Below are 57,671 nucleotides of genomic sequence, written 5' to 3'. Positions count from 1 at the left end.
TGGACACCACGACGTACTCGGAGTCGGTGATCTCCACGCCGAGCCTGGGCGGCTCGGCCTCCACCGGCCCCATGCAGAAGGGCACCACGTACATCGTGCGACCACGCATGCAGCCCCGGTAGAGCTCGGTCATGGTGGCCTTCATCTGGTCGGGGTCCATCCAGTTGTTGGTGACCCCGGCGTCCTTCTTCTCGCGGGAGCAGATGAAAGTCCGCTCCTCGACCCGGGCGACGTCGGTGGGATCTGAGGCCGTCCAGAACGACTCGGGCTTCTTCGACTCGTCCAGACGCTTGAAGGTACCGGCCTCGACCAGTCGGTTGGTCAGGCGTTCCCATTCCTGCTGCGATCCGTCGCACCATACGACTTGCTCGGGCGTGGTGAGCTCCGCTACCTCACGTACCCAGGACAGCAGGCGTTCGTGATTCACGGGTGCCTGGTCGAGACCGGGGATGGTCAAAGCGGTCATCGCGTCGTGTCTCCTGACTGGGCGCCACAGCCCGGATTCTCTCCTCTCGCCGACGCTTGGGCCGGCGGAGCTTTCAAAAATGCTTCGCTCCGCCCGGAAATCCGGACGGAGCTGCATTTGGGGATGTACCGAGGCTAACCGGAGGTGCCGGGGTTGGCGGAGATCAGTCCTGTCACTTCCCTCACAAGAACGATAAGGGAATCGATTCAGATGACGGGGTGTCGCGGAAATCCGACTGTTCCGAGGGGAGCTGGATCGATGTTTTCCGTCGTCGAGCCTCACGGACTCGCTCGTTCGGATGATTATTCACGAGCGAGTCCGCGGAAATCGGATGTGTTCCGGGGCACATTTTGATCCGAATTGCCGCCATTCGTGTTAATGGCCTCGGGTTTCGTTTCGGGAATCCGTGGCGCATTCAGCGCGGGGGGTCAGGTCCAGAACGAGTCGTCGGCCGGGTCGGTGCCCGAGGCCTCGCCGCGGCCGGTGTCCTCCCGTTCCTCGCCGTTCCACAGCCAGTCCTCGGTGTCGCTGACCTCGAAGGAGCGCTGCTGCCCCGCCTGCTGCCCCTGGCCGTCGACCCGGCCCTGCTCGACCACGGTCCACTCCCCGTCGCCGGTGTGCTTGGCGACGGTCACCTCGCCGGAGTCGCTGATCTCGACCATCTGGTCGGCGGAGCCGTCCCCGTCGGCGTCGGTGACCATCATCTGGCCGTGCTCGGTGTCGACGATCGCGGTGTCCGCCCTGCCGTCGTTGTTGGTGTCCTCGGTGGGAGGTCCGACCTCGCGGTCCCCCTGCGGGGTGTCCACGACCATCGATCGGCCCTCGCTCCCGCCGTTCCGCTCGCGGACCGGCGAGTCGTCGGGGCTCTCACGGGTCCACTCGCCCGTCGCCTCGTCGTAGCGTGCCTGCTCGACCACGTTGCCCCGCTCGTCGATGGCGCGCATCACGTCGGCCTCGCCGTCGGCGTCCGAGTCGGTGTAGGCGAGGAAGCCGTCGTCGGTCAGCACGGCCACGGTCTCGTCCACGCCGTCGTCGTTCAGGTCGTAGTTGGCCTCGGCGGTGTACTCGGTATCGGCGATGTCGATCCGGATGTCGCCGTCTCCCGAACCGGTGTCCTCCACGTACATCAGGGCGCTCCCGTGCGGTTGGTTCTCGTCGGTGGGGCCTCGACGGTTGGGACGCGGCCGGGGCCGTCTCGGTTCCGGGGTGCCCGTCCCCGTTTCAGGGGCGAACGTGGTGCGGCTCGTTCCGCTGCCGGGGTGGTGCTTTCGAGATGTGTCGTGCGACACGCTCGATCACCTGTCGTCAACTGGCTGAGTGTAGGCTAACCTTACCGCAGAAGCGTAGGCTAACCTCACCGAAGCACCGTATCTCGTGATTGGGAGGAACGGTATGGCCACTGCTACCGGGACGGTAAGTGCCGCGGCGCCCGCGAGCACACGATCCGAAGCGACCGCCAGGCCCGAGTCCCGGGTCTACACCGTCGAGGTGGCCGGTAGGCAGCGGCTGAGCCCCAATTTCGTGCGGCTCACCTTCTCGGGTGAGGGACTGCGCTCCTTCGGGGCCGGTGGCGTCGACCAGCGCATCAAGCTGATGCTGCCCCGTCCGGGCCGGACGGTGGCGGACGTGCCGGACGGCCACGACTGGTACCCGACCTGGCAGGCCATGCCGGAGGAGATCCGGCCGACCATGCGGACCTACACCGTTCGGTCGTTCCGCCCCGAGCGCGCGGAGATGGACATCGACTTCGTGCTGCACGGTTCCGGCGAGGAAGCCAGCGGACCGGCCTCCGCCTGGGCGAGCGGCGCCCGCATCGGAGACCGGGTGGCGATCCTCGGTCCCGACCGTCCCGGTTCCGGCAGGATGTGGGGCTGCGAGTGGTGCCCGCCCGCGACCGCGCGGCGGTTGCTGCTGGCGGGGGACGAGACCGCCATCCCGGCGGTGGCGGCCATCCTGGAGTCACTGCCCGCCGATTCGCGGGGGATAGCCTGCCTGGAGGTGCCCAGCGAAGCCGATATCCAGGCATGGGAGCACGTTCCGAGGGGGGTCGAGATCCGGTGGCTGCCGCGCGACATCGCCGGCAGCGAGCACGGTGAGCTGCTGGAGCAGGCGCTCGAAACCGCGCTGGGGGAGCTGTGCGCCGGGCCGAAGGTGGACGGTTGCCCCGCCGCGAGCGAGGCGATCGCCGCGCTGGAGGACGTGGACGTCGACAACTACCTGCTCTGGGAGATCCCGGGTAGTCAGCACCAGGATCCGGCCTACGACGAGAGCCTCGACATCGCGAACGGTGAGCTCTACGGCTGGCTCGCCGGTGAGGCCGGTGTCATCAAGCGGCTGCGCCGGATGACCGTGCAGGGCTACGGCGTACCGCGCGGTTCCGTGGCGTTCATGGGCTACTGGCGCCAGGGCCGCTGCTGACCCGCCGCTGAAGCGCCGCTGCTCTGCGGTTGCCGCGCCGTTGCCCACCGCTCCGCGATTTCTTGGGAAATTTACGCCCGGCCGGACACCCCATACCCCGGCCGAGTGCCCCACGCTCGGCCTCGCGCCCGGTCTTCCGCGCTGCGGCGCGGCGATTTCGCGAGAAATTGACGCCCGGCCGGTCAGTCCACACTCGACCCCGCACCCCGGATTCCCCGACCCCCGGTTACCGCTCCGGCGTTGCTCGAACCCTGTGGTACCGCGGCGACCGGGGCGCTCCGCCCAGTCGGGGTTCCCTCACCGCTCTTGTTTCCGGTCGGGCCCTTCCGGCAGGGCACGGCCACGATTGTGGTTACGTAGAGAGCTCAGCGGCGCGAGCCTCGATATGCCGATGTGGCATGTTCGTTGACGAACGGAACCCTTCAGCTGCTCAAGTGACTCGCCTGGTTTACGGGGCGCCGAAAATGTCGTGGGTGCCGACTCGACGCAGGATCACTGTGGTCATGCCTGGTGCTTGTTCGAGCTCGTACTGCCAGGTCATTCGCCCGTCTCCGTCCCAAGTCATTTCAAATACGCGGTTGGTGCCATGAACACGCTTCACTCGTAGCGACGGCGGGAAGCTCGGTGGCGACTGAGCAAGGGCAGGGAGAAACTTCGTATCGAGCACGTGTTGAAAGGTGCGGCGCTGTTCACGAGTGAGTTTCTTGAAGTCCTTCTCGAATCGAGACGTCCGCTTGACTTCGGCCAAGGGGGTCACACATCCTCGTCGTCGTTGTCGATGTCGACGAACATCTCGGCGGCGCTGGTGAATCCCCTGGAGACCTCCCCGTTGGCGATCTGTTGATCCGCTTCGGCTTCCCCGGCCTGCCATTCCGAAGTCCAGAACCATCGTTGATCCGTGGGGATGCTGGTCCAGCCGCGCACTGTGATCGTTCCGCTCTCGTCGATCGTAAATTCGAGATCATCACCCTCGGCCACTCCCAGAACCTTGGCTACGCTCTCCGGTAACGTCACCTGGCGGCGTCCTCGTACCGAGGCGCGTACGCGTTCGACAGGTTCCGCGTGATCGGCGTTCGAGGGCTCCGCGTCCGACGTGACTGGACTCTGCTCGGCAGTTGCGCTCGTAATCCCCGGTAGTGAGGTATCCGGCTCTTCGTCCTCGGCCCGGTTTGAGCGAGCTGTCGACTCGGGCTCGCTTTTTCCACGTCCCGTTGACTTCTTGCTACTCATCAGCACCGCCCTCCTCTGGCTGTCAGATTATCTCACTCTGAGTAGTTTCACGAGCAGATTAAGTTGCTCGGGAAATTGACGCCGGGTCCGACAGCCCACGGTCGACCGGGTACCACGAGTGCCCTGCCCACCCGGTTACTGACCCGGCGTCGCTCGAACCCTGCCGTGTCGCTGCGACCGGGTCGACCCGACCGGTAGATAAGCTTGGCACCGTTCACGGTCGTTGGTTTCGGTGGCCTGTCCAATGAGGTGTGACGGAGTGGTGTTCACAGCGCCTACGTCGCGCTAGAATCCCAGCGCAGTGAGTGTAGGCCCCGCGCACGCGGGGACTTGGATAGCAAAAGCGCCTCCGGAGTGCTGTCCCGGAGGCGCTGTGTTGTGTGCTGGGGCTCAGTCGAACCGGTTGGTTTTCACCGCGTTGAGGAATGTGACCCATTGCTGGCCGGTGATGGTGAAGTACCCGGTCGAGCGGTCCTTGGTGTCGCGGACGGCGGCACCGTCGCGGACGCGGCCTATTTCGACGCAGTTGGTGTCTTGCCCGCTGTAGCTGGATTTGCACCAGTTGGTCGGTGTGTGCAGTCCTGTCACAGTGCTGTCTCCACTTCGTTGGCGACCTCGGCGATGACTTTCGCGGAGTCCTCGGGACTCATCGCCGTATCCTTGCGAAGGGTATCCGCAGCCGAACGGTATTCATCCAGGTCTTCCTCGTTGTACAAGAACGCCGAAGACCTGTGATGCTCCAGCAGGACGATCGGTGGGCTTTCGTCGAACTCGTAAAGCACGAACGGTCCGGCGGTCCCCGGATGCCACCGCACCTCGTGAGGCACCACCTGAATGGTGATGCTGTCTCGCCGCTCGATCGCTTGCACCAGGTAACGGAGTTGACTCGCCAGCACACTGGGTCCTCCGACGCGAAGCCGGAGGGCCGGTTCGCCGATCACCGCGTGCAACCGGGTGGGCGGCTCGCGGTCGAAGATGTCGCGTCGCCCGGAACGAAACACGACTCTCGGTTCGACCTGGTCACGGGGAATGCTCCCAGCACCGAGAATGGCTCGTGCGTAATCGGATGTCTGAAGCAGCCCGGGAACAAGTAACGGCGACCAATCGACGATCTCCGAAGCGGCGCGTTCGCATTCGAGCATCCCGGCCATCTGCTGAGACATGCCGGGAATGCCGGAGGTGAGCCAATCACTCTCTCCCGCGTTGCGGGCGAGCTCGACGATGCGTTCACGTTCAGCGGCATCCACACCGAGCCCCGTCAACACGGTCGCCACGTCTTCGGTTTTTGGCAGGCGATGGCCGTGCTCCCATTGCGATACGAGCGTGTGCGAGATTCTGACGCTCCTTGCCAGGTCACGTAGGCCGATATTCCGGGAAACTCGTGCTTCTCGAAGTGCCGCTGCCAATGCTCGTCCACGTGGCGTCCCGCTGGTTGCAGCCATGAACCAACCCTACAAAGAAGCCGAGCACAAAACGTCACCTGATTGAGTCATTGTGTGTTGGTTTCGCTACCGCAAGACTGGTTGCGCAACCAAATAGGAGTTGAGAACCGCAGGAGGTCAGTGATGCCAACCAGTTATGAGGTCCGTCATCCGGGTGTTCGGGTGTGGTGTGGCAACGAGTCGGGGTGGTCGTCGTCGTTGCTGGTGTGGATCTCGCGGTGGACGCCGGAGGTGATTCGGATTGAGACGCCGACGGTGTTCAACCGGACGGTGTGGACAGTAGACCAAGCTGCTCAGCTGCGGAATGTGCTGCACGCGGCGGTGCGGACTGGGGGTGATGTTCGATGACCAGTTATGCGGGCAGGTTGGGCATGTGGCTGGCCCACGAGCAGTGGAAGCTCGAACAGGCCTCCTACGGCATCCCGGCCCGGCAGGCCACCCCCAAACAGTGCGCCGAACTCGCCGGGGTACTGCAACGGCTCTCCGACGAGCTCCGCGACTACGCCGCCGGACTCGCTTTCGGCGGCGGCCATCCGCCGGAATCGGGGTCGATCGACCCGGACGAGTTCCGTAAGCGGGGTGATGCGGAGTGAGCACCCACCCGGCGATGCTGCTGACCACCGCCGTCCTGCTGGCCACAACCGCGATCGTGCTGGGCGGTTGGGGAAACCGGGCCGGCTACCGGCCCCGCCACGCCGGCGGCAGCGGCCCGGCCGCCAGGCGCCTGGCGGCACTGCGGCTGGAGTCGTATTTCAGGGACGAACGCCCTACCACGGAGTTGATCGGCTGGCCGCTGTGCGACCCGGACGAGCATCCGCACCTGTTTCGGCTCGACCCACCGGCCCCGGTGCTCCCGAATCCGATTCCGGCGCAACCAGCAGCACCAAGCCCCGCTGTCACAACCAGCCCTACGGCACCTGAGCCCGTGACCGATCCGGGCGGGACAGAGCATCCCGAGCTGGCACTCATGCGCCGCGTCCTCGACGGGCTCCACCGTCTCTAACCACCACCGCTACAGACCAGCGCGTCCCCCACGATCACTTTTCATCCAGACCGGCCCGGAACCGTGCACTCGGCACACCCCCGACAACCGCCGAGACACACTCCGGGCCTCCGGTGGCGGGGCGACAATTTCTCGCGAAATCGCCGCGCACGCCCCCATGCAGCGACGATTTCCCGCGAAATGTACGCACCGCCACCACCGAAAACCCCGCCCGGCCGGGCCTCCCTCCCCGCTCCCACCCGGCCGGGCGGGGACCCCACGAGAGCATGAAGCTTGTGACGCAGCTGCTTCGTTCCTTCGGCGATCTTCTCGTGGTGGCACTGATCGGAATACCGGTAGCGGTGTTGCTCTGGTGGGGGTGGGCCAAACTTCGGGGTGATCGGTGGCAAGCCGCCGGGGACGTGGCCGTTGTCCTCTCGTGCTTACCAGTGGCTTATCTGGTGTTCAGCCCGACCTACGGCGCGCCGAGTCAGGTGAGTTTGTTGCCCGGAGCGGAACTGGCATCCCCTTTCGACGGTGTGCGGCGAGGGGAGACCGCCGCGGTGGTGCAGCTGGTGGCGAACACGGTGCTACTGCTGCCGCTCGGAGTGGTCCTGCCGCTGCGGTTCCGGTGGGCACGCTCGGTCGCGCGGATCGGCTTGGTGGCCCTGATGGCTTCACTCGCCGTGGAGTTCGCCCAGTACTTCCTGGCGGTGGGGAGAGTGAGCAGCACCGATGACGTCATCCTCAACACGGCGGGCGCGCTGCTCGGGGCGTGGGCCGCGCGAGGTTGGCGGAAGTGGAGGTCCACATCGGAGTCCCCGAGGAGCCGCTACTCCGACGAACGCAGTCCCACGTGATTCGTCGGGCGAGATCTCCGTAACGGTCAGTGGCCGCGCTGCGGCCGAGCCGTACCGGCCAGCGGCGACGATGTGATCATGAGCATCGGTCAGCACGTACAGTGCCCGGCTGATGCCGTGACCTGGCGTGTCAGCCATGCCACGCTTGTCACTGTCAATTTCCTGAGGGCTCGAATGGTCGAGGCAACGGAGTTCGACGAAACTCCGATTTCCGAGCGGCGGCGCGAGGAGGTGCGTCTCGTCGCCGACCAGCTCGGATTTGAGCGCACTTCGGTGATCCGATTCCACGTTCGTTCCGTGGAGTACGCCGTGCCCGAGCGGCGAAAGAACGGTACGCCACACGGATCCAGCAGGACGATGCGGATACTTCGTGGCACGATGTGGATCTCGGTGGTGATTCTGTCGCTTCCGATCACCGCGGTCCTCGGTGGGCTGGACGAGATCTTCAACGATGCCGGTCCTTCCGGCCGTGGGCCGGTAGGGAAGCTCACTATTCACGGCAAGAGGTCCTGCGCCGCCCTCTCCTTCGCTGACGCCGCCAAGGAGTCCGAGCGGGAGATGTGGTTGGCGTGGTCGCGCTCCTTGATTGCGCTGCTGGGAACGAGCGGTGAGCAACCTCCCGAACTGCTCTGGGTCTCCGAATCACAGCGCCCCGAGCCGGAGTTCGCCAAGGAGAAACTGCGCTGGCCGGACAAGTCCCGCGTGGAGTTCGTGCTCGCCCAAGCGGAACTCGACCGGCTCAGGCAGCAGCTGGGAGCCCTCTGAACCGCGCCGATCTCTCGCGAAATGTACGAACGGCACCGACGGCACCACCGCCGAACCCCGTGTCAATTTCTCGCGAAATCGCCGCGCGGCGGTACCGGTGCGGCTTCGCTCGGGCACCGCGTGCGGTCACTGGCTGCCGAGTGCGATCACTGGGAACCCCCGAGATTCGCCGGGGAGCCCCGGGAGCCTCGCGGGGTGCTACTCGAAGAGTCCGGCGATGGAGCCCGGCAGCTGCTCCACGGTGTCGGCGGTCTCGTCAGAGGGGGCCCACCGGCGCAGCGTGGTCAGCACCGCCCTGACCTGTTCCTCGGTGGTCTCCAGATCGGTGGTGGCGATCTCGCCGCTGATGCGGTCCAGGAACTCGAGCTTGTTCAGCGAACGCGCCCGCCCACTGCGCTGCGAGAGTTCGTTCCGTAGCTCCTCCGGCAGTCCCTCGGCCAGCTCGTCGACCTGACCGGCACTGACGGCCTCGGCCAGTGTGGTCAGGGTGGCGCGAGCGACGCGGGACGCCTCGTCCGCCGAGGACATGCCCGCGCTCTGCCGTACCTGCTCGGCGAAGTCGCGCATGGGTTCGCTCTGCCAGATCTCTGCCATCGAACTCCTTCATCGCATCGTTCTGCCTCGCCCCCTCGAAGCCGGAGGGGTCTTTTCGGTGCGGCTCTCATCGCAGTGCCCACGCCGCCGTGGTCGATAAACGTGATCTGGGTCACTCTGTGGCACCGTGTGGGTTTGCCGCGCTGTGTGCGGGGCATGCACAGGCCAGTGGCTGTGATCGACGTGTGAGCACTTCTCACGAGTGTTCGACGTCGGTCCGGCAGGACGGTCCTCGGCGTTGCGAGAGGGGAACGATGATGGACTTGACGCGGCTGCGGTCGGTCTACGAGAGCGAGGGACCGTTCGCCACGGTGTACCTGGAGGGACGCTCGCCGAGCGAGGAGTCGAGCGAGCAGCTGCGACTGCGGTGGCGTGACCTCAGGGAACGGCTGGCAGGCGCCGGAGCCGGTGACGCGGTGCTGGACGCGCTCGAAGCGAGCGTGCTGAATGTCGAGTACGGCGAGGAGCAGGCCAACGGGCGTGTGCTGGTGGCGACCGAGAACGCCGGGGTGCTGCTCGCCGAGCCGTGGGACGCCGCCCTGGGGGCCGGTGACGCGCAGTACTGGACGCGGCTGCCGGAACTGGGCGCGTACGTGCGCGAGGAGTGCCGCTCGGTGCGGATGCTGGTGGTCATCGCCGACGAGCAGGGGGCGGTGGTGCGGCAGGAGGTCCTGGCCCAGCAGCACCACCCCCGGGAGCTGGGTAGCGAGACCGTCGAGGGCGGCGCCGAGACCGACACGCACAAACCCCGTGGCCAGGCCCTGTCGCACAAACGGCTGCAGCGCCGTGCCGAGCAGGCCGTCGAGCACAACGTCGAGGAGATCGTCTCGCGACTGCGCACCATCGAGGCCGAGTTCCGGCCGCGGTTGCTGGTGCTGGCAGGCGAGACGCAGGCCCGCAGCATGGTGCGCGAGAAGCTGACCGAGCGGCTGGCCGAGCTGCGCGTGGACGCCGATCGTGGCGGTAACCAGGACGAGGCCGCGGAGCAGGCACTGGCAGAACAGCTGCGCGAGATCGCCGAGAAGGAGAGCGCCCGCAACGCGCGGGAACGCGCCGAGCAGCTCAACTCGGGACTGGCGCACGGGCAGGCAGTGCACGGTGACCACCCGGTGGCCCGCGCCGCCGAGATGGGCGCGGTGGACACCCTGCTGCTGGAGTACGGCACCGGAACCGAGCGCGAGGCGTTCCTGCTCAAGGCGTGTGCCGAGACCGGCGCCCGCGCCGATCTGGTGGAGTCCGGCACCGGCCTGGCCGAGGGCGTCGGAGCGCTGCTGCGTTTCCCGATCGACAACTGACCGGTGGACCTGCCCTCCGGCCGGTCGCGGTACTCCTTCGGATGATCACGGGTGACCCCGGCTTCGGAACAGGCCGGGTTCGCCGCGTGTCCGCCACGACTCGATCCCGCTCGACGCTGCGCACAGGCTCGACGAGTCGTTACCGAGCAGGACCGGATCTCAATCCCGACATGAACGCGGCATGTGCTTTTCCGCGTCCAGCAGCTCCAGGTTCAACAGTTCGCCGTCGTTCGAGAAATCGAGAAGCGCGACCGTTTCATCGTTTTTGCCGCGCACCTCCAGCGTCTCGGCAGGGTTGCCCGAAAGTTTCCCGCCGAACTTGAAAACCGCGGCGTTGGCACGTTTGTCCCAGGACCACTCGACGTGAAGTGATCCTGTTGCTTGGGGATCTTGTTCGTTCATTCCAGGTGTTTTTCCGGTCGGGATTTTTCGTTGATTATCGGAAACCGTACCGGTGGGGTGCGCATCGGGAGTTTCGCGAGATCGCGGGGCACATCGCGTGCCACCACGCCACGCGCCCCGCGACCTTGAGTTGCTAACCACGCGGGCGGCTAACCGACCACCGACGCGAGCTCCGCCATGGCTCCTCAGCCCCGATCGGGAGCGTGGGGCGCGATGGGGTTGTCCAGCGTTCCCGCGATCTTCAGCGCGCTCGCCGGGTCCTGCAAGTTCACCATCTGCTGGTTGTTGCCCAGCTGCAGCCGGTTGAGGCAGGACAGCTCGTACCGCTCGGCGAACAGGTCGTACTCGCGGAACCGGTCCCGCAGTTCCGGGGCGGCAGCCTCGTAGTCGGTCACGCACTCGGCCACCGTCCGCCAGAAGTCCCGCTCGTCCAGCAGTCCGTGCTCGTGCGTGATCGAGCACAGGAAGCGGAAGAAGCAGTCGAAGATGTCGGTGAACAGCGAGAGCGCCCGCAGGTTCTGCGGCACCTCGGAGCGGATCCGCTCGATCTCGGCCGGGAGTTCGGTCTCCGGCTCGATCACGGCGACCTCTTCGCCGATGTCCTTGAGCAGCGCCCGCTTCGGCACCCCGTCCTCCAGTACCAGGATGATGTTCTCGCCGTGCGGCATGAACACCACGCCGTAGGCGTAGAAGCAGTGCAGCAGCGGACGCAGATAGGCGTCCAGGTAGCGCCGCAGCCAGTCGGCCGGTGCCAGCCCCGAACGGTTGATCAGCGTGCCGACCAGGGGCTCGCCGGACTCGTCCACGTGCAGCAGCGCGGCCATGGTGGCCAGGCGCTGCCCGTCCCGCAGCTTCGGAACCGGGCTCTCGCGCCAGAGCGCGGCCAGCATCTTGCGGTACGGCGAGTCCTTCGCGGCGGCCGTGTAGTACTCGTTGTGGTAGCCCACCGCGGCGAGCTCGCGCAGGATGTCGAAGCCGGAGTCGCGCAGCAGCTCGTCACCGGCGACCAGCTCACCCACCCAGTCGTTGATGGCCGGGGTGGCGCGCATGTACTCGGGTGAGAGCCCCCGGAGGAAGCCCATGTTCAGCACCGAGATCGCCGTCTTGACGTAGTGCCGCTCCTGCGAGTCGGCGTTGAAGAACGTGCGGATGGACTGCTGCGGCAGGTAATCGTCGTCCCCGTCACCGAGGTGGATCAGGTTGCGGGTGGCGAACTCCGCCGCGAACGTCACCGGCAGCTTGTTGTCCCACTGCCAGGGGTGCACCGGCACGAACAGGTAGTCCTTCGGGTCCAGGCCGAACTCGCGGATCCGCTTCTCGAACCGCTCGCGGGTCGATTCGTCCAGTTCGGACCGCACGAGTTCTTCGTAGTCCAGCCCCGCCGAAGCGCTGAAGCCGACCCGGTCCCGGTGCGCGGCCAGCCACACCAGCCTGAGCGGCACTCCCGCCTCCGGCGCGTACTTCGCGGACTCGGCGAGGTCGAAGCCGATCCGGCCGCTGTTGGCCAGGAAGCACGGATGTCCCTCGGTCATGCCGGACTCGATCGCCTGGAACCCGGCGTCCAGCAGCTCTCCCGAGCTCGCCCGGGGCTTGGCCAGTTTGAACGCGTCGCTTTCCAGCGTGCTGCTGATCTCCTCCAGGTACACCGGCAGCAGCCCGTCGTGCAGCCCCAGCGTGTCGCGCAGCTCCAGGAAGAGCTCCATCGCGTCGAGCGGCAACTCCGCGCCGTCGCGGTGCCGGGTGATGCTGTCGGTGTCGATCGACCAGTGCCGCAGGCTGCCGATCCTGGCCCGGAAGTGGTAGCGCACTCTGCCGTCGTCGCTGCCGACCACGTAGCGCCCCTCGCCCGTCGGGGTGGGGTTGAGCAGCCGTTCGTGTGAGAGCTCGGCCAGCGCCTTGCGCACCAGGCGCCGGTTCACCAGCCGCCAGTGCTCCGGAGTCAGATGGCCCGCGGGCTCGTGCGTGCCGGGGTTGCCGGAACTCATCGTGATACCTCCCCCTCGGTCGAACCCGCGGTCCTGCTCGCCAGGTAGTCGGCGCGGGTGCAGATGCTGAGCAGTGCCTTCTTCTCGGGCAGCGAGACGGTGTCGACCACTTCGAAACCGACCTCCGCGTTCAGCGCGTGCACCGAGGTGTTGTTCACGTCGGGTTCCACGACCACTCGGCCGGTCGCGGGGTCGGTGAACAGCATGTCCATCACCGTGGTCAGCACGGCCCGGGTGAAGCCGTGCACCGGCATGCCGGTGGGCGCGGCCAGGAAGTGCATCCCCACGTCGCCCGGCCGCACGGGATACAGCTCCGCCAGCTCCGAACGGGCCGGGTCGTACCGCTCGATCAGGAAGGAGGGGATCCCGTTGTGCAGGCCGACGAACGCGTCGTTGCCCGGGGCCGCCTCGATGGTGCGGAACTGCTGCAGCACATCGGCCGGCTCGGCGTCGAGCATCAGCCAGAAGGCCGACTTCGGGTGGGTGAGCCAGCCGTGCAACAGCTGGGTGTCCTCGTCGGCCGACACGGGGCGCACGGCGAACTCGCCCAGTCGCTCGTCCGTGCGTTCGAACACGATCTCGGTCATGCCGCCGACTCCTCTCGTTCCGCTTCGGTCCGGGCCGGTCCGATGTCGCCGGGAGCGGCGAAGTCCTGGAAGGCGATGGAACGCTCGACCGGGTAGTACTCCTCGCCGAGCATCCCCTGGATGATGCGCGAGTTCCGGTACGCGGCCATCCCGAGGTCGGGGGTGACGAAGCCGTGCGTGTGCAGCTCGGCGTTCTGCACGTAGATCTCCTCGCCGGTCGGGTCCACGCCGTAGCCGCGGCCGACGTCGAACCTGCCCGACTCGTCCCAGCTGATCCGGTGGGTGATCGGCCGCAGGAAATCGGGTGTGCGGTACCGGTATCCGGTGGCGAGCACGAGCCCGTCGGTGTGCAGGGTGAAGTCCTCCTGCTGTTCCCACTGCCGCAGTCCCAGCGTGTAGCCGCCGTCCGTCGGGTGGTGTTCGGCCGAGGTCACCTCGGTGTTGGTCAGCAGCCTGGTCGGGCACGGCCCGGCCACCCGCTTCAGGTAGAGCAGGTCGAAGATCTCGTCGACCAGTTCCGCGCTGATGCCCTTGTAGAGGCCGTGCTGCTGCGCGAGTAGCGATTCCCGCGTCCGCTCCGGCAGCGAGTGGAAGTAGTCGACGTACTCCGGCGAGGTCATCTCCAGGGTCAGCTTGGTGTACTCCAGCGGGAAGAACCTGGCCGAACGGGTCACCCAGTTGAGGGTGTAGCCGTGTTGGTCGATCTCACCGAGCAGATCCCGGTATATCTCCGCGGCGCTCTGTCCGCTTCCGACGATCGTGATGCTCTGCTTGCGGACCAGCGAGTCGCGGTTGTGCAGGTACCGCGACGCGTGAATCGCGTCGCCGCCCAGGTCGCGGCACGGTTCGGGGACGTGGGGCGGGGTTCCGGTGCCCAGCACCAGCCTGCGCGCCCGGTGCGTCTCGGTCCGCCCGGTCGCGACCTCGGTGGCGTGCACCAGGTAGACGTCCTCGCTCGGCTCGTGGTCGATGCGGTCGACCCGGTGGCCGAACCGGACGCTGTCGAGCTTGCGCGCGGCCCAGCGGCAGTACTCGTTGTACTCCACGCGGGGCGGGAACCAGTCCGCCCGGATGTAGAACGAGTAGAGCCTGCCGACCTCCTTGAGGTAGTTCAGGAAGGACAGCGGTGAGGTCGGATCGGCCAGGCTCACCAGGTCGGCGAGGAACGGCGTCTGCAGGGTGGTGTCCTGCAGCATCATCCCGCCGTGCCATTCGAAGTCCGGTTTCTCGTCCAGGAAGAGCCCGTCGAGTTCCGCGATGGGCTCGGTCAGGCAGGCCAGGCCGAGGTTGAACGGACCGACCCCGACGGCTACGAAGTCGTAAGTGGGGGACACAGTCTTCCTTTCGGGGGCACGGAATCGATGACGGTGGTCTTGCGTGGTCGGTCAGCTCGCACGGCGTTCGGACTCCGCCTCGGGCGTGCCGGTCAGGTACCGGTTGCCGTGTTCGACGATGAGCTCGCACACCTCGGCGATGTCCCGCAGCGTGGTGCGCGGGTTGAGCAGGGTGAACTTCAGGTAGGTGTTCCCGTCGACGACCGTCTCGGCCACCATCGCGGCACCCGAGCGGTACAGCGCGTCGCGCGCGTGCAGGTTGACCCGGTCGCAGAGCTGTCCGTCCGCGTCCGCGGCGGGTACGTAGCGGAACACCAGGGCGCTCAGCTCGGGACGGTTGACCACTTCGAAGCGCGGATCGGCCCGCAGCATCTCCCAGGTGCGCTCGGCCAGGTCCAGCACGTCGTCGAAGAGCCGTCCGAGCGCGTCCGGCCCCATGATCCGCAGGGTCAGCCACAGTTTGAGCGCGTCGAACCGCCTGGTGGTCTGGATGCTCTTGTCCACCTGGTTCGGAACCCGCTCGGCCACGTGGCGCTCCGGGTTCAGGTAGTCCGCGTGGTAGGTGGCGTGCCGCAGCACGGAGCCGTCCCGCACGAGTACCGCGCTGGAACTCACCGGCTGGAAGAACGACTTGTGGTAGTCCACGATCACCGAGTCGGCGCGCTCGATCCCGTCCAACCGGGCGCTCTCCCGCGAGACCAGCAGACCGCAGCCGTATGCCGCGTCCACGTGCAGCCACACCCCGAACCGCTCGCACAGCGCCGCGATCTCGGAGAGCGGGTCGATGCTGCCGAAGTCGGTGGTGCCCGCCGTGGCCACCACGGCCATCGTGGTCAGTCCCGCCTCGTGGCAGCTCCGCAGCCGCTCGTGCAGCTCGTCGGTCCGCATGCGCCGGTGCTCGTCGGTGGGCACGGTCAGCACCGAATCAGCACCCATGCCCAGCAGTTTCGCCGCTTTGACGACGCTGAAGTGACTGTCGGCCGAGGCGAGGACGCGCAGTCGCGACAGCTGTTCGGCGCGGTCGGTCTCCGGATCCCCGGTTCCGCTCTCCGCCGCGTGTCGTTGCAGTGCCTGCTCCCGGGCGACGAACAGTCCCTGCAGGTTGGACTGGGTGCCGCCGCTGGTGAATATCCCGTCCGCGGTCGAACCGAAGCCGATGCGGGCCGTGGTCCAGTCGATCAGCCGCCGCTCGATGAGCGTGCCGCCCGCGCTCTGGTCCCAGGTGTCCAGTGAGGAGTTGATCGCCGAGCCGATCGCTTCGCCGAGCAGGGCGGGAATGACGATCGGGCAGTTGAGGTGGGCCAGGTAGCGCGGGTGCTGGAAGTAGACGGCATCGTGCAGGTAGACCCGTTCCAGCTCGTCGAGCGCGCTCTTGGTGTCCGGCAACGGTTCGTCCAGGTCGATTCCGCCGATGACCGGTCCGAGCTGATCGGGGGTGACTCCGGTGGTGGGCTGGTGGCCCGGGTCCAGGAGTTCGCCGATCACCCGCTGTACCCCTTCGGTCACCGAATCGCGGTACTGCTCGGTGTTGTGTTCGTCCAGCAGGTACGACTTGGGGTCGACGGACTGTGCCGATGTCGCAGCGGTCTGCTCGGCCGGTGGTACGAGGAAACTCACGAACCGTCCTCCTCGGTGCGGGGTGTGCGATGCCGGATGGTCTGTCGGGGTCGTGCGCCGCATCGCGGCTTCGAGTTCCTCGTTGCGAGGTCAGCCACCGTGTCCGGCGCGTCGCGACCGTGTGGAATTAGGTTAGCCTAATTTTCTGTGAACTTAGGCTAACCTATATCGCGCTCGCTGTGGCGTGAGTCCGTTCACGTCGGACGATCGGTCGAGTGGCGGTGTCGTCGAGTGGCGGTGTCGTTGTCGCGGCGCGGTTCACCGGCGATTACCCGGAAGTGAATACCCGACGCGGCCGGTCGCTCTCCCGGAGAGTGGGAAGCGGAAGTGGGAAGAGGAGTCGCGCGTCGGGTCCCCTGTAGCCGCTCAGCCGTGCTCGAACCGCCGTGACTGCGGCGTCGATTTCTCGCGAAATCGCCGGGCCGGTGCTGCGGGGTGCCCCGTGTCTGTCGATTTCTCGCGAAATCGCCGGGCTCGGGACCGCTGTCGGGAAGTGACCACGAGCGACACGGCGCCGGTGTCACCGGTGTGGGCGTCGATTCCCCGGGTGTGTTCCAGGGGCTCCCACCACGCAAGCCGCACTCCCACCACCTACACAGGCCGAACCCCGACCACCCCCGCGGCTCGCACCGCCGCGGGGTCTCCGGTGCGGCTCTCGCGAGGACGGCCCCGACGTGGCGTAGTAACTACTCGATGTCGGGGCGCCCGCGGCGAGAGCCGTGCCAGAGGTTCCGCTGAGTGAGCCCCTTCGGCACCCCGGACGGGTACTCCCGAATTCACCCGGAGCGGTCGCGAAGTCCGCGTATCCGTTCCAGCAACCGCTCCACGTTGTCCCTGCCGGAAACCGCCTCCTCCAACCTGCGGTTGACCAGCTGCAACTGCCGGTTGCGCTCCGCCGAGTCCAGCTTCAGCGCCTGGTCGATCTCGCGGAGTTCGCTCTCGATCGATTCCATCCGCTTGCTCAGCGCCTCGTCGAGCGCGAGCGACAACTGCTGTTCCGCCTCGATGAGCTGCTCGGAGACCAGTTGGTCCAGTGCCGAGCGCGCTTCGGAGATCGCGTCGCTGAGCCACTGCTTCATGTGCTGCTTGTCGGCCGCGTGCTTGCGGGTGCGGGCCATCCACCAGCCTGCCCCGAGTCCCAGCACGATCGTCACCGGCAGCACCACCGGATTCAGCGCTCCGACCCCGAGACCGGCCAGTGGCATCGCCGCGGCGCGGCCGATTCCCAGCCCGCCGGAAACGCCCATGAAGACCAGCAGTTTGTCCTCGGCGGTGGGTGGCCTGCTCTCCGGCGGACGCAGCGCCACCGGGGAGCGGTTGCCGCGCGCGAACTGGGCACGGATCACCTTCAGCTCCGCCTCGCCGAACAGTTCTGCCAGCGAATCACGGGCCACCTCGTCCAGGCGGCCCGACAGCAGGGTGGCCACCCGCGTCGAGACCAGCTGCAGCGCCGAGTCCACCTGTCCGGGCAGCAGGGCCAGCTTGTCCCGGTCGGCGGTCTCGATCTCGCGGCGGAACCAGTTCTGCACCTCACGTACCCGGTCGGTGACCTCGTGACTGGTCTCCACGCGGGTGCGCTGGATCCGCCCGCGCAGCTTGACCTGCCAACCCCGGGTGGATGAGCGACGTGCCGTCGCGAGCTCCTCCCGCCTGGTGCGCAGCGACTCCACCTCCTTCTCCCCGGCGGTGAGCGCCCGTTTCTCACCCTCCAGGCCGGAGATGATCTCGGTGAGCACCGTGGACATCCCGCGCATGGTGTTGGCTTCGCCGAGCATCGCGGAGTGACCGGCGACCAGTTGCCGCAGTGCGGAACGCAGCTCGTCCACACCGGAGCGTTCCCGCAGCATCGCCGCGCTCTCCGGCTCGGAAGCACGTGCGGCGAGTTCGGCCATCCGGGCCGAGACCGGATATATCGGCACCTCGGCGAATCGCGGGGCGTGCGTGGCCAGCAGCTGCCGGTTCTCCTCCAGCACCCTGCGCCAGCCCCGGTGCCGATCCGTCTTGGTCAGCACGAACAGCACGGTTTCCACACGATTGCTCACGCTGTGCAGGAAGTCCAGCTCGCCGCGACCGAACGGAGCCGAGGCGTCCGCCACGAACAGCAGCGCGGTCGCGGAAGCGGCGGCTTCGGCCGCCAGCTCGCCGTGCACTGCCTGCAGCCCGCCCACTCCCGGTGTGTCAACCAGCGTGAGTTCTCGCAGCGGTTCCAGCGGAGCGTCGACCCTGATGTATCTCGGTGGCAGCTCACCCGCCGGGAGTTCGCCCGCTCCCGAGGACCAGGCGCCCAGCTCGTCGATGTCGAAACGTGCCGGTTCCTGCTCGCCGGGGTAGCACGCGTAACCGGCCCACTCGGTGCCGTGCTGGAACCACAGATAGGTGGACGTGGCCACATCGGCATCCACAGGGGACAGATCCTGGCTGTCCAGCAGGGCGTTTACCAGTGAACTCTTTCCCCGATTCGTCTCGCCGACCACCACCACACCGGGAACGGCGGTGCGCGAGTTCCTGATGCGCTCGATCCACTCGGCGGCCTCGGTGTCGACCTCCCGCACCAGCGCGGTCAGGTTCTCCCGGGTCTGCTTCACCTGTGTGGGCAGCTGCGAGGCCGCCGCCGCGTCGGCACCAGGCAGGTTCGAGAGCGGAGAGTTCGTGCTCATGACGCGCTGGACTCACCGGAGGACGTCGGCTCCGCACCGGAGCTCGCGGTGTGCGACCGGTAGACCACCACGACGGGTGCCCGCAGCATCCGTCCCCGGTCGGAGAACCCGAGAACCTCGGTCTCCGCGATGACACCGTCCAGCGATCGATCGCCGGTGGCGGCCGTGCCCCCGGCCTCGTGCCTGGTCGGATCGAACCGCTCTCCGTCGGGACGTAACGCGGTTACGCCGACAGTGCTCATGCCCTCCGTCAGCCGTTCGGTGACGCCCGCGCTGCGCGTCCGATCGAAGGCGTACATGCACAGTTCGATCAGCTTTTCCCGTTCCGCCAGCGCCTGGTCCAGCGGGTCGACGAGCGATTCGTTGCTCAAAGTGGCCATCAGCGTTTCCGAACTCTGTCGCGGCTTGCCCAACCCCAGGTCTCGGCCGAGGGACGCGATACCGAGCCCCTGCTGCCGCCGCATTGGACGCGGCGGCCAGGCGTTCGGTTCCACTCGCGCGAGGAATTCTCACGCTCCGTTGGCGGGTAAGGGCGTGTCGACCTCGCGGCACGGGCGGGAGAGCTCGGCGAACAGCCGAGCACTGCTCAGCACGTCCGAAGAGTCCGGTCACCCGCGTGTCCCGCCGCGCAGTCGCTGCCACAGCAGGAAGTAGGCACGGTGCACCACGTGAGCCACCCGGCTCTGCGCCGGGGTGGAGCCCAGCGACGCGAACGAGCGCCACCAGTTGGCGCGCTCCATCGCGTACTCGATCATCCGGTCCGGGGTTCCCCCGAGCATCCCCAGTCGCTCGGACGGGTTGTTCGAGGCCCCCAGCCGCAGCACCTCGTCGAGCAGATCGCTCGGCAGCGTGACCTCACCCGAGGAGACCAACGTCAACGCCTCCAGCAGCCGCAGCTGGTGCGCGTCGGGCCGTGCCAGCAGGGCTTCGATCCCGTCCTGTATCCGCCCGCGTTCCGCCGGGTCCCGACTCCGCTGCGCCACCGCCGTCATCGATGCCAGCCCCGCCGCCGCCTTGATGCCGTCGGCCCGGGCGCGGAAGACCGCGTTCAACCTGCGTGAGACCTCGTACAGGCCGGAGGACTCGTGCAGCACCCGGCGCAGTCCGCCCGCCGTGATGGCGGGGTCGGCGGCTATGGCATCCAGGGCACGTCCGATGCCGTACAGATCGAGCAGCTCCAGCAGGCGGGCCCGGGTACCCGTCGGCACCTCGCACTCCCACCCGGTGAACAGATCCGCGGAGATCAACAGGGTTTCCCTGGTCGCCTCGTCCAGCCCGGCCAGCCGGTGCAGTGCCTCGGCGTCGGAAGCGGTGAACATCCCCGTTTCGGCGGTCTCCGCGAGCAACCCGACCACCGGGAGCACGTCGGTCACCCGCGGTCCGAGCTGCCGGGCCTGCCTCTCCGCCAGCAGGCTCGCCGCGTGCCACACGCTGCCGTCGCTGTCGCGCACCGATTCCGGCTCCACCGTGTCCGCCTTGTTCAGCACGGCCAACGCGTTCGCCGGACCCGCCGGGCGGTTGCCGGTCGCGGCGCCGAACGAGCTCAACGCCCGCTGGTCGTCTGCCCGCACCGACTGCGTGACGACGTAGAGCACGGCCTCCGCCCCGGCCACCGCGCTCCGCGACACCGGGTCCAGTACCTCGGCACGTCCGTCCGGCTCCGCCGCCCCTGTCCCCGTTGTTCCGGATTCGCCCAGCACCGCCTCGGTGCGTGCGACGGAGGAGTCGTCGGTCGACCCCAGTCCCGGAGTGTCGATCACCGTCAGATCGCGCAGCACCTCGTTGGTCAGGTAGGCCTCCAGGTGCGAGACGTGTTCCCGCTCCACCCCCAGATCGGCCGGGATCGCCCCGTCGGGGCTGAACGGCAGGGACCGCTTGCCACCGTCGCGCAGGATCACCTCGACCCGGTCCACCGTGCCGTACCGGAAGCGGGTCACCACCCGCGTGCACTCGCCGACGTCGGTGGGCGCCACGTTGCGTCCGATCAGGGCGTTGACCAGCGTGGACTTGCCTGACTTGATCCTGCCCACCACCGCCAGCTGCAACGGTTCCCCGAGCCGGAGCAGCACCTCGTGCAATCCGTTCGCGGTGTCCGTGCCGACCCTGCCGCGCAGGTCGGCGCACAGTCGCGCCACCGCGTCCGACAACGGCCCGCGGGTTCGCTGCGTAGTCAACGGGCTCCTTCCGGGCGAGGCGCTGTCGACCCTCTGCCTCTCAAGTATGACCTCGATTTCGACCCCGGAATGAGGCGATCGCCGACTCACCTGGCATAGCATCGGCGGACGTGCGGCGACTCAGTCTGTGGATGCGTGCGCATCCGAGCGTGGGCGATGTCTCGATCATGGTATTGCTGCTGTTGGCCGAGGTCGCCGGTGTGGTGATAACCCGGGGTGCCGAGCATCTGATCGGGTTCTGGAGCGTCCTGGCGGGCGCGCTGCTGGTGCTCCCACTCGCGTTCCGGCGGAACCTGCCCGGCGTGACGGCCTGTGCCGTGCTACTCGGTCTGCTCTTCCAGCTGTTCGGTCCGCACCCACCCCTCTTGCGGCCGGGTTTCCTGGCAGTGCTGATCATGGTCTACACCCTCGTCGCCTATGTCGGCAGGAGGGCGGGGGGCGGTTACGTGGGCGCGGTACTCGCGGTCTGGCTGCTGTCGACCTATCCGACGCCCGGTGTCACACCCCCGTGGGCGCTGTTCGCCGTGCAACTGGTGCTCGTGCTCGGATTCTGCTGGGTGCTCGGCGAGTACTTCGGGGCCCGCCGGGCCTACCAGGAGGCGATGGAGAGCCGGCTGCGCGGTCTGGAGTTCGAGCGCGACCAGCAGGCCAGGATCGCGGTGGCCGAGGAACGCAACCGCATCGCCAGGGAGCTGCACGACGTGCTGGCCCACTCGGTGAACGTGATGGTCACCCATGCCGACGGCGCGGCGTACATCGTCCGCGACGCCCCGGACAACGCCGTCCGGGCGCTGCACACGATCGGGGACACCGGCAGGGAGGCACTCGTCGAGTTGCGCAGCCTGCTGCACGTGCTGCGGAACCGGACCGAGGCCGACGACAGCGCCCGACGCGACCCGCAGCCCGGTGTCGGCGGGGTGTACGAACTGGTGGAACGGGTGCGTGGTCTGGGGCTGCCGGTGACGTTCCGGGTCGAGGGTGATCTCGACCGGATCCCCACCGGACAGGGGCTGGGGATCTATCGCATAGTGCAGGAGTCGCTGACCAACGTGCTCAAGCACGCGGGATGGCACGCCACGGCCGCCGTGCTGCTGCGCAACGACGGCGAGCGGGTGCGGATCGAAGTCACCGACAACGGGGCCAGGGGAGTGCTCGCGCCGGAGGCGGTGCCGGGCGGCAACGGTGTCATCGGGATGCGCGAACGTGCGGCCATCTACGGCGGGAGCCTGGAGGCGGGACCGGCGGAGGAGGGCGGCTGGCGGGTGCGCGCGGAGCTCTTGCTGGCTGGGGAGTCCGCGACCGCGAGCTGACTCGGGTTCGGCTTCCGCGTTGGCGGCGTCGATTTCTCGCGAAATCGCCGCCCCTCCGACGCGAGGAGCGCCGAACGAGCACTGCCGCGGTCGGCTACGTGGCCGGCGGGAGGTGCCGCCGACCGAGCACGACGGAAACCGAGCCGGAGAATTCTGCTATAGGCTGATCCGCATGGTTCGGGTGGTGCTCGTCGACGACCAGGAACTCATGCGGGTGGGGCTGCGCATGGTGCTGGACGCCCAGGACGACGTGGAGGTGGTGGCCGAGGCCGACGACGGTGCCGCGGCGGTCGAACGATCCCGGGAGCTCGCTCCCGACGTGGTGCTCATGGACGTCCGCATGCCCGGTATGGACGGGGTGCGCGCCACCGAGCTGATCGTGGGCGAGGAGCTCGCCAAGGTGCTCGTGATGACCACCTTCGACCTGGACGACTACGCGCTGTCCGCGCTGCGTGCCGGGGCGAGCGGGTTCCTGCTCAAGGACACGCCTCCGGCGGATCTGGTCTCGGCGGTGCGTTCGGTCGACGAGGGCGACGCGGTCGTCTCGCCGAGCGTGACGCGCAGGCTGCTCGACCGTTTCATCGGCACGGGCGAGGCGAAGCTGCGCGACGATTCCGTACTGGAGTCGCTGACCGGGCGCGAGCGCGAAGTGCTGATCAACATGGCGCGTGGACTGTCCAACGGCGAGATCGCCGAACGCCTCTACCTCTCCGAGGCCACCGTCAAGACCCACATCGGTCGTATCCTGGCCAAACTCGAGCTGCGCGACCGGGTGCAGGCCGTGGTGCTCGCCTACGAGACGGGACTCATCCGCCCCGGCACGGAGTGATTCCCGGCGCTTCCCCACCGACGATGCCCGGGGGTGGCACCGCTCGGTGTTCACCATCCGTGCACGGCGTGCCGTTCGGTGAGCGAGCTCGACTTCCAGTGCCTACCCTTCCCCCTAACCGCCCTGGTGGGAGGGAGTTCTCATGTCCGAGACATTCGTCGTGGTCGGTGGTGGCCTGGCAGGCGCGAAAACCGTGGAGGCGCTGCGGGAGCGGGAGTTCCCCGGCCGTATCGAGTTGATCTGTGAAGAGGAGGCACCGCCCTACGAGCGTCCGCCGCTCTCCAAGGACTACCTGGCGGGCAGGACCGAGGTGGCCGACTTCACCGTTCACCCCAGGGAGTGGTACGTCCGGAACGACGTCGAGCTGCGGCTGGGCACCCGGGCGACCGGGCTGCACCCCGGCAGTCACGAGGTCGAGCTGGCCGATTCCACCCGGTTGGGCTACGACAAGCTCGTGCTCGCCACCGGTTCCCGTCCGCGCAGGTTGCCGCTGCCCGGGGCTGATTCCCGCGGTGTGCACTGCCTGCGCAGACTGGGCGACGCCGATCGGCTCGCCACCGCGCTACGGCGTGTGGGGCGGCTGGTGATCGTGGGTGCGGGGTGGATCGGTCTGGAGGTGGCCGCCGTGGCCCGGGGTTACGGGGTGGAGGTTCACGTCGTCGAAGCGGCACGCCAGCCCCTGCTGGCCGCGCTCGGGCCGCGGATGGGTGAGTTCTTCGCCGACCTGCACCGCGAGCACGGCGTCACGCTGCACCTTTCCTCCCACGTCTCCGAGATCATGGCTCCGTCCGGCGTCACCGGAGTGCGGCTCACCGACGGATCCGAGCTGCCCGCCGATGCCGTGCTGCTCGCGGTGGGGGCCCGACCGGAACTCACCCTGGCCGAGACCGCCGGGCTGGACATCGACAACGGGGTGCTGGTCGACACCGGCCTGACCACCAGCGATCCGGACATTCTCGCGGTGGGTGACATCGCCGAGGTGCGGCATCCGGCGTTCGGCGGGCTCCGGGTGGAGCACTGGGCCAACGCGCTGAAACAACCCGCCGTGGCGGCGGCGACCATGTTGGGGCACTCGGCCTCCTACACCGAGCTGCCCTACTTCTTCACCGACCAGTACGACCTGGGTATGGAGTACCACGGTTTCGTGCCCGGTGACGTCGAGGAGCGGGTGGTGGTGCGTGGCTCACTGGCCGACCGGCGGTTCGTCGCCTGCTGGCTCGACAGCGCGGAACGGGTGCTCGCCGCCATGAACGTCAACGTCTTCGGGATGGCCGAATCGATCCGCGAGCTGATCCACTCCGGTGCCTCGGTGGTGCCCGAGCGACTGGCCGACACCACCTACCCGTTGCACGACGTCGACGCGCTGCGAAAACGCCCTGTCGGTAGTGCGTGACAGCCTCGGCAACGCGTGACACGGGTGCGGCGCGTGCCACGGGTTTCGCCCCGAGCAGCGCTCGCGTAGTGTTATTCGACTCGCGACCGCCCCCCGCCACCGGGCCGAACGGATAGGCTGCTGTTGTGACCACGAGATCCAGCTGGAAACCGAGTCTTGTCGCCCTCGACGTGGACGGCACGATGGTGGATCCCGAGACGCAGCTGCTGTCCGACCCGGTGCGTCGGGCGGTGCGGCGGGTCGCTTCCTCGGGGAGCCACCTGGTCATCGCCACCGGTCGCAGCATGCTCGGTACGTTGCCGGTGCTCGACGAGCTCGGCGTCACCGACGGGGTGGCGCTGTGCTCCAACGGGGCCGTCCGGGTCGATGTGGCCGCGCGGGAAGCCGTCTCGGTGGAGACCTTCGATCCGCGGCCCGTGCACACCCGGCTCTCCCCGCTGCTGCCCGGTTCGCTGTTCGCCGCCGAACGGGTCGGTGTCGGCAGCATGGTGACCGCCCCGTTCACGCCGGAGGAGCTGCACGGGCCGCAGTGGCACGTCGGGCCTGCCGAGCTGCTCGGGCATCCGGTGCCCCGCTTCATCGTGAACTGGGCGAACCGTGATCCGGCTGAGGTGTGGGGGCGTCTCGAAGGTGTCGAACTGCCCGGGTGCACCTACACGATCGACCACTACGACCCGTGGGTGACCGTCGTCCCCGCGGGGGTGAGCAAGGCGGCGGCCCTGGAGAAACTCCGGCTGGAGCTCGGGGTGTCCCCGGACGGCACCTTCGCGGCCGGGGACGGTGACAACGACCTCCAGATGCTGGAATGGGCACACCACTCGGTGGCGATGGGGCAGGCGCCCGCGACCGTGCGGCTCACTGCCGCCGAGGTGACGAGTCCGGTGACCGACGACGGACTGGTGCCCGCTCTCGAACGCTGGTTCAACTCCTACTGAGCGTGTCCCGTGCTTACTTCCGTGGCGGGTTCGTACCAGCGTTCTGCCTGCTCGGGTGAGCGATTTCACCCCTGAGAACGATCTCCGGGAAGGTGGTTCAGGGGAATCCGGGGACACTACGACCTGAAGTGGATTCGGTTCTATACCCCGGGTGGACGCGATGACGACCGCTCGTCGGGCAGGCTGGTAGGTGACATGAGGTCGGATCACATTTCCGGCCTGTCACCGGAATCCACAGGAGTGACGATGATCGAGGCTGTGGGCCTCACCAAACGCTACGGCTCCAAGCTGGCGGTCGACGATCTCTCGTTCACCGTCAAGCCCGGCAAGGTCACCGGGTTTCTCGGGCCGAACGGGGCGGGCAAGTCCACCACGATGCGCATGATGCTCGGTCTGGACCGACCCACGGCGGGCAAGGTCCTCATCGACGGCAAGCACTACACCGAGCTCAAGAACCCGCTGCGCACACTGGGGGCGTTGGTCGACGCCAAGTGGGTTCACCCGAACCGGTCCGCCTACGCGCACCTCAAGTGGATGGCCAGGTCCAACGGCATCCCCACCAAGCGGGTGGACGAGGTGCTCGACATCGTCGGGCTCTCGGAGGTGGCTCGACGTCGGGCGGGCGGCTTCTCGCTCGGAATGTCCCAGCGGCTCGGTATCGCCACCGCGCTGCTCGGCGACCCCAAGATCCTGATGTTCGACGAGCCGGTCAACGGGCTCGATCCGGAGGGCATCCACTGGATCAGGCGGTTCATGCAGCGCCTGGCGGCCGAGGGGCGCACCGTGCTGGTCTCCAGCCACCTGCTTTCCGAGATGGCCCAGACGGCCGAGGAACTGGTCGTCGTGGGACGCGGCAAGCTCATCGCGCAGTGCAGCACCCAGGAGTTCGTGGAGAGCTCCAGCAGCACCTCGGTGAAGGTCCGCAGCCCGCAGGCCGATCAGCTCGGCGAGGTCCTCACCTCGAACGGGTTCTCCGTCACCCGCGAGAACCAGCAGGAGCGGGACACCCTGCTGGTGCCCGACGGCGCGATCGAGCAGGTCGGTGAGCTGGCCGCCAAGTACGACTGCGTACTGCACGAACTCACCGCGCAGCGTGCTTCGCTCGAGGAGGCGTTCATGCAGATCACCGGGCAGGAAGTGGAGTTCAGCACCGGGAAGTCCGGTGAGGAGGCTTCCGGCTCCCCGGGCGAGGCGCCGGTCGCGGCGGAGAAGTGACCCCGCACGACCAGTAGGTATCGAACAGTAGATATCGAACGGGGGAGACACGGCAGTCCTTCGCGGTAGCCCCGCAGCGGGTGTCGAGGACGCTGCCCGTGGTTGTCCCGGTACTGGGGGAGCACGCGGTCCCGCCGCGTGGGACATCGACCCGGCCCCGACTTCTCGGGCCGCCCGAATCTCCCGGACACCCGGCGGAGTCGTGTTCGCACACCCCCGTTCGAAACGACAGACAGCCACGAGCATTCGGCGACGCCGCGCGGAGCGGCTTCGCCGGTCACGAGCATCGGGATATTCGAAATGACATTGCTGGCAATCGAACGCATGAAGCTGTTCACCACCCGTTCCCCGTGGTGGTGCATGTTCGCAGCCCTGCTGCTGACCGTAGGGCTCGGTGTGCTGTACGCGGCCACGGCGCCCGCGGAGTTCACTGTCGTCGGCGCCACCCAGTCGGGCGGCCAACTGGGCATGATGGTGTTCATGGTGCTGGCCGCGCTGGCCGTGACCACCGAGTACCGCTTCGGCACCATCCGGGCCACCTTCCAGGCCGTGCCGAACCGGACGGCGGTCATGCTGGCCAAGAGCACCGTGGTGGCGGCGCTGGCCTTCGTGATCGGTGAGATCGCGGCTTTCCTGGCCTGGGGCGTCAGCTACCTGATCACGGGCGGCGAGGCGCTCGTGCTGGACGCGGGCCACGAGTGGCGCAACGTGGCCGGACTCGGCCTGGTCTACGCCGGTGCCGCGCTGTACGCCCTCGCGGTGGGCATGCTGGTGCGGCAGAGCGCCGGGGCGATCTCGCTGGTGATCGTGTGGGCACTGCTGGTCGAGTCGTTGGTCGGGCTGCTGCCGAGGGTGGGCGACGACATCTTCGACTGGATGCCCTTCGCCGCGGCCAACCGGTTCCTGCAGGGCGGTGGTCCGCAGACGCCGATGACTTCCCAGATGCCCGAAGCGCCGATCGGACCGTGGGCCTCGTTGGTCTACTTCCTCGCCGTCGGGGTGGCGCTGCTGGTCGTCGCGCTGATCACGGTCCGCAAGCGCGACGCCTGAGGTCGTCGGCCGGTAACCGAATCCGGTTCGGTAGCGGCTGTGCGGTGCCGCACGTCGTTATCGAGCCCGGGGGAGATACTGCTCACCTCTACCGATAAGATCAAGAGAAATCGAACTTACCGCTGGTTGTGAGATCGAGCGGACCGCCGGGTGCCTCGTTGTGCGCTCCCGGGTGGTCACGCACAACCGGAAACCGACTGAACGGGCGCTCGGGGGTGCCTGTGGTCGGGACGGGGGAGGGCCAGGGCTGTCATTCGGGGGATGGCCCTGGCCCTGTATTTTTCGGGCCTCATCGATGTTTTCCGGTCGGCTTGTCGAGCCGCTCACTCGGTGGAAACTTCCGCCGGCTCTCGCTCCGGGCGGCCCGACATCGGGTAGGTAACGCACAACGTCGGGGGGCTCCTCGCGAGAGCGCGACACGGGAGAACCCGCGTGATCGGCGCGGTGTCCCATCGCGACGGAGCCGGTCGATGACGGCCCACAGTGGCCGTCGCGGTGATTGTGATCACATGATCCGTCTGTGTCGTTCAGTTCGGTCGAACGGCTGATTGCGCTGCGGGGTATGCGTTCTCGCTGGACGGTGTGAGGGGTCGCACATTCTCCGGAATGTTGCATAAACCCACCGTGTCTGTGGTAACCCGTAAGGTAAGAGGTGTAGCTCCGGATCCCAATGCTTCCGGAGCGCATCCCTGGGGGTAAGGCCGCGAGTCGCCTACCCGAATCCGCTCGCGGCTTACGCGGAGGAGGGTGAAGCAGTGGTTCTGTCGAGTGAGTTTTCGTCGCTCAATCAAAAATCCGCCGAGGTCGCGGAGGATGCCTGGAACACCGAAGTCGCAGGCAACACCGGAGTCGCAGGGGACACCGGAGTCACAGGGGACGCCGAAGCAGCCGGAGAGAACGAGGACGTACGACTGATTCCCATTCCCAGGTTGGAGTGGTCGCTGGCAACCGAGTCGAACCAGCCCGAGGGCGAGGCGGGGTCCCCTGAGTCGGTTCGTACCGGATGGGTGCACACCGCTCCGCAGGACCAGGTGCTGGATCTGTTCCGCAGACTCGGTGGACCCGAGGGGCGCCTTCCGGCGCCCTGGTGGCTGCACGCGTTGCACCGGGGCGAGATCGGCACCCGCGCCGAGGCGTTCCGGTTCGAGGACGACCTCCACGCGCTGTTGATCGCTCGTCCCGGCTGGGTGTTCGTGCCCTGGTCCACGGCGGGTGAGATCGGTTACTGGGAGTACGGTCCTTCCGATCGTCCGCCGATGTCGGTACCGACCACGGTCACGCTGACCGATCAGCATCCGGGATGGATCAACATCGTGCCCGCCCAGACGGACGGGTCGGCCACACCACGGGTGCCCGCACCGGGGGTCAGCGAGCTGGCCGCGATTCTGCCTCGAATCGAGTCGTGGTGATGTGGTCGTGGTGATCTGTCGGTAGTACTTCGCAGCGTGGCTCGGTTCGGTTGTCGGAGATGACTCTCCGGCGCCGAACGACCACCCGTGAGTACCGAACGACCCCCACGTGATCGCACCCCCGAGAGGGGCACCTCGTGGGTACCCCGACGGTGTCGAGGCTCTGACGAACCGGGGCCGAGCCCCGCTGTGGTGGCCTCTCCCGGCTCCGCGACCCGATTTGCGATACTGACTCGACGTGAGTGCTTCCGACCAGCAGATTCCACACCGCCGCACGGTCGTCAGTTACGTGCAGCGCGGCGAGCGGATGACGACCGGGCAGCAGCGTGCGTGGGATCGGTACTGGGACGAGTTCGGCCACGACATCTCCGAACTGCCCGAGGGACCGCTCGACACCACCGATTGGTTCGGTCGAGCCGCGCCGCTGGTGCTGGAGGTCGGTTCCGGCATGGGGGAGACGACGGCACAGCTGGCCGCGGCCCAGCCGGAGCACGACCACCTGGCCGTCGAGGTCTACAAGCCCGGGCTGGCCCAGTTGCTGGCACGTGCCGAGAACCTCGGCATCGACAATCTCCGGTTGCTGCGTGGTGACGCGACGGTACTGCTGCGGGAACACTTCTCGGCGGACACGTTGAGCGAGGTGCGCGTCTTCTTCCCGGACCCGTGGCCCAAGAAACGCCATCACAAGCGACGGCTGGTCCAACCCGGTTTCGTGGCGCTGGTCGCCTCGCGGTTACGTCCCGGTGGCGTGCTGCACCTGGCTACCGACTGGGAGAGCTACGCCGAGCAGATGATGGAGGTCTGCACGGCGGAACCGAGCCTGCGGAACCGCTGGGCGGACTTTCCGGGTGGATGGGCGCCTCGGCCGGAGTGGCGACCGGTGACCAAGTTCGAGAACCGCGCTCATTCCGAGGGGCGTGAAGTGCACGATCTGATCTTCGAGCGTGTCTGATCGAAGTTTTCCCGCCGGGTTGGTGGGTCGCTCGTTCAGCGGAACCAGGGCGGCAACGGGCTACGTCGATCGGCAGTACGGCAGGGTCGTTCGGCGGCACAGCAGGGTCTTTGGGCAACACGGCAGGAAAGTGACGGTGAGGGGGTAACCTCGGCACCTCGCTCGAGGTTGACCGGCGCGATCCCGTTTCGACAGTCGTGGCGACGGTAGGCGGTTCACCGAACCGGGCGTGTGAGCCCGAATGCGTACCTCGCACACCTGTACTCTTGGTCGTCTTCGACCGCGCCGGATGTGAAATCGACCTGTCGTTCGGCGGTCACAACCGATCACCGGTCAGCGTCCGTGGTGGAACACCTCCCAGATGTCGGGCAACGTCGCGCTGAGCGCCATCAGCACCAGTACAGCCAGTGCCAGCACCGTCCCGATGACGGATAACGTGGTGATCACTGTGTCGCTCCTTTCGTGTCGCCGGTCGTGCCCCGCACCGAACCCGTTCCGGTAGTGGGGGTGGGTCGGTGACGGCAGGTGAGCCGTCACGCGAGCCGTTGGGGACGACCGCCGATTACTGCCTTGCGTCACCGAGCGTGACTGTCGTTCGTCACGTGTTGTATCGGCCATGTGGTTATTTCCCGCCGACCGATCGGCCAAGGGGCACGGGCGCTCGTGCCGGTTAGGGTTCGGGTGTGCTGCCTTGGTCCGGTCGCTCATCCACCACTCGGCCCAGTCCCGAGCAGCCGGGACGGTGGTCGGTCCGAATCCTGTCGCGGCGCACGGTGGGTGCGCTTCGGGAGCAGTGGATCTTCGCGGCCCTGTTGCTGCTGACCTGGCTCGGCGAGCTGGCCCACACGTTGGATGCGGGTTTTCCGGAGCTGGGACGCATCCCGCTGATCACGGTGATGATGCTGCTCGCGCTGGCCGCGCGGTGGTATCCGGTCAGGTGCGGTCTGCTCGGCGCGTGCACGTTGTTGCTCGGGGTGGTGCTCTCCTGGGCCCCGGGGTTCGAACCGGGCCCCGGACTGCTCGCGCACGTCTCGATCACCGAGAACGTCGCGGGCCTGCTGCTCGTGGTCTACGCGTTCCGCGCCCTGCCCCGGGACAGGGCGGCCCTGGTGACCGCCGCTCTGGTGGGATCCTGCCTGGCAGCCTTGTTCCTGCGGGACGGTTCGTCGATGATCGTCCCGATGAGCAGGAGTCTGGAGCTCGGATTCCTGCAGCTGGCGCTCGCGGTGGGCACCGGCGTGTATCTGCGGGACAGCGGCGAACACCGGGTCGCCCGGACCCCGATCGTCGAACTGTTGCGTGAGCAGTGGCCGATCATCGCCGTGCTCTCCGTTCTGCTGTTCATGCAGGTGGCCGGGACCAACTTCGCCTTCATGACCTCCGGTTCCGTGATGCTGACGGTCAGCTCCGTGCTCATGTCGGTGCTCGCGGTGTTCGCCCCGCTCCGTCCGGTGCAGGCAGCGCTGTTCGGGGCGTTGACCGTCGTGCTCACCACGGTGCTGGGCTGGCTGTTCGACGTGGTGGGTCTGCAGATCGTCATAACCGGATTCCCCGGCGTGGGTGCGCTCCCGGCGTCGGTCGTCGCCGCCGGGATGCTGCTCGTGGCCTTCGCGGTCCGGTTGGCCTCCTCACGGGAGGCCACCGTGGCCACCGGTGCCCTCACGGTCTCGGGCGTGTTCGGTGCGGTTCTCACCCCCTGGACGGAGTACAGTGAGCCGCTTTCCCAATTACTGGGCCTGCTGTTCCTGGGGGCCGTTCTGCTGGTGCTGGCGGTCGGCATCGGGATGTACTTCCGCGCCCGCGACGAGGATCGGGCCCGCGCGGTTCGTGCGGCGGTGAAGGGGGCGCAGCAGGACGAGCGGATGGCCTTGGCCCGTGAACTGCACGACGTGGTCGCGCATCACGTCACCGGGATAGTGGTGCAGGCACAGGCCGCTCTCAAGGTCGCCGAGAAGAACCCGAGAGCCGCGGGCGAGGCGTTGGAGCGGATCTCGTCCAGCGGTACCGAGGCCCTCACGGCCATGCGACGGCTCGTCGGCAGCATGCGCGACACCGAGAACGACTCGTTCTCCGCGCTGGAGACGGAGCCCACCGCCGATCTGGAAGCCGACCTGCGGAAGCTGGTCGAGCACAGCACGCGCGACGCTTCGGGGAAGCGAATCGAGCTGGACGTGCGGTTGACGAGGGACGTGCCGCAGGAGGTGGGACGTTCGGCGCTGCGACTCGTCCAGGAGGCGATCACCAACGCCGAGAAGCACGCTCTCGACGCCGACCTCGTCACGATTTCGGTCAACACCGCGAACGAGCAGCTGCTGGTCGAGATCACCGATGACGGAACAGTTCCCAGCGGGCAGCCGCCGGGCGGTTCCGGTGGATACGGTTTGGTCGGTATGCGGGAGCGAATCGAACTGCTCGGTGGTCGGTTGAGCGCGGGACCGGGTCGGGGTCGCGGCTGGCGAGTCGAGGCTCGGCTGCCGTTGACGGATACGGAGGAAAAGCGGGCATGATCCGGGTACTGATCGCCGACGACCAGGAAATGGTCCGAGCCGGATTCCGGATGATCCTGGACAGCGAGGACGACATCCGGGTGGTCGGTGACGCGGGCAACGGTCACGAAGCCGTTCGGCTCGCACGTGAACTGCGCCCGGACGTCTGCCTGATGGACATCCGGATGCCGGGCATCGACGGTCTGGAGGCCACCGGCCTGCTCGCGGGCGAGGCGACCGACGACCCCATCAGGGTCGTCGTGGTGACGACCTTCGACCTCGACGAGTACGTCGCCACCGCGCTCAACAACGGTGCCAGCGGTTTCCTGCTCAAGGACGCCGGGCCGGCACTGCTGGTGGAGGCGGTGCACGCCGCCGCACGCGGTGACGCCCTGGTCTCGCCGCAGATCACCGTGCGGTTGCTCAGGCACTTCCACGAGTCCGGCTCGCACCGTGACCGCGCGGAGGACAGGCCCCGGGAGGAGCTGACCGGCAGGGAACACGACGTGGTCCGCGCGGTGGCCCGCGGACTGACCAACACCGAGGTGAGTGCCGAGCTCTACATGTCGCTGTCCACCGTGAAGTCCCACCTTGCCTCGGTGCAGGGCAAGATCGGAGCGCGCAACCGGGTGGAGATCGCGGCCTGGGCGTGGCGCACTGGGCTGATGAACGGCTGACCGGGCTCGCGTTCCGGCCACGGCCGGGGAGTGGGGCGGGGAGTGGGGCCGAATCCGGCTCGTCACGGTGTTCCCGGTCCGCCATGGGAGTGGCGGCGGGGATCGTACGGGAAGTGTGCGAGCACCGGCCGTTCGGCGGACCGTTTCTGGCCGAACTGCCGAGGTGAACGCCCCGAACGGCGCGCATGCTGGAGTCATGACGCGACACGTGCAACCCCGAGCCCTGCTGCGATCCCGAGCCCTGCTGCGTCCGCTGGCTCCGCTGCGATCACTGGTCCCGTCGCGACCGCGAGACCAGTCCCGCGAAGGCGGGAGCCCACCGCTGCCGCGACGTTCCGCCGGGAAGGAGCCCACCTCCGGAGCGCGGGTCCGTGAGTTCTCGGTCGCCGCGCGAAGACTCCGTGAGGGACTGATCTGTGCGGCACTGTCGTGCGGCATGCTCGCCGCTGGGCTGGTGATGTTTCACCAGGCTCCAATCGCTGGAAGCTCCGGCCTTCAGGCCGGAGAGGAAAGCGATCCCGAGTGCTGTTGGGTGACCACGCACCCACATGCTTACTCATGATCGCTAGTTGTGTAAAATGATCGGTATGCGGACGGCGTACAAGTGCCGGGCCTACCCGGACTCGGACCAGGCGGCCCAGTTGGGTCGCACGTTCGGGTGCGTACGCCTCGTGTGGAACAAGACCCTCGACCAGCGGCACCGCGCCTACCACACCGAGGGCACGAAAACGTCCTACACCGAGACCGACGCCGCCCTGTCGCGGTGGAAGAAGACTGAGGACCTGGGGTTCCTGTCCGAGGTCTCCAGCGTGCCGCTGCAACAGACCCTGCGGCATCAGCACACCGCATTCGCGAACTTCTTCGCCGGACGCGCCAAGTACCCGAGGTTCAAAAACCGCAACGGCAAACAGTCGGCGCACTACACCCGCTCCGCGTTCGCACTCCGCGACGGGCACCTGACGCTGGCCAAGCAGTCGGCGCCGCTGAACTTCGTGTGGTCCTGGGATGACGACACCCTCGCGAACCTCAACCCGACGATGGTGGTGGTCTCTCGCGAGCAGGACGGGCGCTGGTACGTGACGTTCGCCGTCGACACCGACGATCCCGAACCTGCCGCGCGCACGGGCGAGGCCCTCGGCGTCGACCTGGGCGTGAAGGACTTCGCGACGCTGTCCACTGGCGAGACCGTCGCCAACCCGAAGTATCTGGACCGCAAGGAACGCACCCTCGCCCGCTACCAACGACAGATGGCCCGCACACAGAAAGGTTCCGCGAACCGGCGCAAAGCCAAGCGCAAGGTGGCGCGGGCGCACCGGAAGGTCCGTCACGCCCGCGCCGATTTCCTGCACCGCACCACCACGAACCTCGTGCGACGTGCCGATGTCATCGCGATCGAAGACCTCAACGTGTCCGGCATGACCAGCAGCGCGAAGGGCACCACCGAGCGGCCGGGCCGCAACGTCCGCGCGAAAGCCGGGCTCAACCGCGCCGTCATGGACGCCGCGCTGGGCGAGTTCCGGCGCCAGCTGGAATACAAGACCACCCGCGCGGGCAAGACCCTGGCCGTCGTGGACCGGTGGTACCCGTCGTCCAAGACGTGCTCCGCGTGCGGACACCTGCTGCCGAGCTTGACACTCTCCACGCGGGCATGGACGTGCCCCGACTGCGGCACCCGGCACGACCGGGACCACAACGCCGCGAAGAACATCCTTGCCGCTGGTCGAGCGGTAGCCGGGCCATAGTCCGGCGAAGCCTGTGGAGCCGGTGTGAGTCCGCAAGGGTCTCCTCCCTTCGGCAGTCGGCTGTGAAGCAGGAACTATCGGGCGCGAGCCCGATGGGAATCCCCGCCCCCCAGGGCAGGGAGGAAGTCAAGAATCGCACCACAGTACTTCTCGACGAAGCTACGGCGGAGAGCGGGGAATGATCGAACCGGACAGCTATCTCCGGGAATTCTCATCCGCTGCTCGCGAGCTACGTGTCAAGGGGAAGAGAATCGGAGAGTTGGTTGCCGAGATCGAGACCCATATCGAGGACACGGCTGAGGATCCACGTGAAACATTCGGGGATCCGCGGAAGTATGCTGTAATGTGCTCTTCCGATGAACGCCTGATTCCACTGCCTTCCTATGGGCGCTGTTTCGGCTCTTTTCTCGGCTTTCTGCTGGGTGTTTTCCTCGTGTTGGGAGCGCTCCATCGTGCCGTTGGCGGAAGTGTTCTCCAGCTCGGCTGGGCCTTTCTTCTTCCGGTGGGGGCTTGTGTGATCAGCGCATCGCTGCTGGCTCTTGCGTATCGTCGAGACCCTCGCGGTGCGCCGTTGATCTTTCCCGCACTGTTGGCTGTAGCCACGATACTGCAGCCGCATTACTCCTGGGGCACGGGATTCGCGGTTCCGTTTCCTGTGGCCGCTTCGGTGGGATTGGTACTCATTGTGGGCAGTATGGTTGTATTTCTGCTGGGGCTGCCTCGATCCGGTCCGATCATCGATCCCGGCGGTGACGACCGAACCTCGCTCGGTCGTCCCGTGCTCGCTACGGTGCTCGGAAACACCGTTATCGGTGGATTTCTCGTCGCCTTCGCGCTGTTCAACAGTTGGATGGCTTTTTGACCGCGTGGGACAACGTTCGTGACGAAGGTGGTGTGCGATCCGGAGCCGGGGCCGTCAACTCGATCGGCCTGCGTGCCGGGCAGCTTCCGGCCCGTAGTTCGCCGGTTGGACAATGCGGTCATGCCGATCGCTCGACGCCTGCGCGCCCCGCTGATGCTTCCCTGCGACGAGACCTGTTCGGTCTCGCGCGACGCTGTCGTGGATATCGACGAGCAGGGCAGGCTGGGCTATTGCGGTCCGCGTGTCTCGGCTCCCGAACCGGACCCGAACACCGTGGTGCAGGACTGTCCCGGGCTGTTGCTGCCGGGAATGGTCAACTCCCACGCGCACACGCCCATGACCCTGTTGCGGGGCATCGGAGGTGAGCTGCCGCTGCTCCGCTGGTTGCGGGAAGCGGTCTGGCCGGCCGAGTCCCGACTGCGGGCCTCGGACATCAGGGACGGCATGCGGCTCGGCAGCCTGGAGATGCTCAGCGCGGGAGTGACCACCAGCGCGGAGATGTACTTCGCGCCGGAAGCCGTCGCCGAGGCGGTGCTCGAAGTGGGGTCGCGCGCGGTGATCGCCTCCGCCGTGATCGACACTCCTGATCTCGGTGACCTGGGTGGTTGGCAGGGCATGATGGACGGGGTCAGCCGCTGGATCGACAGTGACGGGCTGCGCTTCGGTCCGGGCGAGCGCGTGGAGCTCGCCTACGGTCCGCACTCCGCCTACACCCTCCCACCGGAGGCCCTGCGGCTGATCGGCGAACAGGCACGCGAACGCGGCGCGCTGGTGCACACCCACGTGGCCGAAGCCGCAGACGAGGACGTCGAACAGCGACGTGCCCACGGTTCCGTGCCGCGCATGCTCGCCGAGCTCGGGGTGCTGGATGGGCGTTTCCTGGCCGCCCACGGGGTGCATCTCGACGACACCGACATCGCCACCCTCGCCGAGCACGGCGCGGGCGTGGCCCACTGCCCCGGTTCCAACGCGAAACTCGCCTCCGGCACGGCCCGGTTCGTCGATCTGCTGCGGGCCGGGGTCCCGGTCGGGCTCGGCACCGACGGCCCGTCCAGCAACGACGACGTCGATCTCCGGGAGGAGGTCCAGCTCGCCGGTATGCTCGCCCGGCTGCGGGAGGGCGATGCCAACGCGGTCGGTGCGGCGGACCTGCTGCTCGCCGCCACCAGGGGCGGTGCCCAGGCCCTGCACCGTACCGACATCGGGGTGCTGGAACGCGGCCGTTGGGCCGATGTCGTCCAGCTGGACCTGGACACCCCGGCTTTCGTGCGCGGTGCCGACACCACGGACGAACGCATCCTGTCCAATCTGGTGTGGGCGGCGGGAGCCGACCGCGTGCGCGATGTCTGGGTGGCCGGTGAGCACGTGCTGCGTGCTGGGGAACCCACTCGGGTGGAACGGGACTCGGTGTTGCAGTCCGCACGTGCGGCGGCACGTCGAATCGAGAGCTGAGCACACCCGGTTGACTCCCGCCCGGATGCGGCGCTTCACAGCGCTGATCTTCGGTTCCGTCGTGCCGGTACTCGCCACCGGCCGAATCCGCCGGGCACTCGGGCCGGTCAGCCGTCCGGCCGCAGCACTATCTCCGTCATGTGCGCGTCCGATCCGGCCCGAACGCTGGAGACCACCGTGTCGGCGACCGACTCCGGCCGCAGATAGCGCTCCGGTTCGAAGTCCCCGCCCTCGGACTCGCGCACCTCGCGCTGCATGTCGGTGGCGACACGTCCGGGGAACACCGAGGTCACCCGGATTCCGTTGGTGGCCTCTTCGCCGCGCAGCACGTCCGCGTAGGCGCGCAGCGCGAACTTGCTGGCGGCGTAGGAGCCCCAGTTCGGTTTGGCGGCCATGCCCGCGCCGGAGTTGATCAGCACCACGTGTCCGGCGGAAGCCCGCAGCGCCGGCAGCAGTGTCCTGGTCAGCTCGGTTACGGCGAACAGGTTGAGCTCGAAGGTGCGTCGCCACGAGTCGACCCCGGTGTCGGAGACCGAACCGAGCTCGATCATGCCCGCACTGTGCACCAGCACGTCGAGTTCCCCGATCCCGGCCGCCGCGGCCGCTATCCCCTCGTAGTCGGTGAGTTCGGCGGGCCAGGGGCTGGCGCCGGGCAGCTCCGCGGCGAGCTTTCGCAGGGTTTCCTCGTCGCGGCCACCGAGCAGGACGTCGTGTGTTTCGGAGAGCCGGTGTGCCACCGCGGCTCCCACACCTCGTGAAGCGCCCGTGATCAGTGCGGTCGGTCGTGAAGTCATCTCGATTACGGTAGCGCCGCCACCACGGTGGACGCCGTACGCCCCGGTCGTGTCGGGGGAATTCTCGGCCCGACACGACCGGGCGGTTGTCACATTCCCGCTCCCTGACTCGCGCCTTCCGGGGGAGTGCGGCGGCGCGAGCCGAAAAGCGTCGGCGTGGTCACCGCGGTGGCTCAGCGGCGTCCGATCTCGCCCACGCGGTGGCCGTGGTCGCGCCACACGGCGACCAGCGACGGACGGGGCTGGGAGTCACCGCCGTCCGGCCAGTGCGAACCGGGGTCGGACGGGCCGGACCCGTTGTCGCCCGGGTGCTGGACGCACACGGTCACGATGTCGTCGGTGATGATCGGACCGCAGGTCTCGGCGCCGTTGGGCACCGTCAGGAACTGCTTGACGTGACCCCGCTCCGGTCCCGTGACCGGCACGGCGAACAGCCCGTCGTGCGAGCCGAGCTCGTTGCCGTCCGTGGAGACCCAGAGGTTGCCGTGCCGGTCGAACGCCACGTTGTCGGGGCAGGAGATCGGACTCACCTGATCCTTGTCGAAACCGCCGAAGTAGGTGTCCGAGTCCTCGGGGTTGCCGCAGACCAGCAGCAGACCCCAGGACATGCCGGTCGACGTCGGATCGTCGTGGTTCTCGCGGATCTCCAGCACGTGACCGTGCTTGTTGCCGATCCGAGGGTTGATCTCGTCGACCGGTGCGTGCCCCGCCGCGCCTCGGTTGGAGTTGTTGGTCAGCGCGCAGTAGACCCGCCCGTTGGAGGGATTCGGCTCGATGTCCTCGGGGCGGTCCATCTTGGTCGCCCCCACCTTGTCGGCCGCGAGGCGGGTGAACACGTAGACCTCCTCGGCCGTGAAGCCGGGAACGTGCGAGGTGTCGCCCGTGGCCAGCGGCAGCCACTCACCGGAGCCGTCGAACTCGCCGTCGGAGGGCAGCTCGCCGCTGCCGTCGATCTCCGAGGCGGGACTGTCGCCGGAGAACCGCGCCACGTACAGGGTGCCGTGGTCCAGCAGCGACATGTTGTGCCTGCGGGCGTGGGCGCTGCGGCCGTTCTTCATCCTGCCGCTGGAGACGAACTTGTAGATGTAGTCGAACCGCTCGTCGTCACCCATGTAGGCGACTACCCGGCCGTCGTCCGTGGTGCGGATCGTGGCGCCCTCGTGCTTGAAGCGTCCCAGCGCGGTGTGCTTCACCGGTGTCGAGTTCGGGTCGTGCGGATCCACTTCGACCACCCAGCCGAACCGGTTGGACTCGTTCGGCTCCCTGCTCGCGTCCCAGCGCTTCTCGAAGCGCTCCCACTTGCGGGTGCTGCTGCCGGTACCCAGCCCGTAGCGGCGCATCCGCTCCCTGGTCTCCGGGTCGCTCACCTGATCGGCGTGCGCGAAGTACTGGTGGAAGTTCTCCTCACCGGAGAGCACCGTCCCCCACGGGGTGACGCCCCCGGCGCAGTTGTTCTGGGTGCCCAGCACCCGGGTGCCGCTCGGGTCCTCGGAGGTCTTGAGCAGCTCGCTCCCGGCGGCGGGGCCACGCAGCTCGAACTCGGTCCGCAGCGTGATCCGCCTGCTGTACCAGCTCGGCAGCGGGCTGAGACCGCCGCGCGCCGGGTCGCGCCGGACCAGCAGGACGGACATCCCGTGCGCGGCCCAGGCGGTCCGCACCTGCTGCTCGGTGGGGTTGTCCGGGTCGTAGTCGGCGAACATGTGGGTTTCGGTGGTGTACTCGTGGTTGACCACCAGCAGGTTGTGAATTCCCGCCCGGTCCAGCGGAATCAGCCCGGCGAAGTCGTTGTTGTAGCCGAACTGGGCCTGCTGGGCCTCGGGCGTCTGGTTCCAGAAGTCGAATTCGGGGGCCGAGTGCAGTACCGGGTCTCCCCACCGGATGACCACCTGCTGCTCGTAGCCCTCGGGTATGACCACCCTGTCCTGGGTGTTCGGCGGTACCGGATCGAAGTCGGTTCCGACGGCCGCGCCACCCGAGTCGTTCCCGTGACCGTGACCGTTCCCGCGGCCGTTCCCCCGGCCGGGATTCGCCGCTGCCGTGCCCACGGCCGTGGCGGTCGCCCCCGCCGCCACGGACAGCACCGCGCCGGCGCGCAGCGCGCCTCGTCTGTTCACGACCCGTCGTACCAGGTCGCCGAAGTAGCTGTTGTCCGATTCGTTCGGCGCGTCGTGCGCGCAGGCGTTACCGCAGCGGTATTCGCAGGTCACCGCGGAGCGGCTGGCGGAGTGGTGGTCCAGCAGCGGTAGCGAGAGCACGCGTGGTTCGGCTGAGTTGGCGGACATTTCCTGCCTTTCCACAGCTTTTGTCAGTGGGACGTGCCGACACTATGCGCGGCAGGCGATGTCTCAGCTGACTGAACGTGAACGGCAGGGAAATTCGTGACGGTGAGTCGAATCCGGCTGCTGCGCAACGGTGAAATCGTTATCCCACGATCGGATGCCGGACAGCACGATGACGACCGAGCGTTTCCACTTTCGCCGCTGTTCCCGTTCGGTGTGTGCTACGACACCCCCGATCCGCCGATAGTCCCGGAGTGTCGGTAGTCCCGGAGTGCCGAAAGGACGGAGTCGGATGCGCTGCCGAACTCCGTTGTGGACTCCGAGGGAGTTGTCGGGCCGTCCGGTCACCACTGCTCGGGTGTGATCAGAACTCCTCACCGACCACCGCTGCCTCCTCCGGCAGCCGGTGCGGATCGGTACCGCGCGAGCGCAGCCCCACCGCGAGCAGCCCGGCCGCGATCAGACAGGCCACCGCCCCCGCCGCGAACGGCGCCCTCGGCCAGTCCAGCCAGGTGGCGATGTGACTGACCAGCGTCGCGGCCAGCGCCCCGCCGAGCCAGCGGCAGAAGTTGTACCCCGCGCTGGCCACCGGGCGGGGAGCCTCGCTGACGCTCATGGCGCTGCCCGTGAACAGCGTGTTGAGCAGTCCCGACACCAGACCGCTGACCACGATGCCCGCGATCAGCACGGCCTTGCTGTCGATGGTCATGATCAGCAGCAGTACCGCGTACAGCAGCACGGCCAGTACCGTGCCGCCCAGTTCGCCGAACCTGTCGGCGAGTTTCGGGGCCAGCGTGACACCGGCGAACGCCACGCACACACCCCAGCCGAAGAACACCGTCCCCACGGCGATCGCGCCGTACTCCAGCACGAACGGGGACCACGCCAGCACGGTGAAGAAGGCCGCGGTGTACAGCGCGGAGCCCACCGAGGTGCGCAGCAGCGCGCCGTGCCGCAGGGCACGAAGCGGGTCGAGCACCCTGACCGGCGCACCGCGCTTACCGGTGTCGGAGGGCAGGAAGCCCACGGCCAGGATCAGCGCGATGGTCATCAGCACGGCGGTTCCGGCGAACGGTCCCCGCCAGGAGATGTTCCCGAGCAGCGCGCCGAGCAGTGGACCGGTGGACAGGCCGATGCCGAGCGCGGCCTCGTAGAGCAGGATCGCGGCCCGCTGCCCGCCGCTGGCCGCGCCGACGATCACCGAGAGCGCCGTGGCGATGAACAGGGCGTTGCCCAGGCCCCAGACCGCCCGCAGCGCCACCAGTTGTACGACCGTACCGGCCAGCGCGCAGGCCAGGGTGGCCAGCACGATCAGCACCAGCCCGGTGACCACTGTGCGCTTGGCGCCGAACCGCGCGCTGAACGCGCCGGTGATCAGCATGGCCACCACCTGGACCCCCAGGTAGGACGAGAACAGCAGGGTCACCTGCTCCGGGCCCGCGTCGAGTGCTTCGGCTATGGAACGCAGGATCGGATCGACGAGGCCGATTCCCATGAAGGCGATCACGGCCGCGAACGCGGTGATCCAGACGGCCTTGGGCTGTCCCTTGAACACCTCGCGCAATCGGGTGGCTTCGGACCCGCTCATGGACGCGCGCTCCTCTTGTGGACGAAGTATTTCGTTAGAAATGCTAACTTTTTCCTCGTGGGCTGCCCACCCGACATGAGCAAGCTCACCGCGCGAGCCGGGAACTCGGTCCGGGCCATACCATCGACGGCGTGTGCGACGGTAGCGATGGCGTGGCCGCGGTGTTGTTCGATCTCGACGGTGTGCTGGTCGATTCCGAGCACCTCTGGGACCGCATACGGCGCGAGGTCACCGAGCGGCACGGCGGCCGGTGGGCCGATGGTGCGAGTGAACGCATGATGGGGATGAGCACTCCGGAATGGGCCGAGTACCTCGTCACCGGACTGGGGGTTCGGCTGTCGCCCGAAGAGGCGGCCGAGACGGTCATCGACCGGATGGCCGAGCACTACGCCACGGAGCCACCGACGCTGCCGGGAGCCGTCGAGACGGTTCGGACCGTGGCCGAGCGGTATCCGGTCGCCATCGCCAGTTCCGCCCCGCCGCGCATCATCGGTGCGTTCCTGGAAACCGGTGGACTCACGGACGTGGTGCGCCGCACCGTCTCCAGCGAGCAGGTGGGAGCGGGCAAGCCCGCCCCGGACGTCTACCTGCGCGCGGCCGACGAGCTGGGGGTGGACGCGCGCCGTTGCGTGGCGGTGGAGGATTCCTCCAACGGGCTGCGCTCGGCCGCGGCTTCCGGTGCCACCGTGGTCGCCGTGCCGAATCCGCACTTCCCGCCCGCCGGGGACGCGTTGCGACTGGCCGAACGGCGACTGGAACGCATCGACGAGCTGCCCGGGGTGCTCACCGAGCTGTCCGCGTGAGAGGTCGCTCGGGATCCGGCGGTGCCGCTCGATCGGAGGTCCCCTCGATTGCTTCCCGGCCGATCGGTCGTGGATGCTGGTGACGTGCGTATCAGGGAGGCGACGGCCGACGACTGGCCCGCGATCTGGCGGTTCATGCGTGACATAGTCTCGGCGGGCGAGACCTTCTGCTGGGAGCGGGACACCAACGAACCGAGCGCTCGCGCGGGGTGGATGCGACTGCCGCCGGGGCGGACCGTGGTGGCCATCGACCACGAGGGCTCCGTGGTCGGAACCGCCGAGACCCATCCCAACCACGCCGGGCCGGGCGCGCACGTGGCCAACGCGGGATTCATGGTCGACCCGGCGCACGCCGGACGCGGTTACGGCCGCGCGCTGGGCGAGCACGTGGTCGAGCAGGCCCGCGCCGACGGCTACTCGGCGATGCAGTTCAACGCGGTGGTGGAGACCAACACCGGCGCGGTGGCGCTGTGGCGTTCCCTGGGATTCGAGATCCTGGCAACGGTGCCGGAGGCCTTCGAGCACCCCGAGAAGGGCTTCGTCGGGCTCCACATCATGCACCGCGCGCTTTAACGGGTCTCCGGTTCGGTTCCCCTGGGCGACGATTTCGCGAGAAATCGACGCGCGACGGTGTCGAGAACGGCGCGTCGGCTCCGTCCCCGGGGCACGATCGGAGCAACCGGTCGTCCGACGGAGAAGGAGCTCATCGTGAAGTATCTGCTGCTCAAGCACTACCGAGGTGGCCCGGAATCGGTTACGGACCACCCACCGATGGATCAGTGGAATCCGGAGGAGGTCGACGCGCACATCCAGTACATGAAGGACTTCGCGACCCGCCTGGAGGAGAACGGCGAGTTCGTGGACTCGCAGGCCCTGACGCCCGGGGGAACCTTCGTGCGATACGACGGTGCGGGACGACCGCCGGTGACCGACGGTCCGTTCGCCGAGACGAAGGACCTCATCGCGGGGTGGATGGTCATCGACGTGGAGTCCTGGGATCGCGCGGTCGAGCTGGCCGGCGAGCTGTCGGCGGCTCCCGGGGTCGGCGGCGAGCCGATCCACGAGTGGCTCGAAGTGCGGCCGTTCCTCACCGAACCGCCCACGGTGACCGAGTGAACGGAACACCGCTGCGGGAACTCGTCCCCGCCGTGATCGGCGTTCTCGTCCGTCGCGGAGCCGACTTCGCCTCGGCCGAGGACGCCGTGCAGGAGGCCCTGGTCCGGGCACTCGAAGCCGGGCCGCAGGAGCGGCCACGCGACCCGAAAGCGTGGCTGATCTCGGTCGCCTGGCGCAAGTTCCTCGACTCCGCCCGGGCCGAGAGTACCCGGCGCGGGCGTGAACTGGCGGTAGCGGCCGAACCAGCCGACGGCTCCGTGCCCGCGACGGACGACACGCTGCGCCTGTACTTCCTGTGCGCGCATCCCGCTCTGTCCCCGAGCTCGGCCGTCGCGCTGACCCTGCGCGCGGTCGGCGGCCTGACCACCAGGCAGATCGCGACGGCGTACCTGGTTCCGGAAGCGACGATGGCCCAGCGGATCAGCCGGGCCAAACGCCGCATCGCCGGGGTCGGATTCGAGGTGCCCGGCGATGCGGCGACCGTGCTGCGAGTGCTCTACCTCGTGTTCAACGAGGGATACAGCGGGGATGTCGACCTGGCCGCCGAGGCGATCCGGCTCGCCCGCCAACTCGTCGCCCTCTCCGAGGAGCCCGAAGCGGCCGGATTGCTCGCGCTCATGCTGCTGCACCACGCCCGCCGGGCGTCTCGCACCGGAACCGGCGGTCGCCTGGTGCCGCTGGCCGAGCAGGACCGCTCGCGCTGGGACTCCGAGATGATCGCCGAAGGAGTGACGATCCTGCGGAGCGCGCTGGCCCGCGACCGGCTCGGCGAGTACCAGGCCCAGGCCGCGATCGCCGCCCTGCACGCCGACGCCCGCGCCGCCTCCGAGACGGACTGGGCGCAGATCGTGGAGTGGTACGACGAACTGCTGCGCCTCACCGGCAGCCCGATCGTACGGCTCAATCGTGCCGTGGCGGTCGGCGAAGCCGACGGGCCGCAGGCCGGTCTCGCCGCGCTCGCCGACATCGACCCCACCCTTCCCCGGTACACCGCCGTGGCGGCACACCTCCACGAAAAGGCGGGCGCTCTCGGCCACGCCGCCGAGCTGTACGCCGAAGCCGCCCGCACCGCCACCAACCCGGCCGAGCGCGACCACCTCACCCGTGAAGCGGCACGCGTGCGGCACCGGGCGCGGACCTCGTGACCGGGCCGGTCAGCGGGCGAGCCTCGCGCGGGCCTCGTCGGTGTGCGGGGTGAACAAGTTGACCAGATTGCCGTCGGGGTCGCGGAACAGCAGGGAGCGGTTTCCCCACGGCATCGTGGTCGGCTGCTGCACGATCTCGGGGGAGACAGCCAGACTCCGCAGTCGTTCGTACTCCCCGTCGACGTCCTCGACGAGGAACTCGAGGATCGCGGTCCGGTTCGACTCGGGTACGGCCGCTCCGGCGCTGAACAGCGCCATCGTTTCGGCACTGCCGATGGCCAACTTGCACGACGGGGCCACGAGTTCGGCGAACTGCTCGGCGGGCCGCCGCGCTTCGAGGCCGGTCACCTGTTCGTAGAACTCGACGAGGCGGGCGACGTCGTTGGTGATGACGCGGACGGAGACAAGCCGCATGGTGGATCCTTCCTGTGCTGGAGGACGGTTCTGATCCCGCCCTCCTGCGGGGACACCGGACACGCTAGAGGCAATAGTGGACAGAATCCGCCCGGTATTGGGAGGATCTTGTGCGTGACTCGGCCGATCGCCCGTGTACTGGCATTGCTGGAGATCCTCCAGCGCGGAGGTACCCGGACCGTCGCTGAGCTCTCCGAGCGACTCGACGTGGACGAGCGAACCGTCCGCCGCTACGTCGACCACCTTCTCGACCTGGACATCCCGGTCCGCTCGGTGCGCGGGCGGCACGGCGGATACCGCCTCTCCCCGGGTTACCGGATGCCTCCGCTGATGCTCACCGACGAGGAGGCGCTCGCTGTGCTGCTCGGTCTGGTCGCGGGCAGGCACGCCGGGTTACTCAGCACCTCGGTCGTGGCCGCCGAGAGCGCGGTGGCGAAAGTCCGCCGAGTGCTGCCCGAAGCTCTCGGCCGCAGGCTCGACGCGCTGCTGGAGATCGCCGACTTCACCACGCCCGCACGGTCGGCGCTCACGGCGGAAGCCGAGGTCCTGCTCACCGTCGCGGAGGCGGCGCGGGATCGTCGCCCTGTAGATCTCCGCTACGTCGCGGGCCACGGCGGTGCCAGTGAACGCGTCGTCCATCCGTACGGTGTCGTGGCCCACTCCGGGCGGTGGTACCTCACCGGCTTCGACTCCGCCAGCGGGCAGCTGCGCACGTTCCGCGTCGACCGGATCACGACCGTCGGGATGCGCGCCGGAACGTTCGAAGTGCCGGTCGGATTCGACCCTGCCCAGCGAGTACTGACCACTATCGCCGAGACGCCGTACCAGCACGAGGTATCCGTACGGATCCGATCGACGCCCGAACAGATCTACGCCGTCCTCCCACCGTCCGTAGTCAAACTTGAGCGGATCGACCCCGGGACTTCCTGGCTGCGGGCTCGGATACGGGCACAACGGCTCGAATGGATACCACCCCTGCTCGCCGCGCTCGATCGGCCGTTCGTCGTCGAACAACCCGAGGAGCTTCGCGACCTGGTGCGAGCACTGGCCGGTCGACTCGCCGACTATGCCGACGCGTGACGGGGAGACCGATGAACGGCGGGGGCGCCTACTCCTGGGCCATGTCCACGAACCGGCTGTAGTGCAGCTGGTGCGCCACGGTCACCGTCTCGGTGGGACCGGCACGGTGCTTGGCGAGGATCAGGTCCGCCTCGCCCATCCGGGGGTCGTCCCGCTCGAACGCGTCGGGCCGGTGGATCAGGATCACCATGTCGGCGTCCTGCTCCAGGCTGTTGTGCATGATCACCGAGTTCGCCACGAAGTTGTGCGTGTCGGCCACCGTCGCGTCGTAGACCGGCTGCTCACCGAGCGAGGTGATCTCGACGATCTCGTCCCAGAAAACGTCGTCCCGGGGCGTTTCGTCCGAAAGCACGTCGTCGAAGGGCACCTCGTCACGGGTGGTGGCCGCTCGTTCCTCAGGAGCGGCCGTGAGCCGGCTGCCTCCTGCTGCGGCCGCGCACGCACCGAGGGACGCGCCGGTACGGGCGACCGCGTGCTCGGGAGCCGTGCCCGCTACCCCCTGACTCGTGACGACCCGACTCGCGAGACCCGGTCCGGCGCTCTCACGCGTGAAGCGCAGCCGACTGTCGAGCCCGTCCAGCAGCACCTCCCAGCGGTCCGGTTCCGCCTCCGGGGAGGGACGACGTAGGCGGGAGTGGACCGTGAACCGCGACAGCAGCAGTTGGAGCCCGTCGGCCAGCGCGCGGCCGGTGACCACGCATCCCCCCTGCCCGACCGGGACGTCGTCGGCGTCCGGTGTCTCCGGACCGGTGATCCCCCAGATGTGCCGCAGGAAGACGGCCAGCCGCTCCCGCGGCAGTGCGAACACCCGGCGCGGCACGTCGCCGCTGTCGAGCGCCGACCGTGCCAGCGAGATCACTTCGGACTCCGACACCGGTTCCGCGTCGAGCGGTTCCGGAATCCGCCCCGGCACCCCGACGTGGGCTCCCTCGGCCAGCTCGCCGAGCGGGGCCCAGCCCCAGGGGGTCAACATCGGGTGGTTGGCGGTGGCCTCGATCTCGCGACCGGACGCCAGCACGACGCGGAACGCCTCCTTGACGCCGCTGCTGAACACGTTCGTGATCGGTCGCGCGACCATCCGCCGCCGGTCGTCCACCGACCACACCAGCGGACGCTGCTCCCCTGCCATCAGCTCGTCGAAGGTGATCTCCGAACCGTCGTCGGCCCGCAGCAGTCGCGTCCCCCCGGTCAGACAGCCCGACTCACGCAGGTCGGACAGCTGCGGCTTGCGATCGTTGCGCTGTTCCGGACCACGGTTGAGCTGCGAGATCGCCACCACCGGGATCTCCAACTCCTTGGCCAGCAGCTTGAGGCTCCGGGAGAACTCCGAGACCTCCTGCTGTCGGGACTCGACCCGCTTGCCCGAGGTCATCAGCTGCATGTAGTCGACCACGATCAGGCCGATGTCGTTGCGCTGCTTCAGGCGCCGCGCCTTCGCACGGATCTCCATCATCGTCAGGTTGGGCGAGTCGTCGATGAACAGCGGCGCTTCGTTGATCTCGCTCATCCGGCGCGCGAGGCGGGTCCAGTCCTCGTCGGTCATCCGGCCACCGCGCATGTCGCCGAGCCGGATCCGCGCCTCGGCGGAGAGCATGCGCATCACGATCTCGGTGCGGCCCATCTCCAGCGAGAAGATGACGCTGCCGAGCCCGTTCCTGATCGAGGCGGCGCGGGCGAAGTCCAGCCCGAGCGTGGAGTTGTGGGTCGGGATCATCGACCGGCTCGCGAGGTAGAGCCGGTCGGGCGAGTCGACCTCCACGCAGCGCACCGGGACGCTCGCGGTGCGCCGCACTGCCCTGATTCCCCGTGCGCGACGCTCGCCGCTCCGCTTCCGCTTGTGCTGGTCGTCGAGTTCGGTGCGTCGGAAGATCTGGTCCTCGCCGCTGTCGAAGACGACGAGCGTGGTGATCTCGTCGCCCGAGTCCGGGTCCACGGTGGCGGTGCACGGGTATCCCAGGGTGAGGACGAGCTCGCGAACCCGCACCGAAAGGGATTCACGCACTCGCAGCAGCACGCGGCCGTCCTCACCCACGCTGCCCGCCGCGTCCGCGAGCCCCGCCAGCAGCGAGCGCCGTTGCTGCTGACTACCGCGCAGGTATTCGGCGGGTACCTCGGCCTCGTGCCAAATTCCCAGCTCGGCCAGCTCGGCGGCGGTTTCCTCGTCGAGCACGACCCCGTCGTTCACGCGTACCAGGCCGTCCGGTTCCAAGTTGGCCAGTACGTCCTCGGCCACACCGGACAGCTCGCCCGCCTTGTCACCCGCCGCCAGCCACACTCCCAGCAGGTAGGGCGCGATCGGCAGGTCCCGCTGTGCCAGCGAGAACGGCCCGTGATCGGGCAGCTCGACGTCCATCCGGTTACCGAGTCTGTCGCGGAGTCCGGCCGTGGTGCACACGGTGCCGTCCCGCAGGCTCCACTGGTGCTGCTCGTCGGCGACCACCAGCGTGCCGTCCGAGAACTCGATCTCGTAGCAGTCGCGGCCGTGCATCACCTCGGTGGCCGCGGTCACCCGGACCGGTCTGCCGTCCGCGCCGAGCAGCGGGTCCCCCACGGAAACCGCGCCCATGGTGGTCCAGCCCTCCGGCGTGGGCAGCGGTGTGTGCAGCGCCAGCGCCTTGCCCACACCGGGGCGCGCCGCGACGATGATCATCTGCCCCGGGTGCAGCCCGTTGGTCACGCCGTCCAGATCCACGAAACCGGTCGGGATCCCCTCCGACTCGCCGCCGCGCGAGGCGATGGCGTCGATCTCGTCCATCGTCGGCTGCAGCAGCTCCTCGAGCGCGACGTAGTCCTCGCTGGTGCGCCGTTCGGTCACGTCGTAGACAGCGGCCTGCGCGCGGTCCACGACCTCCTCGATCGCGGCACCCTCGGCACCGTTGTAGCCGTACTGGACGATCCTGGTACCCGCCTCGACCAGCCTGCGCAGTACCGCCTTCTCCGAGACGATCTCGGCGTAGTAGTTGGCGTTGGCCGCGGTGGGGACCGTCCGGAGCAGCGTGTGGATGTAGGCGCCACCGCCGACCTTGCCGAGCTCGTTGCGCCGTTCCAGCGCGGCCGAGACCGTGACCGCGTCGGCGGGTTCACCCCGCCCGTACAGATCGAGAACGCACTCGTAGATCACGTGGTGTGCGGGACGGTAGAAGTCCTGTGGCTGGAGTACCTCGACGACGTTGGCGATGGCGTCCTTGCTCAACATCATCCCGCCGAGCACCGACTGCTCGGCGGCCACGTCCTGCGGCGGTTGCCGTTCGAAGCCCGCTCCGTGGTCACCATCGTTCTCGTCGGGAGGCGGTTCCGCTCCGCGCTCGTCAGCCAACGCCACGGCTTACTGCCACCTCCTGGACGCAGAGTCCGGCCCCGAGGCACGGGCCGAGTTCCGACATACGCGTCACCGTGCCGACCCGCTGAGGTCGCCGGGTCACGAGTCGTCGCGGCAAATAATCGCGGAGACATCGACAGCGCCCGGTTGATCGCGTCCCGGCGTGTCGCGAGTGCGTGCTGTCATGTCCGTGATCTCGAAGGTGCCCACATCTTACGTGACCCGGTTCCGCACCGAGTCGATTCGAAGGGGCTGTGGAAAAGTCGGGGGACAACTGGCCGAGCGGAATGAGACACACGTGTCCACCCGACGACGCGCGTTGTGGACAAACTGGGGACAACTCTGTCGTGGCAGTTGTTTTCGCAGCGCACTTCGCGGCGAAAACCCTGTGGACGGGTTGTGGACAGCTTGCCGTTCCGTGACGGATGCGAAACTCCGTCCCCAACCGGTGTGCTACCGGTGCGGGAGCACGGTGTAGGAACGGAACCGAACCGGTTCCGCGCGGCCTGGCGTTCGCCACCACCGCGCGGAACCGCGGTGAATGATTCAGCCGCCCGGGGTGACCTCGACGTGCATCGAGGCGTAGACGTCGGGGTGCAACCGCACGCCGACGGCCATCTTGCCCAGCGACTTGACGTTGCCCTTCAGTTCCACCGAACGCTTGTCCAGGCTGGGGCCACCCGCCTGGCGCACGGCCGAGACCACGTCGGACTCGGTGATCGAACCGAACAGCTTGCCCTTCTTGGAAACCTTCTTGGAAAGCCGCACCATGCCCATGTTCTGCAGCTGTTCCTGCAGCTCCCGGGCGTGCTCCAGGTTGCGGACCCTGCGGTTCTCCTGCGAGCGGCGGATGGTCTCGACCTGCTTCTGCGCACCCTTGGTGGCCAGGATGGCCATGTTCTGCGGCAGCAGGTAGTTACGGGCGTAGCCGTCACGTACCTCGACAACGTCACCCGAGGCGCCGAGACCGCTCACGTCCGAGGTCAGAATGATCTTCACGGCGTGTCTCCTTTCAAAGCCGAACCGAGGTCACCCCGGCCCCGTCGCCGACCGGCACCGACGAGCCGGTCGGTCCCGGTGTGTGACCGAGCGTGCGGCAGAGTTCCCGAATCCGGGCAGCGAGCTCGCGCCCTGACGGTCCGGGCCTCCGTCGTGAATCGTGCACACGTGGGAGCGCGGGGCGGTGGCGAGAATCCCGGTTTTACCGGGCGGTCGAGGTGTACGGCAGCAGCGCCATCTCGCGGGCGTTCTTGACCGCGATGGCGACGTCCCGCTGGTGCTGACTGCAGTTGCCGGTCACACGCCGTGCCCGGATCTTGCCGCGATCCGAGATGTACTTGCGCAGCAGCCCGGTGTCCTTGTAATCGATACTCAGTGCGTTCTGGTCGTCACAGAAGGCACAGACCTTCTTCTTCGGCTTGCGCACGGGCGCCTTGGCCATGTGCTTGCTCCTTCGAAGCGAGCGAGAACTCCGTAATGGACTTTTGGTTCGGCCGCGCGGCGGGCACGACTCCGGGGCGCACCGGCCACGGCCGGTCGATTCCCGGGCGTTCGCGAAAACGCCGCGGCCACGGCGGGACGGTTCGCCCGGTCACCGGGTGACCGTGCTCGTCCCGCCCGGATCAGAAAGGTGGCTCGTCGCTGAAACCGCCGCCGGAACCGGCCGGGGGTGCCGAACTCCAGGGATCCTCTCCACCGGAGCCGCCACCGGAGCCACTGCCGCGGCTGATCTTGTTGACCTTCGCCGTGGCATAGCGCAGCGAGGGGCCGACCTCGTCGACCTCCATCTCGACCACGGTGCGCTTCTCGCCTTCCTTCGTCTCGAAGGAGCGTTGGCGCAACCGTCCCTGCACCACCACGCGCATGCCCCGGGTGAGCGTTTCGGCGACGTTCTCCGCGGCCTGCCGCCAGATGTTGCAACGCAGGAAGAGGGCCTCGCCGTCCTTCCACTCACCCGCTTGGCGGTCGTAGAACCGCGGGGTGGAGGCGACGGTGAAGTTCGCCACCGCCGCACCGGAGGGAGTGAAGCGCAGTTCCGGATCGGCTGTCAGGTTGCCGACCACTGTGGTTACGGTTTCACCGGCCATCGCCTGTGGACTCCGTCTCTGTGCTGAGGTCGGATGGCTGTGCAGCTCGTGGCACGGCGATCAGGCAGAGGTCTCGGCCTTGCCGCGGCTCGCCGCCCTGGCGCTGGCGCGGGCCAGGCGGGCCTCCTTGCGTGGCTGCACGATCTTGCGCAGCATCTTGGTGCGCAGCACGTTCTCGCTCAGGTTGAGCTGGCGATCGAGCTCGTTGACCGAAGCCGACTCGGAGTTCAGATCCACTACGACGTAGATACCCTCGGAGCGCTTGTCGATCTCGTAGGCCAGCCTGTTGCGGCCCCAGACGTTGATGTTCTCGATGCTGCCACCGTCGTTGCGGATGACCTTGAGGTAGTTCTCCAGGGACGAGGCGACATTCCGCTCGTCCAGGCTCGGGTCAAGAATGACCATGAGCTCGTAATGACGCATAACGACCACTCACCTCCTGTGGACTTACGGCCGCGGACTCTCCGCGGCAGGAGGGTCGCCTATGCCGGGCGATCCGGCACAGCGTAGCAATCCGGCGAATCGGCCGGTGACCTGGGTATCCCGAGTACCACCCGGTTGCCCGGCGCCGGTTCCTCGTGACGAGTGGTGCTTTCGCCCGGCGACACGAAACGTTCCCCGCCCCCGCGAGCGCGAACGATCGAAAAGCGGGACGTCTCAGGCTCGGCGCAGCACCCACGTCCTGATGAGCGCGGCGGTCACCCCGGCCAGCGAGACAGCGGCCAGCAGCACCGGCAACGCCACGCGCTCGCCGGAACCGGTCGGCAGCGCCTGCGCGCTTCCCGCTTCGCGTACCCGGTCCTGCTGGTTGTGCCCGTCACCGGTTCGCAGGTCACCGGTGGCGGGCTGTCCGCCAGCGGTCTCCCCGAACCGACTGTCCGACCACGGCGGCAGCGACCCCGGCACGTAAGCGTACTCGGAAGGCGCCACTTGTTCGGCCGACCCCGGGGAGTAGTTCGAGTCCGGCCCGCCCGCCTGCCGCCGCGGCTGGTCGTCGGTCGGCTCCGTCGTGGGATCACCACCGCTGCCGGAACCGGGCGTGTCGGGGTTCCGCTGCTCGTCACCGGACGAGCCCGGATCCGGGGATTCGGCAGGTGGGGTGGTGCTCGGCTTCTCCGGCGTGGTGCTCGGCTCGGTCGGTTCCGGCTTCGCCTGGCCCGGCACGTTCACGCCACCCAGGCAGGTGACCGCGAGGTTGCCCACGTGGAAGTTCATCGTGTCGCCGCGATCTTCGACGGCGGGGAGACCGGCGATGCGGTTCGCCAGCGCGTCGGCCAGCGCGGAACCGGAGAAGTGCTGTTCCTCGGTTGTCACTTCGCCGATGTTGATCGGCGCCGTTCGCAGGAACTGCTGGTGGATCCGGTCTATCCGCTCGAAATCGAGCGGAAAGGTCAGTCCGGCAGCGTCCTTGACCCGGGAGTCCAGCGCACGAGGGGAGACCACGATCGGTTGCCCGTACTCGGTGCTCGTCACGTCCTCGGTGCAGGTACCGATCACCACCGGATCCGCCGCGGCGGCCACACCGCCGCCCAGGAACCCGCTCGTCGCGACCACGGCGCTCGCGGCCGTGGCAGCGGCGGCTCGCCGCAACGCGGCGGGCGCCCGTTTCCGGGAGTCGACAGTGGATTCCCCGGTCGGGTGGTCATCGCGCTGACTGCTCATACACGTACCCCTCACTCCGTGCGCGCTCTCCGGGCGCCCGCCGTCGTCTCGTGGGTGGGCGGTTCGCGGAGATCGAAGCCCTCACCCTGGTTAACGCGTGAGTACGGTCACGGTAACGCCATAGTGTGAAACCGTTTCGAATCACCTCCGCCGCGCGCTCCCGGAGGCGGCACCCCGATCCCTTTCGTAGCCCGAGCCATCACTCTCCCGCTTGAGACCCACTACTCACGTGGTCGGTGCCGCCGGGGGTTCTCCCGTGCGGCGTCAATTTCTCGAGAAATCGACGCCGCAGTATCGACGCCCCGGTACGGGGTGTGGCTCCAGCTCCGTCAATTTCTCGAGAAATCGCCGCGCCGCTTCGACGCAGGGCGAACTCCGACCATCCACGCAGCAGGACCGACCCCGGGTTCTCGCGTGCGGCTCTCGCGAGGACGGTCCCGACGTGGCGTAGTAGTTACTCGATGTCGGGGCACCCGCGGCGAGAGCCGTGCGAGACGTTCCGCAACCCGCACCGCCACGCGAACCGACCCGAGGTGCTCCTACTAAGGTCGGGGCATGCAGATCGGTGCCCATGTTCGTGACGACGATCCACTGACCGCCGCGAGCGAACGCGGCGCCGAGGTCGTGCAGTTCTTCCTGTCCGATCCGCAGGGTTGGAAGACTCCGCAACCGCATCCGCAGGAGGAACAACTCCGCGACTCGGAGCTGCGGGTTTTCGTGCACTCGCCCTACGTGATCAACGTCGCCTCGCCGAACAACCGCATCCGCATCCCCTCCCGCAAGTCCGTGCTCTCGCAGACCGCGGCCGCGGCGCGGATCGGGGCCGAAGGAGTGGTGGTGCACGGCGGTCACGTCACCAAGGACGACGATCCGGCCGAGGGGGTGGCCAACTGGCGCAAACTCTTCGAGCGCCAGGCAGCCGAGGGCGGCTTCGAGGTGCCGGTGCTGATCGAGAACACCGCCGGCGGTGCCAACGCCATGGCGCGCGGATTCGACGACCTCGCCCGGCTCTGGGACGCGGTCGGCGAGTTCGGCGCGGGATTCTGCCTGGACACCTGCCACGCGTACGCGGCCGGTGAGGATCTCGTCGGCATCGTGGAGCGGGTCCGCGCCATCACCGGGCGCCTCGATCTGGTGCATCTCAACGACTCGAGAGATCCGTTCGGTTCCTGGCGCGATCGGCACGCCAACGTCGGCTCCGGCACCATCGACCCCGAAGTGCTGCGCGAGGTCTGCGCCACCGCCGAGGCCCCGATCGTCGTGGAGACCCCTCCCGAGGGGCAGGCCGAGGACATCGCCTACCTCCGTGGTTGAATCCCCCCCGGCTCGGGGACCCCGGCGATTTCGCGAGAAATTGACTCCGGTCGGGCCGAGTCTCCCCAGCCGGAGGACCGGGACCTCGATTCTTGTCCGGGAGCGAGCGTGCGTGACCGATCGGTGAGACGGCGAACTACCGGACTCTCCGCCCTGGCCCTGGCAGCACTGTGCGTGCTGACCGGAATGACCATGCTGTTGGGGTACGCCAACAAGGCCCGCTGCACCGGTCCCGAGTTCGACGAGTCCGGCGTCTCGCGCTCCGACGTCTCGGCACGCAGCTCCCGCTACGTCTGCTACTCGGACCTGCAGTACCTGTGGAACGCGCGCGAGCTCGACGAGATGGGTTTCCCCTACGCCACCGGCGGGATCACCGACGAGGGGGAGCTGTACGGCAGCGTCGTCGAGTACCCGGTGCTGATCGGGGTGCTGGTCTGGCTGGGGTCGCTGTTCGTTCGGACCGACGCGGGGTTCCTGGCCGCCTCCGCGCTGCTGCTCGCCCCGTTCGGGCTGCTCACCGCCTGGTGGCTGGGACGGCTGAGTCGCTGGCGGGCGCTGTGGTGGGCGCTCGGCCCGCCGTTGGTGCTCTACTCCTTCCACAACTGGGACCTGGCCGCCGTGGTCTGCTCGGTGGGGGCGATCTACGCGGTCCATCGTTACCGGGCCACCGGGCTGCGACGACCGGCCCTGCTGGCGGCCGTGCTGCTGGGGATCGGCGCCGCCTGCAAGCTCTATCCCGCGATGTTCGCGCTGCCGCTGGCGCTGTACGTGCTCACCGGCGGCGCTGCCGGTGCCCGTGATTCCGCCTATGGCCGGGGTGCGGCCGACGCCCGTGATTCCGGGGTGAACCGCGGCCGGTTCGACATCGGTGGCGCGTTCGGGGTGCTCGGCACCGCACTGGGAACTTTCGCGCTGGTCAACCTGCCGTTCGCGATGATCGGTTTCGAGGGGTGGGCGGCCTCGTTCCGGTTCCAGCTGCGGCGCTCGGTGGACCTGACCACCAACTCGGTCTGGTACTGGGGCCTGCGACCGCTGGTGGCGGAGGACCGGTTCGAGGCCCTGGTGGGGGTGCTTTCCCCGGTACTGGTTCTCACGTCGTTCGCGCTGGCCTGCGCACTGGGTATGCGCCACTGGTCCCGTGGCGGGGCCTTCCCGTGGGTGGCGGTATCGGCCGCGATGCTGTGCGGCTTCCTGCTGCTGCACAAGGTGCACTCCCCGCAGTTCGCGCTCTGGTTGCTGCCGTTCCTCGTGCTCGTGCCGGTGCGCACCGGTTGGGTGATCGCCTACCTGCTGGCCGACGCCGCCATGGGGATCGGGTTCTTCCGCTGGATGTATCTGATCAACACCGACCAACCCTTCGCCGTCTACGAGTCGTTCGCCGCGCAGGCGGTGATGATCGGAGTGTGGGGGCGCGCGGCGCTGCTGGTCGGGTTGTTCGCCGCGTTTCTCGGGGCTTCCGGCTTCAGGTTTCCCGGAAGTTCGCCGCCACGGGCTGCCGCCGATCGGGAGCCCCGGCCCACCTTCGCCGAATAGGCAGCACGAACCGGTCGGGGGCGTCGTCCAGGAACCCGCCGTGCGGATCGGAACCGGGAACACGGCGTACCTTGTCCAGTTCCGGACGCAGGATCTCCCGCACGATCAGCACGCAGATCAGCACCACCACCGCGTCGCGGATCACGACCGCGCCCAGGAACCAGCCCTCGGGCAGCCCATCGTTGGAGGTGCCGAGGAAGTAGTACATCCGCGGTGCCCAGACCGCCGCGTCGATCAGCATCCACGTCACCAGCAGTCGCCAGCGCGGGATGGCGAGCACGGCCAGCGGCACCAGCCACAACGAGTACTGCGGACTCCACACCTTGTTGGTCAGCAGGAACACCGCCACCACCAGGAAGCACAACTGCGCCAGCCGTGGCCGCACCGGTGCGGACAGCGCCAGCGCTCCGATCGCCGCGCATCCCAGCAGCAACAGCACGAGACTCACCGCGTTCAGCACCGAGGGAGTCTCGTTCGGCCCCAGCGGACCGTCGAAACCCGCCCAGTCGCCGAAGTACATGACCACGTTGTACAACGAGTCCGGATCCGCCGGTCGGGCGCTGTTGAGCCGGAAGAACTCCCACCAGCCGCGCGGGAACATGATCATGATCGGCAGGTTCACCGCCAGCCACGCGCCCAGCATGGCCAGCAGGGCGCGCAGCCCCTCGCGGATGCGCCCGGAACGCAGGCACAGCACCAGGATCGGGCCGATGAACAGCAGCGGATAGAGCTTGGTCGCCGCGCCCAGCCCCAGCAGCACCCCGGCGAGCGTCACGCGCTCGCGGGCCCAGGCGAGCAGTCCGGTGGTGGCCAGCGCGGTCGCCAGCGCGTCGAAGTTGGTGAAGGCGTGCACGAACACCAGCGGGGCGGTGGCGGCCAGCGCCGCGTCCCACGCCCGGAATCTACACAACCGGTACAGCGCCCAGACGGTCACCAGCCAGGCCGTGGCCAGCCAGAACGCGCTGATCTCGAAGTAGACCGCACCCTGCGCCGTGGCCGGCAGCACTCCGTGGGATGCCAGCGTCATCCAGCCGTCGGTCAGTTCCGCGTTGGCCCACTGGAACAGCCCCGTGAGCACCGGATACTCCATGTAGCGGACCTGCTCGCGGGGAGTGCCCGGATCGTCCACCCAGGACGTCCGGTAGGGGAACGCCCCGTCCGGCGCCAGGTCCCCGGCTCCGTAGCGCGGGATGAGGTCGGTGTAGCACAACGCGACGTACTGCCGGTGGTCGCGCCAGTCCAGCCGGGGGCCGTCGGTGGTTTCGTAGGTCTGCGCGCAGGGTGCCTTGAGGAGCCAGCTCGCCGCCAGCAGCAGTACCGCCAGCAGCAGGATCACCCGCAGCGGGGTCCAGAACCACTGCCTGCCCACCTGGGCATGAGAGCCGAGTCGCCCGCCGAACAGGCCGCTCAGCCTGAT

The 57,671-nt window shown here is 68.0% G+C and carries 51 protein-coding genes and 1 pseudogene (2 of these 52 cut by a window edge); 26 read left to right on the top strand and 26 right to left on the bottom strand.

All coding sequences use genetic code 11. The annotated features are described in order from the left end of the window. Positions 1–466 carry the 5' end (the start) of a phosphoenolpyruvate carboxykinase (GTP) gene (locus BM150_RS19600; protein ID WP_092928776.1) on the bottom strand. It extends 1,364 nt beyond the left edge of the window, so 466 of the gene's 1,830 nt are visible here — the first part of the coding sequence; its start codon is at positions 464–466; the stop codon falls past the left edge of the window. A gap of 428 nt (positions 467–894) precedes the next feature. Continuing rightward, positions 895–1,593, bottom strand: a complete 699-nt coding sequence (locus tag BM150_RS19595; protein WP_092928775.1) for a DUF6802 family protein — start codon at positions 1,591–1,593, stop codon at positions 895–897. Between the two features lie 265 nt (positions 1,594–1,858). Here BM150_RS19595 and BM150_RS19590 point away from each other — a divergent pair, with 265 nt between their 5' ends. Beyond that, the gene (locus BM150_RS19590) at positions 1,859–2,884 is read left to right on the top strand and encodes a siderophore-interacting protein (protein WP_092928774.1); all 1,026 of its coding nucleotides are present in this window, start codon (positions 1,859–1,861) and stop codon (positions 2,882–2,884) included. A 448-nt stretch (positions 2,885–3,332) separates the two neighbouring features. Here the strand turns inward: BM150_RS19590 and BM150_RS19585 are convergent, their stop codons facing one another. From BM150_RS19585 to BM150_RS19570, 4 genes are all read right to left on the bottom strand, one after another. Next, on the bottom strand, positions 3,333–3,632 hold the full coding sequence (locus tag BM150_RS19585) for a hypothetical protein (protein WP_217641769.1): 300 nt from the start codon (positions 3,630–3,632) through the stop codon (positions 3,333–3,335). A 5-nt stretch (positions 3,633–3,637) separates the two neighbouring features. Then, complete coding sequence (locus BM150_RS19580; RefSeq protein ID WP_092928773.1) at positions 3,638–3,898, bottom strand: AbrB/MazE/SpoVT family DNA-binding domain-containing protein; 261 nt, start codon at positions 3,896–3,898, stop codon at positions 3,638–3,640. Between the two features lie 606 nt (positions 3,899–4,504). Then, entirely contained in the window at positions 4,505–4,693 is a 189-nt protein-coding gene (locus tag BM150_RS19575; protein ID WP_092928868.1) for a DUF397 domain-containing protein, read from the bottom strand. Between the two features lie 5 nt (positions 4,694–4,698). Beyond that, a complete protein-coding gene (locus BM150_RS19570; RefSeq protein WP_217641767.1) occupies positions 4,699–5,556 on the bottom strand; it encodes a helix-turn-helix domain-containing protein in 858 nt (285 codons plus the stop codon). A gap of 344 nt (positions 5,557–5,900) precedes the next feature. Between BM150_RS19570 and BM150_RS19560 the strand changes: the two genes are divergently transcribed. The 4 genes from BM150_RS19560 (at position 5,901) to BM150_RS19545 (ending at position 8,163) form a co-directional block, all read left to right on the top strand. Then, a complete protein-coding gene (locus tag BM150_RS19560) occupies positions 5,901–6,149 on the top strand; it encodes a hypothetical protein (RefSeq protein WP_092928770.1) in 249 nt (82 codons plus the stop codon). Beyond that, a complete protein-coding gene (locus tag BM150_RS19555) occupies positions 6,146–6,559 on the top strand; it encodes a hypothetical protein (protein ID WP_092928769.1) in 414 nt (137 codons plus the stop codon). The genes BM150_RS19560 and BM150_RS19555 overlap by 4 nt, the downstream gene beginning before the upstream one ends. Before the next feature lie 275 nt (positions 6,560–6,834). Continuing rightward, complete coding sequence (locus tag BM150_RS19550; RefSeq protein ID WP_175496921.1) at positions 6,835–7,398, top strand: VanZ family protein; 564 nt, start codon at positions 6,835–6,837, stop codon at positions 7,396–7,398. 357 nt (positions 7,399–7,755) lie between these two features. Further along, the gene (locus BM150_RS19545; protein WP_217641766.1) at positions 7,756–8,163 is read left to right on the top strand and encodes a hypothetical protein; all 408 of its coding nucleotides are present in this window, start codon (positions 7,756–7,758) and stop codon (positions 8,161–8,163) included. Positions 8,164–8,361: 198 nt separating this feature from the next. Here the strand turns inward: BM150_RS19545 and BM150_RS19540 are convergent, their stop codons facing one another. Beyond that, the gene (locus tag BM150_RS19540; RefSeq protein WP_092928766.1) at positions 8,362–8,757 is read right to left on the bottom strand and encodes a DUF2267 domain-containing protein; all 396 of its coding nucleotides are present in this window, start codon (positions 8,755–8,757) and stop codon (positions 8,362–8,364) included. A 254-nt stretch (positions 8,758–9,011) separates the two neighbouring features. Here BM150_RS19540 and BM150_RS19535 point away from each other — a divergent pair, with 254 nt between their 5' ends. Further along, the gene (locus BM150_RS19535; RefSeq protein WP_217641765.1) at positions 9,012–10,052 is read left to right on the top strand and encodes a baeRF2 domain-containing protein; all 1,041 of its coding nucleotides are present in this window, start codon (positions 9,012–9,014) and stop codon (positions 10,050–10,052) included. A gap of 159 nt (positions 10,053–10,211) precedes the next feature. On the opposite strand, the gene BM150_RS19530 is transcribed toward BM150_RS19535, so the two are convergent. From BM150_RS19530 to BM150_RS19495, 8 genes are all read right to left on the bottom strand, one after another. Further along, entirely contained in the window at positions 10,212–10,454 is a 243-nt protein-coding gene (locus tag BM150_RS19530) for a DUF2283 domain-containing protein (RefSeq protein ID WP_092928765.1), read from the bottom strand. 185 nt (positions 10,455–10,639) lie between these two features. Then, positions 10,640–12,439 carry an IucA/IucC family protein gene (locus BM150_RS19525; protein WP_092928764.1) on the bottom strand — a complete coding sequence of 600 codons (1,800 nt, stop codon included), beginning with the start codon at positions 12,437–12,439 and terminating at the stop codon, positions 10,640–10,642. Further along, entirely contained in the window at positions 12,436–13,026 is a 591-nt protein-coding gene (locus BM150_RS19520) for a GNAT family N-acetyltransferase (protein WP_092928763.1), read from the bottom strand. The genes BM150_RS19525 and BM150_RS19520 overlap by 4 nt, the downstream gene beginning before the upstream one ends. After that, positions 13,023–14,360: a lysine N(6)-hydroxylase/L-ornithine N(5)-oxygenase family protein gene (locus BM150_RS19515; protein WP_092928762.1), complete on the bottom strand. Its 1,338-nt coding sequence runs from the start codon at positions 14,358–14,360 to the stop codon at positions 13,023–13,025. Before BM150_RS19515 ends, BM150_RS19520 begins: the two co-directional genes overlap by 4 nt. A 51-nt stretch (positions 14,361–14,411) precedes the next feature. After that, positions 14,412–15,977 carry a pyridoxal phosphate-dependent decarboxylase family protein gene (locus BM150_RS19510; RefSeq protein WP_281243732.1) on the bottom strand — a complete coding sequence of 522 codons (1,566 nt, stop codon included), beginning with the start codon at positions 15,975–15,977 and terminating at the stop codon, positions 14,412–14,414. A 776-nt stretch (positions 15,978–16,753) separates the two neighbouring features. Then, on the bottom strand, positions 16,754–18,634 hold the full coding sequence (locus BM150_RS19505; protein ID WP_092928760.1) for a dynamin family protein: 1,881 nt from the start codon (positions 18,632–18,634) through the stop codon (positions 16,754–16,756). After that, entirely contained in the window at positions 18,631–19,014 is a 384-nt protein-coding gene (gene grpE, locus BM150_RS19500) for a nucleotide exchange factor GrpE (RefSeq protein WP_092928864.1), read from the bottom strand. Before grpE ends, BM150_RS19505 begins: the two co-directional genes overlap by 4 nt. 228 nt (positions 19,015–19,242) lie before the next feature. Beyond that, positions 19,243–20,808 (bottom strand): dynamin family protein, encoded by a 1,566-nt coding sequence (locus tag BM150_RS19495; RefSeq protein WP_217641764.1) that lies wholly within the window; start codon positions 20,806–20,808, stop codon positions 19,243–19,245. A gap of 110 nt (positions 20,809–20,918) precedes the next feature. On the opposite strand from BM150_RS19495, the gene BM150_RS19490 reads away from it, so the two are divergent. The 13 genes and pseudogenes from BM150_RS19490 (at position 20,919) to BM150_RS19430 (ending at position 37,120) form a co-directional block, all read left to right on the top strand. Further along, positions 20,919–22,118, top strand: a complete 1,200-nt coding sequence (locus tag BM150_RS19490) for a sensor histidine kinase (RefSeq protein ID WP_245755616.1) — start codon at positions 20,919–20,921, stop codon at positions 22,116–22,118. A gap of 172 nt (positions 22,119–22,290) precedes the next feature. Next, positions 22,291–22,947 (top strand): response regulator, encoded by a 657-nt coding sequence (locus BM150_RS19485; RefSeq protein WP_092928757.1) that lies wholly within the window; start codon positions 22,291–22,293, stop codon positions 22,945–22,947. A 142-nt stretch (positions 22,948–23,089) separates the two neighbouring features. Next, on the top strand, positions 23,090–24,340 hold the full coding sequence (locus tag BM150_RS19480) for an NAD(P)/FAD-dependent oxidoreductase (protein ID WP_092928756.1): 1,251 nt from the start codon (positions 23,090–23,092) through the stop codon (positions 24,338–24,340). A gap of 125 nt (positions 24,341–24,465) precedes the next feature. Next, on the top strand, positions 24,466–25,275 hold the full coding sequence (locus BM150_RS19475; protein WP_092928755.1) for an HAD family hydrolase: 810 nt from the start codon (positions 24,466–24,468) through the stop codon (positions 25,273–25,275). A gap of 246 nt (positions 25,276–25,521) precedes the next feature. Further along, positions 25,522–26,490 (top strand): ABC transporter ATP-binding protein, encoded by a 969-nt coding sequence (locus BM150_RS19470; protein ID WP_092928863.1) that lies wholly within the window; start codon positions 25,522–25,524, stop codon positions 26,488–26,490. Positions 26,491–26,790: 300 nt separating this feature from the next. Further along, positions 26,791–27,540, top strand: a complete 750-nt coding sequence (locus BM150_RS19465) for a hypothetical protein (protein WP_092928754.1) — start codon at positions 26,791–26,793, stop codon at positions 27,538–27,540. Between the two features lie 755 nt (positions 27,541–28,295). After that, positions 28,296–28,949, top strand: coding sequence for a hypothetical protein (locus tag BM150_RS19460; protein WP_245755615.1), 654 nt, complete (start codon positions 28,296–28,298; stop codon positions 28,947–28,949). Between the two features lie 238 nt (positions 28,950–29,187). Beyond that, the gene (gene trmB / locus BM150_RS19455) at positions 29,188–29,901 is read left to right on the top strand and encodes a tRNA (guanosine(46)-N7)-methyltransferase TrmB (RefSeq protein ID WP_092928753.1); all 714 of its coding nucleotides are present in this window, start codon (positions 29,188–29,190) and stop codon (positions 29,899–29,901) included. 683 nt (positions 29,902–30,584) lie between these two features. Continuing rightward, positions 30,585–32,408: a histidine kinase gene (locus tag BM150_RS19450; protein ID WP_217641762.1), complete on the top strand. Its 1,824-nt coding sequence runs from the start codon at positions 30,585–30,587 to the stop codon at positions 32,406–32,408. Beyond that, positions 32,405–33,064 carry a response regulator gene (locus BM150_RS19445; protein WP_092928752.1) on the top strand — a complete coding sequence of 220 codons (660 nt, stop codon included), beginning with the start codon at positions 32,405–32,407 and terminating at the stop codon, positions 33,062–33,064. The genes BM150_RS19450 and BM150_RS19445 overlap by 4 nt, the downstream gene beginning before the upstream one ends. Before the next feature lie 587 nt (positions 33,065–33,651). Beyond that, a pseudogene (locus BM150_RS19440) lies at positions 33,652–34,988 on the top strand (RNA-guided endonuclease InsQ/TnpB family protein). Further along, positions 34,985–35,668 (top strand): HAAS signaling domain-containing protein, encoded by a 684-nt coding sequence (locus BM150_RS23850; RefSeq protein WP_139219590.1) that lies wholly within the window; start codon positions 34,985–34,987, stop codon positions 35,666–35,668. Before BM150_RS19440 ends, BM150_RS23850 begins: the two are co-directional and overlap by 4 nt. Before the next feature lie 120 nt (positions 35,669–35,788). Beyond that, on the top strand, positions 35,789–37,120 hold the full coding sequence (locus tag BM150_RS19430; RefSeq protein WP_175496919.1) for an amidohydrolase family protein: 1,332 nt from the start codon (positions 35,789–35,791) through the stop codon (positions 37,118–37,120). A gap of 107 nt (positions 37,121–37,227) precedes the next feature. Here BM150_RS19430 and BM150_RS19425 read toward each other — a convergent pair whose 3' ends face one another. The 3 genes from BM150_RS19425 to BM150_RS19410 form a co-directional block, all read right to left on the bottom strand. After that, positions 37,228–37,914: an SDR family oxidoreductase gene (locus tag BM150_RS19425; protein WP_092928749.1), complete on the bottom strand. Its 687-nt coding sequence runs from the start codon at positions 37,912–37,914 to the stop codon at positions 37,228–37,230. A gap of 173 nt (positions 37,915–38,087) precedes the next feature. Beyond that, positions 38,088–40,196 carry a PhoX family protein gene (locus BM150_RS19420; RefSeq protein WP_092928748.1) on the bottom strand — a complete coding sequence of 703 codons (2,109 nt, stop codon included), beginning with the start codon at positions 40,194–40,196 and terminating at the stop codon, positions 38,088–38,090. A 361-nt stretch (positions 40,197–40,557) separates the two neighbouring features. Continuing rightward, complete coding sequence (locus tag BM150_RS19410; protein WP_092928746.1) at positions 40,558–41,781, bottom strand: MFS transporter; 1,224 nt, start codon at positions 41,779–41,781, stop codon at positions 40,558–40,560. A 152-nt stretch (positions 41,782–41,933) separates the two neighbouring features. On the opposite strand from BM150_RS19410, the gene BM150_RS19405 reads away from it, so the two are divergent. The 4 genes from BM150_RS19405 to BM150_RS19390 all read left to right on the top strand — a co-directional run bounded on the left by BM150_RS19405 (position 41,934) and on the right by BM150_RS19390 (position 44,845). After that, on the top strand, positions 41,934–42,584 hold the full coding sequence (locus BM150_RS19405) for an HAD-IA family hydrolase (protein ID WP_092928745.1): 651 nt from the start codon (positions 41,934–41,936) through the stop codon (positions 42,582–42,584). Positions 42,585–42,668: 84 nt separating this feature from the next. Beyond that, complete coding sequence (locus BM150_RS19400; RefSeq protein WP_175496918.1) at positions 42,669–43,157, top strand: GNAT family N-acetyltransferase; 489 nt, start codon at positions 42,669–42,671, stop codon at positions 43,155–43,157. 135 nt (positions 43,158–43,292) lie between these two features. After that, positions 43,293–43,700: a YciI family protein gene (locus tag BM150_RS19395; RefSeq protein ID WP_092928853.1), complete on the top strand. Its 408-nt coding sequence runs from the start codon at positions 43,293–43,295 to the stop codon at positions 43,698–43,700. Then, the gene (locus BM150_RS19390; protein ID WP_092928744.1) at positions 43,697–44,845 is read left to right on the top strand and encodes an RNA polymerase sigma factor; all 1,149 of its coding nucleotides are present in this window, start codon (positions 43,697–43,699) and stop codon (positions 44,843–44,845) included. Before BM150_RS19395 ends, BM150_RS19390 begins: the two co-directional genes overlap by 4 nt. A gap of 9 nt (positions 44,846–44,854) precedes the next feature. Here the strand turns inward: BM150_RS19390 and BM150_RS19385 are convergent, their stop codons facing one another. Beyond that, on the bottom strand, positions 44,855–45,259 hold the full coding sequence (locus BM150_RS19385; protein WP_092928743.1) for a VOC family protein: 405 nt from the start codon (positions 45,257–45,259) through the stop codon (positions 44,855–44,857). 114 nt (positions 45,260–45,373) lie between these two features. Between BM150_RS19385 and BM150_RS19380 the strand changes: the two genes are divergently transcribed. Beyond that, on the top strand, positions 45,374–46,339 hold the full coding sequence (locus tag BM150_RS19380; RefSeq protein ID WP_175496917.1) for a helix-turn-helix transcriptional regulator: 966 nt from the start codon (positions 45,374–45,376) through the stop codon (positions 46,337–46,339). A 28-nt stretch (positions 46,340–46,367) separates the two neighbouring features. On the opposite strand, the gene dnaB is transcribed toward BM150_RS19380, so the two are convergent. The 6 genes from dnaB to BM150_RS19350 all read right to left on the bottom strand — a co-directional run bounded on the left by dnaB (position 46,368) and on the right by BM150_RS19350 (position 53,407). Further along, positions 46,368–49,661 (bottom strand): replicative DNA helicase, encoded by a 3,294-nt coding sequence (gene dnaB, locus BM150_RS19375; protein ID WP_092928742.1) that lies wholly within the window; start codon positions 49,659–49,661, stop codon positions 46,368–46,370. A 543-nt stretch (positions 49,662–50,204) separates the two neighbouring features. Next, positions 50,205–50,657 carry a 50S ribosomal protein L9 gene (gene rplI, locus BM150_RS19370; protein ID WP_092626635.1) on the bottom strand — a complete coding sequence of 151 codons (453 nt, stop codon included), beginning with the start codon at positions 50,655–50,657 and terminating at the stop codon, positions 50,205–50,207. A gap of 202 nt (positions 50,658–50,859) precedes the next feature. Beyond that, positions 50,860–51,099, bottom strand: coding sequence for a 30S ribosomal protein S18 (rpsR, locus tag BM150_RS19365; RefSeq protein WP_092928741.1), 240 nt, complete (start codon positions 51,097–51,099; stop codon positions 50,860–50,862). A 181-nt stretch (positions 51,100–51,280) separates the two neighbouring features. Next, positions 51,281–51,745, bottom strand: a complete 465-nt coding sequence (locus BM150_RS19360) for a single-stranded DNA-binding protein (RefSeq protein ID WP_092928740.1) — start codon at positions 51,743–51,745, stop codon at positions 51,281–51,283. A 60-nt stretch (positions 51,746–51,805) separates the two neighbouring features. Continuing rightward, on the bottom strand, positions 51,806–52,168 hold the full coding sequence (rpsF, locus tag BM150_RS19355) for a 30S ribosomal protein S6 (protein WP_092928739.1): 363 nt from the start codon (positions 52,166–52,168) through the stop codon (positions 51,806–51,808). Between the two features lie 234 nt (positions 52,169–52,402). After that, positions 52,403–53,407, bottom strand: coding sequence for a hypothetical protein (locus tag BM150_RS19350; RefSeq protein WP_175496916.1), 1,005 nt, complete (start codon positions 53,405–53,407; stop codon positions 52,403–52,405). A gap of 555 nt (positions 53,408–53,962) precedes the next feature. Here BM150_RS19350 and BM150_RS19345 point away from each other — a divergent pair. Beyond that, a complete protein-coding gene (locus BM150_RS19345) occupies positions 53,963–54,721 on the top strand; it encodes a deoxyribonuclease IV (RefSeq protein ID WP_092928738.1) in 759 nt (252 codons plus the stop codon). A gap of 186 nt (positions 54,722–54,907) precedes the next feature. Beyond that, positions 54,908–56,254: a hypothetical protein gene (locus BM150_RS19340; protein ID WP_425427435.1), complete on the top strand. Its 1,347-nt coding sequence runs from the start codon at positions 54,908–54,910 to the stop codon at positions 56,252–56,254. Here BM150_RS19340 and BM150_RS19335 read toward each other — a convergent pair. Further along, a protein-coding gene (locus BM150_RS19335) for a glycosyltransferase family 87 protein (protein ID WP_425427434.1) crosses the window boundary here: on the bottom strand, positions 56,184–57,671 show its 3' portion. It continues 63 nt past the right edge of the window; 1,488 of the gene's 1,551 nt are visible here — the last part of the coding sequence; its start codon lies beyond the right edge, outside the window; its stop codon occupies positions 56,184–56,186. The two genes, BM150_RS19340 and BM150_RS19335, sit on opposite strands and share 71 nt — an antisense overlap.

The sequence above is a fragment of the Actinopolyspora alba genome (assembly GCF_900112765.1).
GTDB classification, from domain to species: domain Bacteria; phylum Actinomycetota; class Actinomycetes; order Mycobacteriales; family Pseudonocardiaceae; genus Actinopolyspora; species Actinopolyspora alba.
The sequence above is the reverse complement of the archived record's forward strand: the minus strand, read 5'-3'. Positions and strand labels throughout refer to the sequence as shown.

What these genes read in the sequence shown, in the direction of transcription:
- BM150_RS19535 (WP_217641765.1), top strand. Translation starts at nt 9,012, where the DNA reads ATGATGGACTTGACGCGGCTGCGGTCGGTCTACGAGAGCGAGGGACCG.
- BM150_RS19540 (WP_092928766.1), bottom strand. Translation starts at nt 8,757, where the DNA reads ATGGCAGAGATCTGGCAGAGCGAACCCATGCGCGACTTCGCCGAGCAG.
- BM150_RS19465 (WP_092928754.1), top strand. Translation starts at nt 26,791, where the DNA reads ATGACATTGCTGGCAATCGAACGCATGAAGCTGTTCACCACCCGTTCC.
- BM150_RS19340 (WP_425427435.1), top strand. Translation starts at nt 54,908, where the DNA reads ATGACCATGCTGTTGGGGTACGCCAACAAGGCCCGCTGCACCGGTCCC.
- BM150_RS19410 (WP_092928746.1), bottom strand. Translation starts at nt 41,781, where the DNA reads ATGAGCGGGTCCGAAGCCACCCGATTGCGCGAGGTGTTCAAGGGACAG.
- BM150_RS19480 (WP_092928756.1), top strand. Translation starts at nt 23,090, where the DNA reads ATGTCCGAGACATTCGTCGTGGTCGGTGGTGGCCTGGCAGGCGCGAAA.
- BM150_RS19590 (WP_092928774.1), top strand. Translation starts at nt 1,859, where the DNA reads ATGGCCACTGCTACCGGGACGGTAAGTGCCGCGGCGCCCGCGAGCACA.
- rpsR (WP_092928741.1), bottom strand. Translation starts at nt 51,099, where the DNA reads ATGGCCAAGGCGCCCGTGCGCAAGCCGAAGAAGAAGGTCTGTGCCTTC.
- BM150_RS19530 (WP_092928765.1), bottom strand. Translation starts at nt 10,454, where the DNA reads ATGAACGAACAAGATCCCCAAGCAACAGGATCACTTCACGTCGAGTGG.
- BM150_RS19425 (WP_092928749.1), bottom strand. Translation starts at nt 37,914, where the DNA reads ATGACTTCACGACCGACCGCACTGATCACGGGCGCTTCACGAGGTGTG.
- BM150_RS19445 (WP_092928752.1), top strand. Translation starts at nt 32,405, where the DNA reads ATGATCCGGGTACTGATCGCCGACGACCAGGAAATGGTCCGAGCCGGA.
- BM150_RS19470 (WP_092928863.1), top strand. Translation starts at nt 25,522, where the DNA reads ATGATCGAGGCTGTGGGCCTCACCAAACGCTACGGCTCCAAGCTGGCG.
- BM150_RS23850 (WP_139219590.1), top strand. Translation starts at nt 34,985, where the DNA reads ATGATCGAACCGGACAGCTATCTCCGGGAATTCTCATCCGCTGCTCGC.
- BM150_RS19350 (WP_175496916.1), bottom strand. Translation starts at nt 53,407, where the DNA reads ATGAGCAGTCAGCGCGATGACCACCCGACCGGGGAATCCACTGTCGAC.
- BM150_RS19360 (WP_092928740.1), bottom strand. Translation starts at nt 51,745, where the DNA reads ATGGCCGGTGAAACCGTAACCACAGTGGTCGGCAACCTGACAGCCGAT.
- grpE (WP_092928864.1), bottom strand. Translation starts at nt 19,014, where the DNA reads ATGGCCACTTTGAGCAACGAATCGCTCGTCGACCCGCTGGACCAGGCG.
- BM150_RS19485 (WP_092928757.1), top strand. Translation starts at nt 22,291, where the DNA reads ATGGTTCGGGTGGTGCTCGTCGACGACCAGGAACTCATGCGGGTGGGG.
- BM150_RS19545 (WP_217641766.1), top strand. Translation starts at nt 7,756, where the DNA reads ATGCGGATACTTCGTGGCACGATGTGGATCTCGGTGGTGATTCTGTCG.
- BM150_RS19505 (WP_092928760.1), bottom strand. Translation starts at nt 18,634, where the DNA reads ATGAGCACGAACTCTCCGCTCTCGAACCTGCCTGGTGCCGACGCGGCG.
- BM150_RS19420 (WP_092928748.1), bottom strand. Translation starts at nt 40,196, where the DNA reads ATGTCCGCCAACTCAGCCGAACCACGCGTGCTCTCGCTACCGCTGCTG.
- BM150_RS19345 (WP_092928738.1), top strand. Translation starts at nt 53,963, where the DNA reads ATGCAGATCGGTGCCCATGTTCGTGACGACGATCCACTGACCGCCGCG.
- BM150_RS19570 (WP_217641767.1), bottom strand. Translation starts at nt 5,556, where the DNA reads ATGGCTGCAACCAGCGGGACGCCACGTGGACGAGCATTGGCAGCGGCA.
- BM150_RS19430 (WP_175496919.1), top strand. Translation starts at nt 35,789, where the DNA reads ATGCCGATCGCTCGACGCCTGCGCGCCCCGCTGATGCTTCCCTGCGAC.
- BM150_RS19525 (WP_092928764.1), bottom strand. Translation starts at nt 12,439, where the DNA reads ATGAGTTCCGGCAACCCCGGCACGCACGAGCCCGCGGGCCATCTGACT.
- BM150_RS19595 (WP_092928775.1), bottom strand. Translation starts at nt 1,593, where the DNA reads ATGTACGTGGAGGACACCGGTTCGGGAGACGGCGACATCCGGATCGAC.
- BM150_RS19385 (WP_092928743.1), bottom strand. Translation starts at nt 45,259, where the DNA reads ATGCGGCTTGTCTCCGTCCGCGTCATCACCAACGACGTCGCCCGCCTC.
- rpsF (WP_092928739.1), bottom strand. Translation starts at nt 52,168, where the DNA reads ATGCGTCATTACGAGCTCATGGTCATTCTTGACCCGAGCCTGGACGAG.
- BM150_RS19560 (WP_092928770.1), top strand. Translation starts at nt 5,901, where the DNA reads ATGACCAGTTATGCGGGCAGGTTGGGCATGTGGCTGGCCCACGAGCAG.
- BM150_RS19520 (WP_092928763.1), bottom strand. Translation starts at nt 13,026, where the DNA reads ATGACCGAGATCGTGTTCGAACGCACGGACGAGCGACTGGGCGAGTTC.